A 57,671-nucleotide genomic window follows, 5' to 3' on the forward strand; every position below is an offset into this window, starting at 1 on the left:
ATAGAAGGTTCACTGAAAAATCGCCTGTCATCAGCGTTAGAGGTACCGCCTAGCTGCGCCAGTTTAAAGGCCGTCCACGGAGTATCGCTGCTGTTGGGGTTATTGCCGGGCATATCGACACGCCAGACATTACCGCCGCTGTCTCCGGCATATAATCTATCGATCAAACCGTCTCCGTCACTATCTAAAGTCCCGATACTGGCAGGAATACTGTCGGTTAATGCCGTCACCTGGGTATGTTTGCCAGAAGCGGTACCCGGGCTCAAACTCCACAATAAGGTACCGGTTTTGGCATCTGCCATATAAATGGCCCTGCCAACAGTATCATTACTGCCCGCCCCTGAGCTGTCCTTACCGATATCATAGCCACCGCCGAAAAAAATCACCGGACTGGCACTACCGCTAACAACATTAAGCGCCGAAAAGCCTACCCTGGGCTGGGACCAGGATTGCCCGAGCTCACTGTAACCGGCCGTGCTGCTGTCAATATGCCACATCAGCTTAGGTGAATCCGGGATGGTCACATCAAGGCCATAATATGAAGATCCTCCCCTGCGCAAGCCAATGAAAATCCAGGCCTTATCTCCGCTGGCGCTGCTGATGGTGCCATCACCGTTTTTATCCAAAATATATGAAGAAGCCGAGCCGTCAATACCATACACTTTGGCCGAGGTGGGAAAGTTGTCTTTTAGCGATTTGATATTGGGAAAAAATTCTTTCGGCATAAAGGCCCAACTTTCATCGACACTGTCGCCGTTATCGTCAAACATATGCAAAACACCGGCATTGGTGCCGATAATAATGCGTATATCCTGAGATGTGCTGGAGCCGCCATAATTGATCACCAGCGGCTTGGAATGCAGGGGATCGGCAAAGACATCAAAGCGGATATCCGTGGTAGAGCCGTCACTATCGGCATCATCGACATCAATTCCCTTGGCCCAGTTAAGATGGGCATCAATCTCATCCTCGGTAACATCCAATAGCGCCGCCAGGCCCGCACTGCCGCCCAGGGTCGCTTCGGCATTGGCCCGGGTCAGGGCAACCAGCGCGGTAGAAGCCCCGAGGTCGCTTAAAATATTACGATCGGTTTTACTGCGCAGCATGTCCGCGACCCCGCCTTCCTTGACTTCATTACCGTCGGCACTTGCTGACTGGGTCCAGAACGTTTTGGCATTATCGTCTATGCTGCCTTCGCTGTTAATGGCCGAGGCATTGGTCCTGTCTACCTGTACTCCGTTGACGACTTTAAGTTTTTTTATATTGCCCTGCCAACGTGGTCCCCTGTCCGGTAAAAACATCGCATAATAAACCGAATCCAGGGTTTCGGTACGGTCAAAATTATTTGAAGCAATTGACGGCGAAGTAAAGCTGGTATTTTCCCGCGAAATCTCAATCAGCGCCGACTGCAGGGAAGAAAGTAAACTGCTGGCATCTTCAGCCGGGTAATATTCCCCCCCTCCCAGGGTGGCCGCTTCAAGTAATAATTCCCCGGCATCGTTGATCGCATCCTTACCGAAACCGACGGTAAATAAGGTGGCATATTGATTACCGTCAATATCCGCATTGATATCATTGGTATTCATCCAGCCCGCCAAAGCCGCCAGGTAATTATTGGTGCCGTTGACATTAAAAGGGGCGCCTATTCCGGGCAAGCCGCTGACATAAGTATCTGCCGCCAGATCCCGCGTCGGCTGGCCGTCGGTGATCAAAATCACATAAACCTGGTTACTGCAACCGTTATAGGGGGCGATATAGGTTTTACTGTCTTCTATCGAGGTATCCCGCGGCGGGGTATTGCCTCTATAGCTGCTGCCACGGTTGGAGTCATTATCGCCAAAGTCTACCGACAAGCCGCCGAAATAACGGCGCGCCTCGTACAAGGTCTCGCATAAAGGGGTATTGGTTTCCGCGTCTAGTTCAAGGTTGATAATATCGATCAGCTCCTGGCGCGCCGCTGCTGTGCTTTCCTGGATACCAAACACCACCCGGCCGCCGTCGCGGGTATATTCCCCGCTGTGGTTATGATTGAAAATTTGCAGGCCAAAATCTATCGACGGCGCCGATTCAATCAGATCGGTCACGGTATCCTTGGCGATATCAAGCCGGCTGCGGTTTACCGTGGCGATACTCTCGCTCTGACTCCAGCGCAAATAATTATCCGTATATAAGGTAACCACTTCCCCGGTCCCCAGCTGGGTCTGGGAGTCCGCGGCGTTGGCGGTATAATAAACCGGGTTTTGCTTAGTGCCCTGTCCGTCTACCGGGTAACCGTCGGGTAAGGCTTCCAGCGGTGAATTTTTCTTTAATATACCGGCATTTTCCGGATCCAACAGGTTAACGTCATCCCAGCAGTCGATAACTTCTATGTTGGCGCCGCTGTTATCAGGAATTTCCTGCCAGCTGCCGGAGTTGCCCTGAAAGCTGTATTCGCGGATATGGCCGGTATAATACCCGACACTGTCCAGGCGTAATTTGGCGGTATGGCAAGAGTTGATATCATCTAAAAAACGTCGGGCTTCACTTGGACTGTCGGGGACCGGGATGGTGCCGTCAACCCCGGTGCCTTTAGTGAAATAAATAAACCGCTCAGCTAAGCTGTTAAAGCCGCCGATAGCGGGATAAACGGTATTGGGATCATAGGGGGTTTTGACCTCTTCCGAGGTGCTCATACTGCCGGAGTTGTCGAAAATGATCAGCACCTGGGGTTTAGTGCCGCTGCGCTGGGAAACATCACCGACATAAAGTTCAATATCTTCAGCCGCAAGATAGCCGGAGATAAAAATAAGTAAACTGCACCCTAACCACTTGTTCATACTACTGCTCCCGTGTTCAGAAATTACTGCTCTTGACCGGGAATGACCTGCTAGCAGGAGATCTCTACCTCCATGTAGCCGGTTTGAACTGTATTAACGCTTTATCTTACTGGCTTGATTAAAGCCGGGGAAACCCAACATTACCTGCGCTTTCCTGCCTCACACTATGCCTTATCAAACAAACATTGAAATGATAGCAGTCAGCTTTTGCATTCTTTTGCATCAAAGGAGTACAGAGAAAACCGCATTCACCGGTATATATACAAGTAATAACCGGTAAAAAACGAGCAAATAACGTACACCTCAAGCTTGACACAATTAGAGAGCGACTGCAAATCGCGCTATTTTATCAATACTCAGACAAGTTTATGCAGTGCTATATAATTAAAAAAATTGCAAACTTAGCAAACAAAAGTCGCCTGCCCGGTAAAATCGGACAGGCGACTAAAAAGCAAATAGCCGGGGTGTATTATTCCTCTGACAGCTTATCCATGACTACAAAGCTAAGGTTATTTCACTGCTACTAAAGTCTCTTTTTTTACTTCATTGGTTAACCATAAATAGGCTTTTTCCAGGGTCAGATCCGACTCACTCAGGTAATAATCGGCATCCCGTTTTACCAGGATATCCGGCTGAATACCGTAGCCGACAAAATCACGGCCATCGGCAAAGGTTTCCCGCTTAGAGCAAATTTTCCCCTTGCCGCCGCCGGGCAGATCAAAAAACAGCGGTTGTCCCGTGCTGCCAAAGGTGGGCTCGCCTATGGTTTTGAAATGCTTGACGCCGTCGGCATACACCAGGAAATCTTCCGCCGCACGCGCGGTTTCCCGGCTGATCAGAATAGCCGTTGTGATCACCAGTTTGTCTTTTAATGCAATTTCATCGGCATAGAGCACATTGGCTTCGCTTTCCTGCCAGGCCTCACCATTATAATAGGCTCCGTATTCCTTGGCCCAGTCATATTGCCGGGCGAATTTCCCCCAGGCCTTATAGGTGGAATTATGCACCCGCATGCGGCTGCGGGCACCGGTGAGATCCCTGAAGGTCAGGTATTTCAAAATTTCTTCAGCCAAAAAGGTGTTGCCTCCTTCATTAAACCTGAGATCAATCACCAAACCATTGGCTTTTTTCAGCTGGGGCAAAGAAGCAATAAAGTTTTCCACCACCGCCATATCCGAAAAGTTGTTCAACGCTACATAAGCAAGCTGATCGTCAAGCCATTTCATCGAAAAGCTTTCCTCATGCCTGATACCGCGGGCGGCATGCCAGTCGACGGCTTGCTTGTTATGACGGCGACTGACATTGAGCTCTTTGATTTCCCCGTCCGGTACGCGAATTTTCAGTTTAACATTGCTGCCGGGGGCTCCTGCCAGCAGCCCATAACCATATTGTTTGTTGCCGCGTATCCCCTGATCCCAGAGGATATGCGTGGTAGAGCTGCTGATATAGGGAAAAACATCCTGCTCAAGCACAGCCGCACTCTCCCGGCCGTCGACGGCTAAAATCACAGAGCCTAAAGGCAACTCGGCGGCCAGCGCCTTATCTACAGCCACCACAATCGCCTGGCGATTGGCTTCTGCCAGGCGGATCGCGGGAAAACCGACATACTCATCTACTAACCCCTCAGGCATTTCTATCGTGGTCATACCGTCGTTAAGCAAACCGGCAAAACGGCTCAGCACCCGGTAATACTCATAAGCATTTTCGGTCGCCAAGACCCGGGGAATATATTGCTGATAAGCCTGATCCCAATCGAGCTCTTCAACCTGATCAAAATAGGCAAAGTTATAACTGACCTCTTTCCAGAAAAGCGACAGTCCGTACAGTTTCTCCTGGTCGCTCATCTGCGCCTGTTGCGCCACAGCCGCTAAGCTTGTTAAAGCGCTCAATACCAGACTCAGCAAAGTGATCCGTCCTATGCTTGGCAATCGCATCTTAGTCATTCCTTTCTATTGATAAACATCTGCTAGTCCACCGCCACCAGCGTCGGTTTTTTACGCGGCCCTTTTTCCACCACTTTCGTCTCGACCTGCTCGCCGCTCACCAGAGCGGTAAGATCTATCACCCGATCTGCCATATCTATGGTTTCTTTGCGGTGAGCGATCATGATCCGGGTCACCCCCATATTTTTAAGCACCTGGTTGATCTTTCTTTCGGTTTCTATATCCAGGGCGCTGCTGGCCTCGTCAAGAAACAATACTTTCGGCTTTTTATACAGGGCCCGTGCAATCAGCACCCTTTGTACCTGGCCGCCGGACAGGGTACTGCCCATGTCGCCGGCCAGGGAATGAAAGCCCATGGGCATAGCCTGGATATCGTCAAAGATATGGGCGTCTTTGGCCGCTTCCTCGAGCAATTCCAGATCTTGCTCTATGGCAAAGAAGCTGATGTTTTCGCCGACAGAGCCTGATAACAGGTTATCTCCCTGCATCACCGCCGAGGTCACGCTGCGGTAATTATTCAAACCGATTTGTTTGATATCTTTGCCGTCAAGCAACACCGCCCCCGAAGTCGGCGGCATCAGCCCCATAATAATCTTCATCAAAGTAGTTTTGCCGAAGCCCGACGGCGCGGTCAGCACCACGCATTCCCCGGCTTCTATGGTCAGCGACAAGTCCTTAAACAAAAAGGGCTCATTGTCGTTATAGCGATAGCTGATCTCTTTTAGCTCGATTTTACCGTCCACCTTTTGCAGCGCGGGAAAATCGGTTTCCAGCGCTTCTTCCTGATCTTCCAGGGCAATATCGGCAATGCGGGATAGATGCAACCCCAGCATGCGCCATTCGAATATTTTCTCCAACAAGGTTTGCGAGCTCAGGGCAAATTGCTGACGATAGGCCAAAAAGGCAAAAAACATGCCCATGGTCAGGGCATCGCCAAGCACCAGGCTGGCGCCGAGCCAGATCAAGAAAACATATTCCAGGCCATAGAGCAGCTCCTGGAAAGTACTGGTGGCTATGGTCAAACGGCCAAGCTTGATATCGGCATTCATCCAGTCGGCATTGGCATTTTCCAGCTTAGACTGGCGTATGGCCTCACCGCTGAAGATTTTGACCGGTTGTACCGAGCGTATCGACTCATAAAACAAACCATCGCTGGAGGCGCGCAGTTGCAAACTTTCCTTGGTGGAATTGCGGATCCGGGGATAAAGCACCACACGGGAGATGGCATAAAGAGAGACGGCGCCAACCGTCACCAGTGCCAGCGCAGGACTGAAGATAAACATCATGCTCAGGGTCAGCAGCGCCATCACCCCGTCGATGGCGCCTTCGACAAAACCTTCACTTAAAAGTTTTTTAACATAATCCAGGCTCTGGAACCGGGAAATAATATCCCCGATAAAACGTTTGCCGAACCAGCCCATGGGCAGGCGCAATAAATGCCGGAATAAATTAGAAACCAGCTGGATCCCTAAGGTGGTACGCAAAAACAAAATCACCCAGGAGCGAAACGCCTTGGTCGCTACCTGCAGCAACATCAGCAAACTAAAACCTATGCCTAACACCAGCAAAAAACTGCGATCACTGGTCACAACCACATTATCCACCACCAGCTGGATAAAATAAGGCGAGAGCAGCGCCAGTAATTGCAAGGTCAGGGATAAAATCAAGATCTGGCTTAAGCTGCGTTTAATGCCGGTGATACTGCGCCACAGCACAGAAAAACCGAGCTTGATTTCTTCATCCTTGCTTTTAAAGTCTTCCGTCGGCCTTAATTCCAGTGCAATGCCGGTGTAGGACTTGGAGGCCTCGGCCCAGCTATAAAAAGCTTCCCCTTTACCGGGATCGTGAATAATCAACCCGGTAGCGGTCACCTTTTTTAATACGACAAAATGGTTGAGGTCCCAGTGCAGGATCACAGGGACGGATAAATTGACTAACTTGTCCATCTCAACCTTAACCGGGCGCCCGGTCAGGCTAAGCTGGGCACCGATGCCGATCAGCTGCTTAAGGTTGGCGCCCTTGAGACTAACCGGATATTTCTTGCGGATAGTGAAAAGATCAATACGATGGCCATAATAATTGGCAATCATACAAATGCAGGCCAGACCGCATTCCGCCCCTTCACTTTGCAAGATCACCGGCAACTTACGGCGGCTACTGAAATTGAGCTTAGATAATAACTCCATCACTTAATCTCTCTTGCTAGTGTGTCTTGGTTAAAAGGGGCTCGAATACCCAGGCCAGCAAAGACCGGTTTTCTCCGAGCACATCGGCGTCGAGCAACATGCCCGGCTGAAGGTTGACCATCTTACCCTGGGCATCTATTTGCTGCTGCGCCAGCGCCACGGTTGCCCGGTAGGCCGGCTGGTCGATAAGGGTATCCACTTCCGCCTGGAAAGGCTCTATCAGGGTCTTGGAAATACTGTTTATTTTTCCCTGGTGCAGACCGAATTTTTGGTAGGGAAAAGCCTGATAACGCAGTAAAATATCCTGCCCCGGCTCCACCAGGCCTATGGCGCTGGTGGGAATATAAATTTCCGCCACCAGCTGGCTGTCTTCGGGTAACAGGTTCATCAGCGGCCGGTTGGTTTCGGCAAAATGCCCCTGCTGATAAAAAATATTCGACACTACCCCGGGACCCGGCGCCTTAATGTAATAAAACTTATCGGCGCGAATATCCGCCAGCTCCCGCTCCAGCAAGATCATCTGCTCCTGGTAGCCGACAATCATGGTATTGCCCTTGATCTCAACATTACGCTTTCGCTTGTCGGCCTCTTTTGCCTGCGTCAGGAAATTGCGCCTTTTACGTGACAGGTTTTTTAAACTGATGCGTTTTTCCAATACCTGCGCATATTTACTGTTGTATTCAGACTTGGAGATTTGCCGGTCTTTTAACAGCTTTTCCACTTGCGACAATTCAATGCTGAGCAGTTTCAGGTAATCTTTTTGCAGCGCTATCTCATCATTCACCTGGGCGGCTTCGTCGGTCAGGGTGGCCTGTCTGGCAATCACTTCTGCCAGTTCCAGTTGATTGAGATCCTGCTGAAAGGCGATCTTTTCCTTAAGCAGGTGGATACTTTGCTTGATGCTGGCGGATTTCTCATTGGCAACACTGGTATCGAGTCCCTGGCGGTCGGTGCGGATTTTATACAGCGGCTGTTCCTTAAGCACCACCTGCCCTTCCTTAACCAGTAATTCCTCAATCACCCCCGCCTGATAGGCCATCACTTTTTTAACCCCGGACGGTGTTTTCAAAATGCCTTTTACCGAAGTCGACTTGGTATAATCGCCAAAGGTTAAAAACAAGACGATGCATACCATCAGCAACAGGATAAAACCAGTGATCACGGCAAAAGATACCGGACGAATAAGCAGCACATCACCGTGACGGGCAATTTGTGCTTCCAATACCTCCTGCCGGTAAATTGAACGTTTCTTCTTCACAACCATAATGCAAGTACCCGCAACAATCCCTGAAAAAATCTGCCTGTTAACATCCGAAGATCCCTGCTAGCTTACTTCCACCACAGCAATATCAGAAGTATACGCGGGACGTGTCGGGTAAGCTTGCGCCGGACAACTAAGCTCTTTTTCATCCAGGCTGATAAAACCCCGGGTCCAGATTTCCATTTTTTCACCATCGAGGGCAAAATCGCCATTGCGGTCAATTTTGCCCAGCTTGTTACGCTCATCATTGAGCATAACGGTGCATTTTCCTATGGTGCCGTCGGCGCGGATCAATAATTGTCTCGGCATTGCTGCATAACAGATATAGGCATTGCCGCCATCAACATTTTTCACCCTGTCATCCAAAGTGTCAGACATTAAGTCTTTTATCTGGTCAACGCGCTCTTTGGCGTTTTTGGCGATATAACGGCTGGCATCGGACGTTTCAACGCCATCTCCCAGGTAATTTATTTTTTCTATCGTACAGGTATAGCGCTTATCCGCACCGAATTCCGACTTAATCTTACGGCATAAAGCCAGCATAGATTCACTATTTTGCTCGGTAATATGCAAGCGTAACATCACGGTAAAATCAGCATCCAACTGCTGATATGACTTAAGGTTTGACCAGATTTGCTCAAAGCTGCCCTTACCATTGATTTGTACCCGGGTAGTATCATGACATGCCTGATCACCGTCCAGAGTAATTTGATAGTCTTTGACCCCTAACGGAACAAAAGTTGAAAACATTTTATAATCAAGAAGGTAAGCATTAGTCGTCATATGGGAGATATAAGTGAATTCATATTCATCCCGTAGCTGTTGAATATGGCTGCAAATATCGATAATCGCTTTTTGATTCAAGGTCGGTTCGCCACCGAACCAGGAGATCATCAGGTTCTTCAAGGTCGGGGCTGCTTTCGTTAACAGATTCTTGATCCCTTCAACGGTATCTTCACTCATCTTGCCTATTTCAAAGTCTTCATAACAATAGGTACAGCGAAAATTGCATTTTTCCGTAGGGAGCAGGGTTAAATATAAATGCCCTTCACTGGCAGCTAGGATGTATTTTTTTTTGAAATCAAATCCTTGATTATTCATTAGGTAGCTTCCTTATTATCATTCTTTTAGGAATTCATTTGTCAGCAGACAGCATGTATTTACTGTGCTTTTCCGGTATTCGCGGCATTTAAACGGATGGCTTTTTCAATTTCTCCTGCTAATTGAGCATGGCCAAGAATAATGCCGCATTATTGTTTGAGGATTTACAATACAAGTTACAATAAAAAAAGCTTGTTATCGTAACAGTAAAAACACACCACCAGCCTATTCAAGCTCCATGCTACCGTTGCAGGTACAGTTATTTCCATTGTCACCGCCGGCAACTTCTTCTTCTAAAATATCCCTTTCCTCCTGAGCTATTTCGTTTAGAAATTTTTCTTTATTTTCTTCAATTTTTTTTTTATTTTCTTCCGTCATGATCTCGTCCTTTTTTTAAACTTGTAGAAATTTACAACCCATTAATAAATAAAGTTGCCATTTCAGTCTATGTAAAATAATGACTTAGACACACAAACTTCCAGTCAACAATCATCAATCATCAGCCACTTTGTAGGATTTTCACCCTGAATAAGTTCGAAAAACAACCTAAAATAATTGGCGAGATCTCTTGAAGCTCATTATCCGGCAAGTATTTAGCACACATAACGGGTCAATTTATACCCCCTTTTCTACCTGTGTAACCAGAGTTCACCTGCTTGATAAAATGTGATTCAAAAAGGTTTGGGTATAAAAATAATCGACCAGGCAAATGCATGAAAAGGACTACTGCGTCAGCTTACCGCTAGCAGAGATATAGAAGAAACAGCATAACCGGGCACCACCCAGATTTATTTTTGATTAAAACCGCTGATATCGCCTTTTTATTCCTGGCAACAGTAAAAATCAGTCATGAAGAGATGGTTTCCAGCCACTTTGACAGGGTTTATTTATCAGACCAGTCCCTTTGTCTATAGTTTTGCAATCACTAGCTTATTAGAGAAGGCACAAACATGGCAGAAAATATTCACTTTGATGATAACGAAGAACAACCACTTTCTGAGGAAGAATTGCAGGCATTAGAAGACGATATCCTTAACGAAGCCGCCGGCGGCACCAATGCGCCCCCCATCAGTCCTAATATAGGTTGTTAATTCCAATGCAGGCATGGGAATTATAAGTCATTCCCATGCCTGTGATCTCACCACCGTTTTCAGGCGAAAGAGAATAGCACTAAAGCATATCCCGGTTGCAATAAGTCAGCTTTTCAAATTCGCTGACATTCATGGCAATATTGGCCACGTCCGGAAACATGGCAACAAGCTCAGTCACCATCTGCTTTGATAAGGCAGCTTTTTGCTGGCAACTTCGCCCCTGCATAATACTGGCGAAAACATGAACAAAAGCCTCACGTGTTCCGCCAATGCTGTAACTGCTGTATGGATTGATGCGTACTTTAATTTCACTTTCTTTAAATAAACCGGACGCCACAGCAGATAAATGCAACCGACGCAGAATCTCTTCTTCCGGCTGAAGCGTTAACAGCTCTGCACAGCAATCGACAACAAAATGCGGCATTTCACTCTCCTTAACTTTACCCGTGTTTATTTTTACGTGATTTTTTGGCCGGTGATAGAATAAACCAAGGGGATGGTTTGTCCTTTAAAGGGCAAGCAGTAACCCTGATCTTCAACATATTCAAGATCAGGGAAGCAATTATAGGGGCTGTAGGGATACTCTTGAAAACCTTCGATAGCAATACCGGCGTTAATCAAGGCGGTAATCACCTCACTCAGGGAGTGCGGCCAGGTATGCATGGTCGAAGTTTCGCCTGAGCAGTTTTCGGTATAAGTGCCCTCCTCTTCGATATCCGGCGTCTTAGAAGGAAAATAACCATAACCGGATAACACATCATTGAAGGGGTGAAATTCTACCAGGTAAAAACGTCCCCCGGCTTTCAAGGAATTGGCAATAGTTTTCGCCCAAAGCTCCAAATCAGGCAACCAGCACAAAACGCCATAAGAAGTAAAAACAATATCAAACTGCTCTGTACTGGTTTCACCAAAACTATAAAGATCGCTGGTGATAAAACTGGCCGGTAAATCCACGGTTTGCGCCAGTTCTTTTGCTTGTGCTATGGCTTGTGATGACAAGTCAACCCCGGTTACCTTTGCGCCCAGGCGGGCCCAGGACAAAGTATCCAGGCCAAAATGGCATTGCAGATGGAGTAAGCTCTTGCCGTCGACATCCCCCATCAGCTGCCGTTCAATGGGGTTAAGTGAAGAGTTACCGGCAATAAAGCCTTCGACATCATAAAATTTAGAGGCAACATGTACTTGGGTACGCTTGTCCCATGCTTCTTTATTAATTTCCAGATAATCCATATTATTATTTTCTTTTCCTTTAACTGGTTTGAATATTATCGTTTTATTGTGGCTGACACCGCCAGTTTATGCACAGCGCGGTTGATGATAAAGGTTAACATCAATACCATTGCCGGGGGAAGTTCCTGTTTAAACGGAATAAAAAAATATATGGGCCAGGTTTAGCACTTCCGTGGTTAAGATTAAATACCGGCAACTTCCTGCGCCGTTAATAAACGGCTTTCCCCCACTTTAAGCTGCTCCGTTAAGATTAATGAGCCGATAGCCACTCGATGCAAAGCAACAACAGGATTGCGAAAACGTCCAAACATACGTTTTATTTGGTGATATCGACCTTCAACCAGTGACACCATAGCCACATGATCCGATATTATCTCTAACTTAGCCGGTTTCGTTGTGATCTTTTCATAGCCAAAATACATCCCTTGATTAAAGGCCTCAATGTAATCCTCATTGAGCTTATTTTGCAGGGTAACCCGGTATAGTTTTTCCACCTTTTTTTCCGGTGACGTTAAACGCTCAGACCAACGGCTGTCGTTGGTTAACAAGACCAAACCCGAAGTATTTAAATCGAGACGGCCGACAAGATGTAAACTCGCTTTATCGACACTTTCAGGCAAGTTAACGATATCAAGCACGGTTTTATGCTGTTCATCTTTTGTTGCACTGACCACGCCAACAGGCTTATGTAACATGACATAACTTGCTTCATTGGCTTGCAACACTTTGTTATCAAGAGAGATATGAGAGAATTTATCAATAATCTGATCAATATTGTTGGCAATAGCACCATCAACCATAATACGTTTTTGGGCTAACATTAACCGGACATCCCGACGACTTACCTGACATTGTTTACTGATAAAGCGGTCGAGCCTTGATGTGCTTAATGTCATATACAACCTTAATAAATAATACCTTTTAGTGCCATTTGCAGTGAGCCCTATTGTTAAGCTAAATTCACTCAGGCTTTCTTGACAAACTTCGCCGTCACCATCATTTCACCAGCACCATCCACTTTGCAGTCCAGCTGGTGATCCTTTCCTTCGACTATCCGCCTAATAACGGCTTTAGTGCCAACCTTAAGCACCTGAGAACTGCCTTTGATTTTAAGATCTTTAATCATGGTGACTTTATCACCTTCTGCCAGCAAGGTGCCGTTGGCATCTTTTACCGTAAAAGTCTCTTCTTCGCTCAAGGCTTGTGACGGGTTCCATTCATAGGCACATTCAGGGCAGATCAAATGGTTTTGATCTTGATAAACGTATTCAGAATTACATTTTGGGCATGGAGGAAAGGACATACATGATTACTTCTTCAAATTATTCTTGCGCATATGGTAATGGCTCTCTTTTAGCTTGGCGAGCACATTCTATCGAATTCAGGGGATTTCTTGCCGGTTCTGAATAGGGGGTCCTCCATCAAAGCAGCCGGATTGGACACCACCGAGGGCTTTTAGCAACATCCATAGACAATAGCGCTATAACCTCAACACTTTCAATCTTACCTCGTCCATCAATAGTTATCTTTAACATCACCGAAGCCTCCAGATCACATGGAATACATTAAAGACACGAAAACTAAGAATATTTGCAATTAATAACACAAACTCTATTGAAAGCTGAGCCAGGTTAGCAGTGGTTAACTACAGCCGCCCGGCTTATGGCTTATCAATAAAAAACGGCCAACTTTCAGCTGGCCGTTTCTATATGAGCCTATTCAGGCGTGACCTACTTAGGTGTAATGATCATTTCTTCCTGATTTATCACAACACTGACTTTTTGCCCGACAGGAAAACCCGCCTGTCGCAGCCACTTGCCCCTGAGCACAATACAAGGTTCAAGGTGAACCGGAACATAGTTAATGCCGATGCCGCGGGTTTTTCCTGCTGACTCGCAGGTGGTCTCCAACACGGTAAGTTGTCGATAAATAGGATATTTTACTTTTGCCGAGCCTAGCTCTGACGTATGATGATATTCAGCCATGACGTACTCCTTTGAAGTTCGTTGTGGTTAGCAACCTCTGGGTGTCTCACCACTCAGGGGTTGCGACTTTGATTATTGCTGTTACGGCTTCACTTGCATGATAACAGCGGTGCTTGAATAGAAAGTATTGAGGTAAGTGCTCTCCTTTGTTGAATGGATAGCACTCTAAATAAAGACCATCAAACTGACTAAATCAACAGAGAAATGGTCTTTATTTGTGATTAATTTGAGAGGGGTTTCTAAGGGCTTATTGGTCTCTAATTCGGGGTTATTTAACCATCAGGGTATCCACTAATTGCGGGTAACTCTGTATGCTAACGCCAGCAATCAGCCGCTGGCGGCCTCGCCAGTCGGTTGCATTGCATTGTTAGCACCTCATCGGTTTTCGGCATTCTTGAAACTGCGATAGAAATGATGGGCGTATTTCTCACAGCTATGGTCATGGAACAAGTGAACAGTTCTTTCGAAAATGAGATTGGGCAGTAAGCCTAGTGCAAATGCAATCAAGCCTCGACGTCTGTCCCAACTTTTCGTAGTCGCTCGAACGCTCGGATTTATTGCTCCGGACCTTTTGACGTACCACTCTCGCCCGAAGTGCGTGTAGACCACACCAGGAGGCAATACGTTGGCTACGAGGTCATTACCTTTTGTCGCTCGATGATATCGGCCATTAAGGAGATTTTCTCCATTGTTAGCGAAGTCGGCATCACCTGCACGAGGCTGGCCAAAAGTGTAGACATGGCCCAGCCGCAAGCTCTCAAATCCACTTGTACCGAACAATTCAACGGAGCGCAATGCAGCGAGTAGTGTGACTGCTCCGCCTAGGCTATGCCCTGTAAACCAAACAGGGCGTGGATCATTGAACTCGTTAGCTCGGCTCAGAAAAGTGGAAATTTCCCCCCATACTGCGTCGAGCTGCGACAAGAAGCCGGAGTGCACAGACCCAATTGTTTCGAATGGAACAAGATGCGCTTTTGCATCTGTACGTATGTCGGTAAAACCCGCAGTCCCACGAAACACGATCGCACAAAATTTTCCGCAATCGGCAGCGAATCCATCAGCCCCTGTCTTGTCGTCCTTAAGGTGGACAATATGCGAACTGCGTCCGGCAAGGTACTGCTCAATTTCGAATGGTTTCCGATATGCAATCGCCGATAGCATGGCCATCGTCCAGCCATTTACAGCCTTGTACGTACTCAGTTCATGATTGAAGTGATCCAGTGGATGTGAGTCTGTCTGCATATCGATCCCTTCTCTGCACTAACAGCTTAACAGTCGGCAAAAACCGTATTTAAACACAGTTTTCCCCGTCTTCGAATTATTTGATAAAATGTAAAACATACATTTACCTATATCATATCAAGCCATTGCCATCATTTTGTTATGCGTGTTGCCAATCATAACTAATTATCTTTTTATCAAAATCTAGCTCATGCTGGATTTCAATGATCCTATGAGGAATTTTTGCTTGCTTAAAGAACTCCGAAAACTTTAAAAGCAGTTTATCCGTTTCGGGTTCTGATAATAAACTCCCTATAGAATAGCTTTGAGTAACCCCCTCGGTCCAATCAAGTGAAAAGCCCGCAATTGTAGAGACTCTATTTTGATGAATATACTTCTTTCCAGAGTCACTTTCTCTGATTTCAACACTTAGCGGAAATAATGAAATTGAATTTTCAATCTCCTCGTAACCGGCTGAATAATCTATGTCGATAATAAAGTCTCGATTGCTCATTTGTCTTTACGCATAACACCTGCATAAGCGGCAGAAAACGCATGGCTATATTTTATGCGAGGAACGAGCACAAGCCATGCTTTTTGTGTCCGTTCTTGATGCTATTGCTATATGCTATTTAACTCATACTATTGATGATTTTTTCGGCACATTGCTCTGTAGAGTTTATATGAGTATTGATAATCATATCGTATAAGACTTCATGATGAACACTTTCATACTGTGATTTAGCTAACCCAAGTCTACGATCACCTCTAGCTCGTTCTCGTTTTTCCAGCTCAACCAAAGGACATTCTACTTTTATTATTTTCAGGTTAAAAAGTTCAAGTTCACTCGTTAACTCCAAGTATGTCTTTTGACCACAAAAAACTATATCTACAATGACATTATGGCCAGTTTCGGCTAATGCTTTAACAGATTTTGCTAAAGCAAGTTTCATATTTGGAAAATTATTAGATCCTGCGGGAATCCCATAAGGTGTCATGTCCCAAAATGCATCTAAAGAGCAAAGTAAATAAACTTTAGAGAGCTTTGATTGGAGCTGTCTAGCCAATGTTGTTTTTCCTGAACTAGAAGCACCATTTAGTACAATTACATTTCCTTTCATCATTATAAAAACCTGATGCAGACTCAATATGCAAATAACGCTATGCTCACCAGAATTTTGGGAGCTCAGCGAGTAAAATTTCTGTGTGTAGCGTTTTGTTAGATTTTTTACACATATCCAACACTGAAGCAACCGGTGATTACCGGAGTACATGTTTGTCAGGTTAGCCAAAGTTAATCGCGCAGTTTACTTCGACCCATTTGATTTTTTTACTAGATTGTTAGCTGACTCTGATAAAGAGTCGAAAAATCCCGTCGTTTCCTTAGTTACTATTTTTGATACTGATGTGGAAAATAGATCTGTAGCCTTTTGTACTTTTTCAAAGCCATCTTTCTTAAACGAAGCATCAACTACTTGTTTTTGCCATAACCTGTGGGCTGAATCTAATTCCAATTTTGCGACAGTGTAATTCCTCCATGACTCCTCATACTGAAACGTTTGGGAGAAGCCTTGTGCAATTACTATTGCTGCACCTATGAAGCCTACCCAAAACTTCTGTTTTTTGAAAACATCATCCATTATGGCTATGAGCGGTAGAGATGCTCCCAACACTATTATTAATACTGCTAGCAATCGGGAGCTACGTTGCCTAGAGGACATTCGGTTTTCATACCACTCCTTGAAAAAGCAGTAGCTTCCATCAACCTCTGCATCAGAGAAAAGTACGGTTTGCTCAAGCGAATCAAGGTATTTTCCTACACCTGCCACATCAGATGCTTTATTAAGCTTTGGTATAAGATTGTCTTTGCAACTACCTGCAAAAGTGGAAAACGAGCACATTAAAAAGAGCAGTATTATTAAGTTTTTCACTAGATCCTCCCTGAAATCTAACGCCTTACTCACCAGAATTTTGGGAGTGCAGCGAGTAAAATTTCTGTGTAGCGATTTGTTATAAATCGTTTACTCGTAACTTTGCGTATACTATTTCAACTTTCGGTAAGCCATCTTCAATTACAATATGAAAGGATTCATCTGATGTAGTTGAGATAAGTAATTTTCCATTTAATACAATTGTTTCAACTACTTTATCAGTAACAATAGCTGAAGTTTTATTGTTTGAGAGCACAATATTTAAATCAAGAACTTCATATGTAAAATCCCCAGGCATGGCCCAGCTCTCTTGTGTTAATTCTAAATATTGATCTTTAGTTAAAGTTTCTTTTCCGCCAAATTCAGCTGGTAAATCCATAATGATTTTAACATCATCAGAAAATGATGATGCAAGTTGCTCTAGGTTTTTTGTATGCACAGCTTCTATGATATTTTCCATAAGGTTGTTAACACTTTCTTCATCCAGATAATTCTTTGCAGAGACTTGCAAAGAAACAACCATACAAATCAAAATAACAACCGACTTTACTTTATTCACAACATCTCCAATAGTAATTTAGATTTATAACGTTTGAAGCAGCGGTGAGTTTACAAATCCGCTGGCTTTACTTGTTAAAAATTTTGTAGGCACGGATTCTCATTGCCATATGCCCAAACTGGTGCGACTGCTTGCAGCGCACCAGTTTCATTAAATTTGAGACCAACCCAACCTGCCCAAGTGCAACCTTCTTTTTCATATGATTCTAAGTCGGTATGTTTACTTACGATTGCTACGACTTCCTGCTTGTTTAGGTTGCCTGCAATTTCGGGAAGTACTGCCATTAATTGTTTTCTTGTTTCGTCCAGTTCGCGCATCTGCTGATCTCGATAAGAGTTCGTTACTCCTTGCTCAATAGCGCCATACAACCACAAAGCATTGCTACCGACCAGAAGAGTTATTAGTAAGGTGATGATCCATTTCATATGCTTTTACTTTTAACAGCTTAATAGTCGTCAAAAAACCGTATTTAAACACAGTTTTTCCCCGTCTTTAAATTATTTAATAAAATGTAAAATATACATTTTCCTATATCATATCAAGCCATTAACATCATTTCTAAATAAATGAAATTAGAAAAATACCTTTTTCTGCCGTCTAATAAGGCTATCAATTTAAGAACACCTAAACTGTATAAAACACAGCGCAACATCCTAAACCAGAAGCCACCATTTATCCTTTACAGTTCTAAAAAGCACGTAAGTCTCTTCAATAATAAAAAACCCGAACATTGTCCGGGGCTTCATTTTCTTAATTCACACACTGTTGTGCATTGTTTAGGCTTATTTAAGTTTTACAGTTAACCAAAAACTCGGCCTGCAACAGCTATATTGTGAAAGCGTATGCCGCTATAACTATTTTCATCCATGGGGGGTTTAATGACTTGTGCCTCGTTCATAATTGATTTTGTTATATACGTTATATTTACCTGATGGTTTTTTCATCGGTATACGCTTCACTTCTTCTAACGTATTGGCATCATAAACTATTACTGCACCGTCATTATCCCAAATACTCAGCAATACATATTTTCCATCTTTGGTAAACTCAACATGGGCAGCGGTTTTCCCCGGTGCCGGCGCGATGGTTTTTACTATTTCTAAGGTATCTTTTTTGATGATATGCACTTTTTCTTTATTAGGGCCAAAGAACACATCTGCCCAGGCATAAGGTGACTTGTTGTGGCTACGCATAAAAAAGCCTGGACCGTCAGTTTTTATCTCCTTGATCACCTGCCAGTTTTCCATTTCGATCACGGTTATTTTACCTTCTTTGATATTCGGGGAAGCAAAAACTTCTTTCCCCTGATAATCCCAGGTAATGCCTGAGCCTAAATGAGGCATGCCGGTAAGCTCAATCGTGGCGACTTTTTTCTTGGTATCAAAGTTGATCACCTGGCCATTGTGGCTGTTACGCGCTGTACCTATCAGGTTGATATACTCAGGATCGAAGAAGAAATCATCCAAATAATCTTGGGTTTGAATACGACGTACCGGAAACCTGTCTTCACTTTTCCAGTTCTCCACTTTTCCTTCACCGCCATCTTTTCGATAATCGTGCGCCCAGCCTTTATAGACATCTACACCACCTTTATCGCTATAGGGAATTTCCCATACTTCTTTAACGTCTTTCAACGCCACAATAAAGCTGTGACGCGGCGGAGCATTATAAACGGCACTGACACGGGAGCTGACACCTTCGCTGCTTTTCGTTTCGATCATTTCAATGGGGGATAAATCTTTGGTATCTAAAATCACCACATTATGAGGGAGGTAGTTACCAACAATGGCATATTTACCATCGCTTGATACCGCTAAGTTCCGGGTATTGATCCCTGCCCTGACTTCGCTGACAATTTTCATGTTGTAAATGTCGTATTTGCTGATCCAGCCGTCACGTGAAGCAAAATAAACAAAACGGCCATCGGGTGAATATTTAGGACCTCCGTGTAGGGCAAAGCGCGTTTTAAAGCGGGTAATGGGCTCAAAAGTATCACCGTTAAGCAAGGTCGCACTGTGATCGCCTAATTCCACCACAATAAATAAGTTCATTAAATCAGCATCAAATTGCGGCTTGTTTGGCAACTTGCTTTGCTCGAAGTGTTGGATATTGGTGGCTTTGATATCTGCCAAGGTCCACTTGGGTAACTCTTTTGCCGGGGTATAGATGTAATCAATTAAACTGGCTATTTCTGTCTGGTTAAGAGTTTTATCAAAAGCCGGCATTTGCGTAGCAGGTCGACCATTTTTAATCACCTTAACCGCTTTGTTTTTTCTCAAGCGAGACAAGTTTTCAGGAAACAATGCCGGTCCCATAGCGCCTAAACGGCCGACACCATGGCATGATTGACAGTGTTCAATATAAAGTTTTTCGGCTGCCTTATTGTCTTTTATTGTATTTACCTGACTAGCAGATACGGCTAAGGAGGCTAACGCAAGTGTCAAGCCACTTATTTTGCAAATCAATCGTTTTATTTTCATTGGGTAACCTTAAAGACTAAGCTGTTTGCGCTGTTTTTTGTCAACAATATTTACTTGCTTATTGGCACTAACATCTACAAAAGCCTGATTTGTTGAATCACAGCCAGCTTTTTCAATATTGATGTGCTGGTTAACATATCACTACTGTTAATAAGGTTACCTTGACCTGAGTCATGGTTGCGATGCACTAACACATCATTGAATAATTCTTTGATCTGCCTTCGCTAACTTTAAATCTCTTACTGACTTTTCCCTGCCTCAGAACAAATAAATATCCGGTAGTCGCTCATCTTTTCCACAACCCCGTATCTAACGCTACTTTAAAAATAAACCTGGACAGCCATCTGTTGCTTATGCCAATCCTTTGTTTTTGAAAAGGCCGGTTTATGCCTCCCCAGCTTCACTGACCGCTATGCACAAGTAATTCCCACTCTTTATTTGCCGGGAACAATTACTTTACAACTGAACGAGATTACGTATTTAATAACGCATGGACATTTTTTCTGAAGGTTTTGTACTATTATTCAACTATAAAAACCTTGTTTTAGAAAAAGTATTGAATTTGCGATGGAATTTGGTGAAACAACAGCCATTACCAATGCGCTGAGAGCAAAGAATAAATGTGTTATTTGCGGCAAGGCCCATGCTAAGGCAAAGAAGAAAAAAATAAAAAAAACTGCGCCTTCTAATTCGAATTGGCATCGAAAAAGTATGAGCAAGGTTTTTGAAAAAATCAGTGCGAAAACTAAAATTTATCCGGATAACGCTTTTCCCCCGCCCTACGCCCATCAAGGTCATCATTGCCTGGCGCTGTCAGCTTTTACAGAAAACTCCAATTCATCAAGCCCTACTGACAAAAATGTCACCTTAAACTTCTATTTAGATGAAGTGGGGTTTTATCCTAACCGACAACAAAATTGCATAGGATTACCAGCTTTACCTGCTCACGCAGCCTATGATGATTTCTGGAAGGCATTGGATTATAAAAAGCCATTACAGATGCATGGACAGGCACACGATGAAAGCTATTTTACTCAATGCAGAACATTACTGGCCCGACTCCGGGCTGTGATGTCAAGAAAAAGTGTCTGTGAGAAAAAAACGGAAGAGCAATGGAAAAAAAAGCTTGAGCAAATGATATCTCAAGCCGAGAACTATGCTTTTACCTGTCTTGCCGCTGCTAATATGCCATGGCGGCTGCACCCTGTAGATCTGCGCTTTGCAACAAAGTTATATTTTATGCCGTTGCACCAGGAAGCTGTGCTGGAGAAAGACCATGTCCATATCACGGGTTACGGACGCGGGGAAGACTATTGGCAAGTCAGATACCCGAAAGTCAATTTAGATACCGGTGATTTCTAGCTTGAAATGGAGCAGCCTTTATTATGTTTTTTGTCTTAGAATACACAAACAGCCCCCCTGTTGTTGGCGGGTTAGGTTATCGGGAGTCTTCTATTGGTTGTGATTGGCTTGAGGGAATGAAGTTGGATTCCGTACCTGAACAAATGTTGGTCACTATAGAAAATTCTCCATCTAGCTTGCCTGATTACTTTGAAGTCTCGGATGCACCTATTGTCAGCCAAGCTTTTATCAGCGCATTATCATCGGCCGGCGCCGATAACTTTGAAGCCTATCCGGTCTTAGTGAAAATAAACGGGAAAACAGTATCGGGCTTTTTTGCCTTAAATATCATTGGCCGAATAAACGCCCTTGATCAGGAAAAATCTGACTATGTATTAGATAGCAGTGAAGAACCTGAGGATCTTGTGATTGTGCGCATGAAAAGCATGGCCCTCAAATCAGAGCTGATTAAGGCTTTTCATTTATTCCGCTTAGACGAATATCAAGATGTGATTATTGCCTCGGAATCAGTCAAAAATAAAATTAGCACCTTAACCGGCGTAAAGATTTCACCGGCCCTGGGGTGGAGTGACAGCCATCGTTTCTAGTACTAAGGCACAGCCAGCTTGCCAGGTTCAAACTGTCCGGAGATATTTACTCAAAGAATTAACGGCTGAAACTTTTCCTGTGCGCCAGCGCTGTATTTAACTCCATTTCCTTGCTCTAAGTACCGTATTCCATATAAAAAAGCCCTGAAGATCAGGGCTTTTTACATCAAGTCTTTTAACTAAAACAAACTTAGCTATTGCTTAACAGCATTAATCTCGGCATCACCGTTGTCCAGGCCCAGTTTATAACCGAACGAAACATGGTGAAAACGTGCACTGGTGTAATCATCATGAATGGCAAAACCAAAGTTATAAAGCTTGCCCGGCTCAATGTTCACGTCACCCGGCTTGTCTGAAACCAGTTTACGTTTCACCACAACAGACCAGGTGCCATTATTAAGGCTGGCTTCAACTTCACTGCCCTGCCCGCCGTGCATTTTACGCTCGGCCAGGATCTGTCCGTCTTCAACCTGCTTGCTGCCAGATTTATAGCGTACTATGTCCATAAACTGGTTGGCATTTTGGGCAGCATCGATATCAGCCTGAGACTTGAGTTTATCCCAACCTCCCAGCGCTTTGCCTCTGCGCCCTTTAAGCTCCAGCTTAGTGCGGGTTTCTTTAAGGTATTTACTCACACCAACATCAAAGTTCAGTCTGCTGGCTAACTCCGAGCCAAGTAATACCTTGCTTTCCGGTGCAAACGGCATGGTATTGGCGTCTGCATGACAGGTGCCCCAGCAACCGGCGCGGTCGGCATATTCGACATCATCGGTTGACAACATAAAGGCCAGTTTCATGGCATTTTCCGGGTCCATTTTACCGCCGTCAACAAAAGGTGCCGGGGTATGCTCAGCGTCAGGCCAGCTAAAGCGTAGGTACAGGTTTTCCTCGTCATGGGTGGCATCAATAGTCACCTTGATACTGCCGCGTTTACCCGGGATCACGCTAGGTTCGAGTTCTTTTTCACTCTCACCGGAGACGATATTCTGGCCGATATCGGCAATTTCTTCTTCGTGACACTCTATACAGCGGTCGCCTTTGCTAAAGGCGCGTTTACCGCCGTGGTTTCTGCCCAGTATCCACTCGATAGACGCCGTGCCCGGATAGAAGAGTTCAATATCTCTTGCTGCAGACTTGCCCCAGTCAACCTTGATATTACCCGGCGCTTGGCTGCTTGCCACAGCTTGTCCGCCGTTGCCAACGGCTGGTTGGCCTGATGCATCCGCCAATGCTGCCGCCACCGCAACGTCAATTTTCTTCTGTATTTCCGCTTTGGCTTTTTCCGCCTCGGCTTTCTCGGCTTGCGCCAGGGCTGCTTCTTTTTCTTTCACCCGGACCAGGCCTTCCTTATACATTTGCGGAATTTCGCGGATAAAGTCAGGGTTAGGCGCTTCAAGGGCTTCAAGCTCTTCATCGGTTAATTGATCCCTGACATTATGGTGCGCTATACCTTTATGACAGTCGATACAGGTCTGGCCGGTTTCAAAGGCATTTAAATGTTGCTTTCTTGCCCTTGGTTTTTGGAATTCGGGGTTCATGGATTCGAGATTATGGCAGTTACGACATTCCCTGGAGTCGGTATCTTTCATGGTCTGCCAGACGCTTTTCGCCATGGTGATCCTGTGGGCATCGAATTTTTCTTTGGTGTCATAGGTGCCCAGCATCCAGTGAAAGAGCTCTTTGGAGGCCTGGATTTTACGGACCATTTTGTGGATCCAGGGATCCGGCACGTGGCAATCGGGACAGCCGGCACGGACACCGGTGCGGTTGGAGTAATGGATACTCGGGGTATACTCCTGATAAACAGTCGATTCCATTTCGTGGCAGCCGATACAGAATTCTAAATTATTGGTCGCCTCCATGGCCGTGTTAAATCCACCCCAGAAGATGATACCTACCACAAAAAAGACCACAGCACCGGCAACGGTTGTACCTAGCATCAGGCGACGGGACCAGAAGCCAGGTTTGCTAAATGTTTTTAAAACCATAATTTAACTCGTTCTTATGAAAAGACGGCGGACATGGCTCGCCCATGTCCGCAATTTCATTTACCTTTACCGGTGAAGGTTAGGTTTTATGATGGATACGGTTGTAAACATTAAATTTACCTGTTGGTGTGGTCAGGCCTTTAATGCGATGCTTCTCTTTCAGTGTTTTCGCATCGTATACCACGATCTCACCGCTTGGGTTCTTGGCATCTTTACGGTTCCATACCGATACCCAAACCTCGGAGCCATCATCGTTGAACTCCATGTGCAGCGCCGCTTTGCCCGGCTCTTCCGTTACCCGGATGGTTTTGACAATCTCATGGGTTTTCTTGTCGAAAACCTGTACCGATTGCTGAATTTCCGGCTCAGGATGTTTCAGCTGATCCGCCCAAACATACTGGGAAGTTTCATGAGTACGGATAAAGGCGCCGGGACCATCGGTTTCCACTTCGTAACATAGCTTCCAGGCTTTGTCCGGATGACCGATAGGATCGTTACCCCAGACAGAAACCAGACCCGTACCTAAGTGAGTAGTACCGCCTACTGGACCACATTCTTCGTCAATCCAGTTAGCACCTGGCCCCGGATGAGGCAAGGAATCAACATCGATCATCGACTCTAACTTACGGGTCTTGGTATCAACCACCACCATTTTATTCGAGGCATTGGCGGCAATCTGGAAGTAACGGCCGCTCGGGTCGAAGAAACCGTCATGTAAAAATTCTGACGAATCGATATGATCGATACGCAGGTTGTCAATGTCGGTGTAGTCCACTTGCCACATCTGACCCAGCTCTTTCACCGCGACCATAAAGGTAGACTCGTTAGGCGTGGTATAAATTGCCGCAACACGGGCTTCATTAACGTAATCGCCTTTGGTGTTGTAACCGCGGGTAGAAACCACTTTTAGCGGGTTCAGAGTGACCGCATCCATAATCACGAAATGCGAAGGCCAGTAACCGCCGGCAATAACATATTTACCGTCACCGGATACCGCGATATCACGGGCGTCATAAGCCATTTTAGTTTCAGCCACTAACATTTTGTCAGGGGTTTGCCATAAATCGATTTTGTTGACCTTACCGTCACGGCCAATGGTATACCAGAAACGGCCGACATCTTTGACATGGTCTTTTTTATGATGCTCGGTACCTTTGATCACGTGTACCGCATAACCGGTATTGATATGGGCGATGATTTCTTTGGTATCACCGTCAACAATCGCCGCTTTACCGGCATCACGCTCAATAACGACAAAGAAGTTCTGCCAGTTGCGGTCATGTTTAGGTTTAGTCGGGTAATCTTTCGGCGCCACGTATTCCTTGGTATGCTCGCGCATCTGGCTCAGGGTCATTTCCGGCGGTACCGGCGGCTCCATTTGGATAAAGGTGGCCAGGTTAGAGATTTCCTGTTTGGTGAAGAGTTCATCAAAGTTGTTCATGCCCCCTTCTGTGCCCAGGGTAATGATTTTTTCCAGGCGTTTTTGCCCTTTTTTCAGCATATTTTCCGGTTCAAGGTTTTTACCTGTTGCCCCTTTACGGGTCACCCCGTGACAACCGGCACAACGCTGAAAATAATGTAGCTCCGCTTTTTTAAAATCTTCTTCAGATAAGGTAGGTTCAGCTGCAGTAACAGACATACTAACACCGCCAGTGGCCATACCCACTGCAAGTCCGAGTACTGACAGACCGTATTTTATTTTTTTCATCGGTAACACTCCAGATAGTATTTTTAATTAAATTTACATGCTCACAAAATTGCCAAACATCCGGTTACCGCAGCGATCATTTCGGTTTAAAACCTTATTCACTCAATAATCTCCCTCGATAATTTTAATACCAGCAGCTAACACCATTCTTACTCTCAAGCTGCCCGTACATGGATGCCTGCTTTAATCATTCACCTTACGTGAATGTGTTTATTAACGAGTTTTCTTGCCTGATTTTCTCCTTAGACCTTAGCCTTGATGGCGGCCACTATCAGGCATAAACGACATAAAAAACCTGACGCAGATCAAGCTTTAAAAAAATGCGTTTTTATTTAAAAAAGAATTTGATCTGGCGCAAAAAACAAAGTTATTAACCTCTCTTTAACCAAATTTAGGTTTACCATGGCAAAGAAAGAATCATTTATTGAGCAGGAAAAACTACATGACCAGCCACTCTAAATCCTTGTTATACGCGGCTATTATTGGACTTCTGATAGTTGCAATATTTCTTGGTTTTCTTTTTGGGTTTAATAATCCCGTCTCCTGGATCCTGATCGGGGTCTTACTGATGACCCCGGTAATTTACAACCGCACCCATAAAACCAATACCATCCCATGGAAAGACGAATACAGTGTCGGCATAGAGAGCCTGGACAACGACCATAAAAAACTCATCTCGCTGCTGAACCAGTTCACCACCGCCTACGATTACGCCATGAGTGAAGTGTACGAGCGCCAGGCCCTCGATGATTTAATCGATTACACCAAATACCATTTCGCCCGCGAAGAAAAACTAATGGAAAGTTTTGATTACCCGGATTTTGACGCCCATAAAAAACAGCACCAGGCAATGATCGGCGAGGTTGAAGTGTTTGTAGAAAAATACAACCGCCAGGGACACCAGGCGCTCGATGAAATCAGCAGCTTTTTGAAAGACTGGCTGATCAACCATATTAACGGCACCGATAAACATTACGGCAAGCACTTGAAAAATAACGGCGTTAACTAATTTTTAGGAGCTTAGTACGCCGACAGGCTTTATTCACAACGCACTGCTGCTTGTTCACCCAACCAAGACAACCAGGGAGTCAGGCGTTGTGAATTTTTTCATCTTTTCACCCCTTTTCATAGCGGACTCTAAGAGAGCCATTAAGCCGTTGAGGCATCCCCCAAGTACTTGATAAGAAAATCGACGCAATGCTTTATTTTCGGTATTTGATATTTTCCCTGCTGGTACAAAATATATAAATCCACCGCCGGTATCTTGCCGTAACTGACGGGATTTTCTGTCGGTACCTCCACCAGCTGTCCGGATGCCAAAGCCCCCTGGACTTCCCATAATGGACTGACCAACAGCCCTTCCCCCGCCAGCACGGCATCTAAGATGGTTTCACTTTTATTGCAGGTCAATACCGGTTTTACCGGAATTTTTTGCCAGTGGTTATCAACCAACTCCCACCAGGAAACCAGCCCCCTGGGACTGCTGACGAATAAGCAAGCGGTGATCATTTCCAGTGCCGGTATGGACTTTCAACAGGAACATACGATCGCAATGGACTTTCAACCCCCCTACCTCAATATCGGCATCAAAAATGTCAGCTTTGTGCCGGTACAAGGGGTTGCCATGGGGGAAGAAAGTGCTGCTAATGCAAAAAACAGCGCCAGGGATAAAATTGATTCCCTGGTGGCCGGTAAGTTTAACCTGTCAGCTTAATAAATCCTTAATTTTCAGTACCCGACTCGCCTCTAAGCAAATCGGGTCTGTGCAAAGTATTTCAAATAAGCTATCTTGATGTTCCTTTCCCGGCTCAATCCCCTGCCCGGTGAAAAATAACTCCGCGCTCCCTTGTCTTTTTCGGTTGAAATCAGGCAGAAAAACAAAAAATCAGCCAAAGCCTGATTTAAATCAAGCAATTCATCTGCGGCAATTCAAAACCATGATCCCCGACAATAAACGTTTTTTTTATCCCTGCTACCTTAAGCTCAGAATTTAACACTACGAAAAGTAGGGATAAACGTGAATAGCAAATTAACTCCTTTGTTTCCCATCAGTTCACTGGTAAGCCTGATGTTTGCCTCCCTGTTAAACCTGTTCTGCGCATCGGCACAAGCGCAGCAACCGACACTGGAACGCCAGCAGGAGCTGCTGCATTTGCTCAGGCAAGACTGCGGCTCCTGTCACGGCATGACCCTCAAAGGGGGCCTGGGACCTGCGCTGTTGCCGGAGGATCTCGAACAAAAGCCCCTGGCGCTGATCAACAACACCATACTGTTTGGCCGTCCCGGCACGGCGATGCCCCCCTGGCAAGGCATGTTAACCGAACAGGAAACCTTGTGGTTAAGCCAACAACTCAAACATGGAACACACGCCCAATCGACTGAAAAGGCAGAAAAATAAATGAGCATAAACATCAAGTCAGTGAAAAAAACCTTAGCTTGCGCCCTGGTATTAACCTCAGCCTTAGCCATACAGGCCTGTAGTCAAAATGCCATGATGTCTTCCCAATACTTGCGCGCCACCGGCGATCTCGGCGTCTTGATCGAGCGCGCCACCGGCCAGGTGAAAATTGTTAACCACAGTGATAATAGCGCGATCAGCGAAATCGACGGCTTGGGAGATTTATCCCATGCCTCGATTGTTTTTTCCCGTGACGAACGTTTCGCCTATGTCTTTGGCCGGGACGGCGGCCTCACTAAAATCGATCTCCTCACCTCCCGCATCGATAAGCGTATCCTGCAATCGGGCAACAGCATAGGCGGCGCCATCAGCCAGGACGGCAAGCTGGTCGCCGTTTCCAACTATAGCCCTGGCGGGGTAAAAATCTTTAACAGTGAAACCCTTGAGCTGGTGGCGGAAATTCCCGCCACGGTATTAACCACTAAACCGAAAAATAAGGACGGCAGCCCGGTACGCTCTAAGGTAGTAGGTTTAGTCGATGCCCCCGGTCATAAATTTGTCTTCAGCTTATTTGACAGCCATGAGATCTGGATAGCGGATATGTCCGGCCCCGAGCTGAAACTGACTAAACACCAGGATATCGGTTTATTTCCCTACGATGCCCTGATAAGCCCTGACGGCCGTTACTATATTGCCGGTTTATTCGGCGAAGACGGCATGGCAATGCTGGACTTATGGCACCCGGAAAAAGGCGTACGCCGGATCTTAAAAGATTACGGTAAAGGCGATAAAAAGCTGCCGGTCTACAAAATGCCCCACCTGGAAGGCTGGGCCATGACCCAGGACCATGCCTTTGTTCCGGCCGTAGGGCAACACAAGGTACTGGTGGTTAATACCAAAACCTGGCAACAGGTGGCGGAAATCAATGTCCACGGCCAGCCGATTTTTGTAATGGCGCAGCCGGATAACCGCCAGATCTGGGTAAACTTTGCCTACCCGCGAAACGACACCATAGAAGTTTACAATACCGAGACCTTTGAACAAGTAAAAAGCCTCAAACCAGGACCTGCGGTTTTACATATGGAATTCACCCCCAGAGGTGAAAATGTCTGGATGTCGGTGCGCGATAATAACGAAGTCCAGGTCTACGATACCCAGACCCAGGAGCTGTTATCGACCATGAAGGCAAAAAGCCCGAGCGGTATTTTCTTTACCAGTCGCGCCCACCAGATAGGCCTGTGATCATGACATTATCACTATTACAACAACAACTGATCAATGAGTGGCAAAAAGGGTTTCCCCTGACCTCTTCTCCTTATGCCCAGCTGGCGAAGGAGCTGGGCAGCAGCGAAACCGAAGTGCTTGCAGCCCTGAAAGAGCTGGAGCAGGCGGATATCCTTTCCCGACTCGGCGCGGTATTTGATCATAAAAAGGCCGGCGCCAGTACCCTGGCAGCATTAATGGTACCGGAAGAAGATCTGGAATATGTCGCGGCTATCGTCAATAAATTTGAACAGGTCAACCATAACTATGCCCGCGAGCATGATTATAACCTCTGGTTTGTGGTCACCGCCGCCGATGACTTTACCCTGCAACGGGTGTTAACACGCATTGAGCAATTAACCGGACTGGAGGTTTTAGTCTTACCCATGGAAAAAGCCTTTCATATCGACCTGTCGTTTCAAATTGACTTTGACAGCAAACAGCCACTTGCCCGGGTGAGTTAACATGATGCAGACACCATTATCCAAATCGCCAGAGCCGCTAAGCCCGGCCGCATTGTCTATATCGCCAGTTCCTGCAGAGATAGCACCGGACGGCACAAGTTTAACCCCGGAGCAGCAAAGGGAGTTACGGGCTTATCTGGAGCAAGGTTTACCCCTGAGCCCCCGTCCCTACCAGGAAATTGCCGCCAGGCTTAACACCTGTGAAACCGAAGTGATCAAGCAAATTCGCCACTGGCAGCAGCAAAACCTGATCCGCCGCCTCGGCTTGGTGGTTAAACACAGACAGCTGGGTTATTGCGCCAATGCCATGGTGGTATGGGACATCAAAGACCAAGACATCAACCATATTGCCGGGCAACTGTCAGCACGGCCGGAAGTGTCGTTATGTTACCAGCGCCCGCGCCGCCTGCCCCATTGGAGATATAACTTGTTTTGTATGATCCACGGCAAAGACAGGGAGGCTGTACTTAAGCAAATTAACTTACTGACCCGGGAGCTAAAACTCGATCATATCAACAAAGATGTGCTCTTTAGTTACAAAGCCTTTAAACAGCAAGGGGCAAGATATAGTCAAAGGAAACAGGTAGATGAGCGAGCTTAAAGAAAAAACACCAAGCCGGAAGCAGGCAAATAACCGGCAGCGGGGAGAATCGATCACCTTTGATGATTTAGACTTTTCTCCCTTAGATAAGGCACTGATCAATCTATTGCAACGGGGCTTGCCGGTGTGCGAAAGGCCTTTTGCCAGTGTTGCCGATGCCCTTAACACCACAGAGCAAGCAGTACTTTCCCGCCTTAATAGCTTATTGGCACAGGGAGTATTGTCCCGTTTCGGTCCTATGTACGATGCTGCCTGCCTTGGCGGTGCCTTTACCCTGGCGGCTATGGCCGTCCCCGAAACCGAGTTTGAGCAGGTTGCCGAAATCGTTAACGGCTTTGAACAAATAGCACACAATTATCAGCGCAACCATCAACTGAATATGTGGTTTGTTATCGCCACCGAAAATGAAGCAGAAATAGCGACCGTGATCGAGAAAATAGAAACCGAAACCGGGATCCCGGTATTAAATGTCCCGAAATTGGAGGAATTCTATGTCGGACTCTATTTACCCATTTAGCCCCCGGGCATCAGAGACCCAAAAGCACAACTCCCGCGAACTGTCAGCGCTGGAGCGCCAATATGTCTTGCTGACACAAGACGGTTTACCCCTGGTGGCCAAGCCCTATCATACCCTGGCACAGCAACTTGAGATCCCGGTTGGGCAGGTATTGGCCATGACAGAAGATTTGTTGGCCCGCGGCGTAATCCGCAGGATTGCCGCCGTGCCCAACCATTATAAATTAGGTTATCGCTTTAACGGCATGACGGTATGGGATGTCAGGGACGAGGCGGCACACGAATTTGGCGAGGCGGTGGGAAAACTCGACTTTGTCAGTCACTGCTACCTCAGGCCCAGACACCTGCCCCACTGGAATTATAACTTGTTTGCCATGGTACATGGCCGCAGCGAAAACGATATAGAACAGTACCGGGCGCAAATAAAGCAGCTGCTGGCTGAAGTATTACAAAACCACCCGACAGATGAAAACCAGACAGATAACGGCTTAAAGAGCAACGACATGCTCACCAGTACCCGTATCCTGAAAAAAACCGGCCTGCGCCTGAAAAAGCAGGCACAAAGCAAGTCGGGTGACCAGCCGTGAAAAACAACGGAGATTAATTATGTTCAGAATTTCCCAGTTACTAAAAACCTTAACCCATGATATGCCGGTCGCCCCGAAACGCAATATGCCGGGCCCCGTGGTGATCTGGAATTTGATCCGCCGCTGCAACCTAAGTTGCCGCCATTGTTATTCAACCTCTTTAGACATAGATTTTAAAGACGAACTTTCCACCGAGCAAATCAAGGCCACCATAGACGATTTAAAAGTGGCCCATGTGCCGGTATTAATTCTCTCAGGCGGCGAGCCGCTGCTGCGCCCGGATATCTTTGAAATCAGCGACTATGCCAAGCGTAAAGGCTTCTACCTGGCCCTGTCCACCAACGGCACCTTGATCAACGAAGACAATATCGATGCCATCAAAGCCGCCGATTACCAATATGTCGGTATCAGCATCGACGGCCTGGAAAGCTTCCATGATCATTTCCGTCGCCAAATCGGCAGCTATAAAAGTTCGATGAAGGCGATAGATCTGTGCAAAGAGGCCGGCATTAAGGTCGGCATGCGCTTATGCCTGACCAGGGACAACTTTGACGATCTGCCGGCCCTGCTTGATATCATGGAAGAAAAAGGTGTGGATAAATTTTACCTGTCCCACCTCAACTATTCCGGTCGCGGCAAACGCAGCGCCGAAAACGATGCCATGTTTAAAATGACTAAAGACGCAATGGAAGTCCTGTTCGAGCGCGCCTGGTCACATATCCAACAGGGCATAGAAAGCGATTTCGTGACCGGCAATAACGATGCCGACGGCCCCTTCCTGCTGCAGTGGGCGCAGAAGAAATTCGGCGACAGCCACCCGCAGCGGGTAGAAAACCTCAGGCAAAAGCTGATCCAGTGGGGCGGCAATGCTTCCGGGGTCAATGTCGCCAACATCGACAATACCGGCACCGTACATCCGGATACCTATTGGTGGGATCATGCCCTGGGCAATGTCAAAACCGGTAAATTCTCCGATATCTGGAAAAATACCCGGGATCCTTTGATGCTCGGTTTTCGCCAAAGCCCAAGGCCGGTGAAAGGCCGCTGTGCCCGCTGCCAATACCTGAATATCTGCGGCGGTAATACCCGTACCCGCGCCTTCGCGCAAACCCGGGATCCCTGGGCAGAAGATCCCGGCTGTTATCTCGAAGATGTGGAAATCGGCCTGACAGCCAAGGCAGAAATGCAAATCCCTGTAGTAGAAGTTTAAAAAAGCGAGTGTGAGCAAGATGAATATAGTGAAAAATAAAATCAGCCAAACCCCTTTTAACAGCGGGGAAGTTGCCCTGGTAGGCTCAGGCCCCGGCGATCCTGAATTATTAACTTTAAGAGCCCTTAGATTTATCGAACAGGCAGAAGTCACCGTATACGACCGCCTGGTCAGCGATGAAATCATGGCTCTGCTGCCCGAAGATAATGAAAAATATTACGTCGGCAAAGAGCAGGCAAAACACTGCGTGCCCCAGGATAAAATCAATGAGCTCTTGCTTGACCTGGCCAGACAGGGCAAGCGGGTATTACGCCTTAAAGGCGGCGATCCCTTTATTTTTGGCCGCGGCGGCGAAGAAGCCCAGTATTTACTGGAAAACGGTGTCAGCTGCCACACCTGTCCCGGGATCACCGCGGCATCCGGCTGTACCACCTATGCCGGTATCCCCCTCACCCACCGCGGCGTCGCCCAGGGCTGTACCTTCATCACCGGCCATATGCAAAATAACGGTCAGCTCAACCTGCCGTGGCAAAGCCTGGCCTGCGACAGCCAGACCATAGTCTTTTATATGGGCATCAATACCCTGCCCGTTATCACCGAGCAGCTGATCAAACACGGCAGAAGAGCGGACACCCCGGTCGCCCTGATCCGAAAAGGCACCCGGGAAGATCAGGAAGTCTACCGCGGCGTGTTAAGCACCCTGCCGCAACTGGCGCAAAAACATAAAATCACCCCGCCAACCCTGATCATCATCGGCGATGTCGTTAATGAGTTAACCAGCGAAGCGGTCAGCATTCCCGGTTTTTTATCCGCAGATGAGTATGCAGCACGCCTTGGCAATGCCGAACTGGTGAAATACGCCTGATCTAAGCGGGCTCACTGTCACAGCACTAAGGCCGTTCGCGGTCTTAGTGTTGTCGCTGATATTACTAACAGCCCCAAACGATGACACAACTCACAGACAAAAAACACCAACGTTTAAAGCCCGGTACCAGCAGCATTATCAGCTTTATCACCGATAAAACAGACTATCAGCGATCGGGAAAATAGTAATCAGGTTAAAAAATTAAAACAGGAGAGCTGGACCAGCTTACCTGCAAATAAGGCGGCAACACCGATTTGCACGTAAGGTTAAAAAGTTAAATCAGCAGACAAGCTGAGTAAGGGGAGATACCCCGGGTCGGGGAAAACCGGACCCGGTGCATATCAGAGATTAATTGGCTTTAGCGGCCTGCTCTTCAGTGACCATTTCATATTCATAATGAAAAGCCCTGTGTGGACGGCCTGAATCGCCGATGATCTCAACCGTAGTTGATCTTGGACCGACCAGAACGGCGTCAAACTCTTTACCCTTTACGCAGCCGTCTTCTGCACCACCAAAAATATCGCAAGTTAATTTAATTCGCATAGCTTCTTTTCAATTAGATAACAACAGATAGCTGACAATTATATCACAGATATGCCTGCAACGAAAAGGGGCTAAAAACGAGATTTATTGATCTGATCACCGGGAGACACCAATAACCATAAATAATTTAAAGTATATTTTTCTTGATCTTAGCGCTTAATGGCTGGTTTTTACTGAACAAGCAAAAAGAACTCGGCAATGACAAGGTAATAACACAGCTCAAAAAACACATGCTCTGCATATATTGCCATTGCCGCTAAATAGCCCTTCGCCATCGCCAAAGATCGTTATACACTAACAGCCTAGCCTGTCGGGCAATCTAATAATTAGCTAATATGAAGTGACACATCCAAAATGAAAATAATAAACTCGCAACGCCTCAAGTATGCACTGATGACCGGCGACGATGCCCAACACTTGTTTGAGCTTGATCAGGATACAGAAGTTATGCGCTACATAAACGGCGGTAAAGTCACCACCATGCAAGAGATCAGGGAGGTCTACATTCCCAGGATGCAAAGTTATACCAACGAAGCGCTGGGTTGGGGCCTGTGGAAGGTAGAGCTGACGCAAACAAATGAATTTATTGGCTGGGTTTTAGTACGGCCAATGGAGTTTTTTACCGACCACCCGCAAAACGACAACCTGGAGCTGGGCTGGCGTTTTATGCAAAAAGCCTGGGGCAAAGGTTATGCAACCGAAGCCGCACTGAGCATTACCAAAGCCATCGCCGAGCAAACATCAGTCAAGTATTTCAGCGCTGTTGCCATGGAAGACAATGCCGGCTCCATTAATATCATGAAAAAACTGGGCATGGAATTTCTAAAAAAAGAACTGCACAAGGATCCCCTAGGCGATATGGAAGCCGTCTATTACCAGTGTGATGCCAGGTAACCCCTTACGATAAGTGATAACATCCAGATATCAAACGTTTAATTTTACGCCTTACCTTCTGGCTTAAGAAGCAACCACCTCATCCCCTGCCCGGGCTTAATTCTGTCCGCTCAGGGGAAAGGCAGTACCGGTATTCCCGGGCAGCATTCGCAGTTATTTCAACTATAATTTCATCAAAGCTGCAAGGCGTCAGCTTTGGATTTTAACCCCTCTCCCCTTGCAAACATTTGCCTTTTGGAGATGTATGATGAAAGTACAAAATAAGCGCATCGTGATCTGTTGTGATGGTACCTGGAATACCCCGGATAAACCCACCAATGTTGTCAAGATCGTTCGCTCTCTCACCCCCTATGGCAAGGATGGCAAAAACCAGGTGGTTTTTTATGATCAGGGCGTGGGCACCTACAATGCCTCAGATCGCATGATGGGCATATTCGGTAAAGGTATCGGGCAAAACATTATCGATGCCTATCGTTTTATCGCCCACAACTATCAGGAAGGAGATGATATCTACTGCTTTGGCTTCAGTCGCGGCGCCTATACCGTCAGGGCCCTTGGCGGTATGCTGCATACGGTTGGTTTATTACCTAAAGACGAGCTGCATACCCTGCCCCAGGCCTATAAGTATTACCGCACCCCACCCCACAAACGTGAATACCAGCGCTATTCCCACTATCCCAAGCCGGAAATAGCCGTTATGGCGGTATGGGATACGGTCGGGGCCTTAGGCGTACCTATTCCTCTACTGGGACAATTAACCAAACCCTGGGTAGGATTTTTTGACACCCGGTTGACGCCGGAAATCAAGCACGCCTACCAGGCGCTGGCCATCGATGAAAAAAGGCCCCCCTTCAAACCGGCTTTGTGGACCGGAAGCAGCCACCCGGGACAAACGATTGAACAGGTATGGTTTGCCGGCTGCCATAGTGATATTGGCGGCGGCTATGATGAGTCCAGTTTATCGGATATCAGCTTGTTGTGGATGATCCAGAAAGTCGCCTCGTTAGGACTGGATTTTGATCAAAGCTATCTCAAAGACAAATCAAAAGTTGATGCCAATGTCTGTGGGCGCATGCATGACTCCTATAGCCTGCCTTACCGGTTAATGGAACGCCTCGGCGGCAAAGCTGAAATCCGCTCCCTCGAAGGAGAGCTTGATTACCCCGCCATTAATGTCTCTATTCATGAAAGCGTGCTTGAGCGGCTCAAAAAAGTCGATGACTACCAGCCGGAAAATCTGCATGAAAGCTGGTCTTTTGCCCGCAGCGACGAAAGGCGGCACTTCTCCCGCATCATCACCAGCCAGCTCACCGGGGAAATCCAGATAGATCAGCAGCAAACCCCTTGCAAGATATTGGATTATTCTCCTTTAGGCGGCGCCCGGGTGCAATGCGACAATGAATTGGATAAGCTGGAGAAGATCACCATAAGCTCGGCAAAATTTGCCAAAACCCTGGCGACCTGCGCCTGGAAAAAAGACAATATCTACGGTCTGAATTTCGCAGCATAACTGGCGATATGTTTTGCGAAATTCTAAGCAAAAATTGACCTGTGCTTTAATAACAGCATTTGCAAGATAAGTCGCTTAACGCTTTATCCCGCTGGGGGCCAATAACAAATCCCCCCTGTCAAAATGCCCACGGACGGGACAAAGTTGACAACGCAAGCGCCGCAACCACAGGCGACGCTTGCGCAAACCGGCTTACTTGGTCATTAACTGCTTAACAAGTTCCTGTCCCAGCTCGGCATTTTCAGCAGAGCCGTCAAGGGCGTTGCGGGTATCCTCAATAAGTTGTCGCATATTTTCTTTAATGGTTTCCGAGTCGCTTAGCTGATGTTGTACCTGGGCAATGGTAGACTCCACCAGGCTAGAGCTTGACGTCGACAAGGCCACTAAGGATTGCAGGTTTTCCATGGTGGTACCGGCGATATCGACACTCGAATCAATAATGCCCGAGACCTGCTTTTGCTTATCAATAATAGAAGAGGAAATATCCATGATGTTTTTCATTTCATTTTGGATCTGATCCGCCGACTGGTTGGCGGTATTGGCCAGGGAGCGCACTTCATCTGCCACCACGGCAAAGCCCCGGCCATGCTCACCTGCACGGGCGGCTTCAATCGCCGCATTTAACGCCAGTAAATTGGTTTGATCAGCAATACCTTTAATGGACTCCACCAATTGGCCGATATTTTTATTGTTTTCATCCAGACTCACCAGTAATTCGGTAAACTCCCGAATATATTGTGCCGAGGTCATCACATTCTGACTAAGATCTTCAAGCTGTTTAATACCCTGTTCAGAAGTTTCTGCGGTATCTTTTGCCGATTTGAAAGAATCGTGGGAGGTTTGTTCAATGCCTTCGGACTGTTCGATAAAGGACTGGATCAGCTGATAGTTATCTTCAATCTCTGCCAGGCGGTTCGAGGAAGCCTGGTTGACCTTTTGCGCATTGTCGGTGATCTGCCGGGCAATATCCAAGGCGCCGCTTTGTTCAAGTTGCTCAACTAACTGCGCTTTGGCCATCAAATCGGCTAATTCATCTTTCGCGATCAAGGCCTGATCGGCGGGAATATTATTACTGTTAAATAGATTAAACATTAGAAAGCCTTATAAGTTAATAAGTTGAGTTATTTATTTTCCAGATTCATCATAGTATCTACACTGGCATAGGTGGAGACGCAATAAGGAACACAGTAGGTCAGCAGGATTTGGATATAGTTGCCCAATGCCAACTGCCCTGAAAGGAAAACATCCAGTTGATTTATCATCACTAAGATAGTGCCGACAATTAATGCGACCTTTAAAGAACGTGTGATCACTTTGGCTCTCGTTGCCAGATGAAACCAATGTATGAAGCTACTGCCAGAAGTTTTCATAAACATCACATTAAGTTAAAGTGAATATTCAGACCAAGGGAACCACGAGTATAGAGAAAAATATCTGTCGGCTCACCAAATAAATCACTGTTTCGTAAAAATATTATTTTCTTCCTCTGGATTGATAAAACCGATTGCCACGGTTTTTATCACTTTTTCATCACCTGCATATGCCGGATAACAGTGAACAAGTGCTGCAACATCACGATCAATAAAAGCCAGCGTCCCAATAATTTTAGCTGGTTTTCACTATCCGGGCAGAGCAAATCAGATTTGATTAGCTGATGGCGCAACAAAAGGGATAGAAACTGCGGTAGCTGGAAATAGCAGAGATCTGCTTTATCTAGCCAGTCTTTTGATGTTCATAGTGAAGCTTCTGCCAACAAGCACCTGGGGTAAAGGAAAAACACCGCGGACAAGCAAGTTGAAACCGGCACGGCTATGGCGTCTCAAACAGGGTTAACAAGGGAAATGCTGGCGCATAACCTTAAGTTATGCGCCTAAAGAAGGTCAGCGCCAGAGGCTTCCTTACTCCGCCATCGCCAATAAAGCGACTCGTTAGAGCAATAAAACCTGAACTATTTCTCGCCGTTAATGCTTAATGCCATGGCTTCTGCCACTTTTATGCCGTCAATGGCGGCTGACATGATGCCCCCGGCATAACCGGCTCCTTCTCCTGCGGGGAAAAGTCCGCGGGTGTTGAGGCTCTGCAAGCTGTCGTCACGTTTAATACAAATAGGGGACGAAGTCCGGGTTTCCACGCCGGTCAGGGTCGCTTCATCCATGGCAAAACCTTTGATCTTACGGTTAAAGGCAGGTAAAGCTTCACGGATGGCCTCAATACAATAATCAGGTAAAACGTCCGACAGGTCCGTTAACTTGATACCGGGTTTATAGGAAGGCTCAACCTCCCCTAAAGCCTCGGACGATTTGCCTTTAAGGAAATCCCCCACCAACTGCGCCGGCGCGTCATAATTTTCACCGCCAAGCTTAAAGGCAGCGCTTTCCAGTTTACGCTGAAAGTCTATACCCGCCAGCGGGTGACCCGGATAATCGGAAGGGTCAATACCGACAACGATGGCGCTGTTGGCGTTCATTTCATTACGGGAATACTGGCTCATGCCGTTGGTGACCACGCGGTTTTCTTCCGATGTCGCCGCAACAACCGTGCCCCCCGGACACATACAGAAACTATACACTGAGCGGCCATTGTTACAGTGATGGACCAGCTTATAATCAGCGGCCCCTAAAGTAGGGTGACCGGCAAATTCACCATAATAATTCTTATCTATCAGGGATTGCTTGTGCTCCACCCGAAAACCCACAGAAAACGGTTTAGCTTCAACATAAACCCCTTTGTTGTGGATCATCTGAAAGGTATCACGGGCGCTATGCCCTATGGCCAGGGCAATATGTTTTGACTTTATTTGTGAGCCGTCCGCCAACGTCAGGCCGGTTACCTGGCCATCTTCCAGGTGCAGATCATCCACCCGGGCGCCGAAACGGATTTCACCGCCGAGGGCGATAATTTTGGCACGCATTTTTTCCACCATGGACACCAGTTTAAAGGTACCGATATGGGGCTTGCTGACGTAGAGAATTTCTGCGGGCGCGCCGGCATCAACAAATTCATTTAACACTTTGCGGCTGTAGTGTTTCTTATCTTTGATTTGCGTTGATAACTTACCGTCAGAGAAAGTACCGGCTCCGCCTTCGCCGTACTGTACGTTGGACTCGGTATTCAGCTGCTTCTTGCGCCAGAAACCAAAAGTATCTTTGGTGCGCTCACGCACTTCTTTACCCCGATCGAGAATAATAGGTTTATAACCCATTTCCGCTAAAATCAGGCCAACAAAAATACCACAGGGGCCAAAACCCACCACCACAGGACGTTCTTGCAGATCTTCGCTTGCCTGTGCGACAAACTTATACGCCATATCCGGTGTTTTTCTGATGTTCGGATCCCGGTCAAACTTTGCCAGCAATTCATCGTCAATCGTGGTTTCCACATCCAGGGTATACATCAGGAAAATCGATTTTTTATTCCTGGCATCTATCCCACGGCGAAAAACTGTGGTCTTGACCAGTTGCTCCGGGCTGATTTTCAGGCAGGATAAAACCTGGGCATCCAGTGCTTCCTGGCTATGCTCTAAGGGTAATTTGATGTTCGATATTCGTATCATCCGGGAATTCCAGTCATGTAAATCTTATCTTTGCTAAGCTGGACAGGCCTGTTTATCTCGGGCAATTTTTTACAGCTTAAGTCGTGCAGATCCACCCGGCGTATATTTTCGGCTAAGCTGATACTCAATGTCACACTTGTGTGCGACTTAGAGATAACTCAGGGCACACAGGACGGGCAAATAGCCGGCGAACAGGTTAACAGCGGGGATCCGGGGCGCATTCTACTGCAAAAGCGCCGTTTGCGGAAATACTTTTCACCCGGGTCTCGTATGCGGTCATGAATAATTTTATCATAGGCATTGAAATTACCCCGATAACGGGTATGATCTCGCCGCCTGAGCAGATAGTGGATAATTTGTCAGTTTAAACGGCGGAGTTGGCGGAGAAAATCATGGCGTTTGTAGTAACAGATAATTGTATAAAATGTAAATATACCGACTGTGTTGCGGTCTGCCCTGTGGATGCCTTTCACCAGGGGCCTAATTTTTTAGCCATCAATCCCAATGTCTGTATCGATTGCGAGTTATGTGTACCGGAATGCCCCGCCGAAGCCATTTTCCAGGAAGAAGCCCTGCCACCGGGCCAGGAACAATTCTTAAAATTAAATGAAGAGCTGAGTGAGATCTGGCCGGTGATCACCGAAGTGATTCCTGCGCCTGAAGATGCCGACAAGTTCAACGGTATCGCCAATAAGTTGCCGCAACTGATGGTATAAGTCCCTTGAGTTACTAAGCTAACCCTTCTACATTCTTGCGCCGGCGTCAACCCGAGCGTGTGTGCCAGGAGCATACCTTTTTCCGTTAATTACGCCAGAGTTTGTTCAAAAGCCAGGGGAAGAGCCTTTTCTCAGCCTTGATAAAAGACAGGGATAAAATGACGAAAATATAAGCTTGTTAGCAGCGTTATATAGCCCATATCGCTCTGGCCAGGCAAATCCGAAGGAAACTCAGGCATTAATCCGCTTATCCTTAAACGATAATGTCCGCCGATACCGCTCGACACCCGGGGAGAGCTCGCAAAGTGCCGATATTAGCAACAGGCTGCTGATAAGCAGCTGATGGTGCTTAGTACTAATTTATCTGTACCGAACCGCCCTTGATACGATTGGCAAATTGCGCCCGGCTTAACAGATTGGTACCGCTCACCAAAATTTTGCCATTTTTTTTCAAGGTGATGCTTGCCTCACCGCATTTTAATACCAATTCATTTTTTGCCGTTAAGACCAGCCGCTTATCGTCAAGCTTTAATTCGAGCGGTTTATGCTGCTCCTTTGACTCCTCACTTGGCTCTGTGCTTAGTTCCTCACCTGATGCTTCACTTAGTTCAGGACGAGAAAATTCAAGCAAAGGCCCAATAATCACCGGTTTGAGTGGATCGCCGCCGGTAAACAGCAATGCCAGTTTCTTTCCCAAATGCTGATGTTCAAGCAGTACGGTGGTTTGGGCAATAACCGGCTCCTCGGTGGGATTTTCACCATAAACGACCAAAGGTTTATCATCAGAAAAGCCCACCAATACACCGATAACAACACCGTGTAAGGCTTGTCTCTGCCCTTTTTTATTGATCAGCTGTTGCATTTTTACCTCCTTAAGTACGGCTACAGGCCGGTTAGTTTTGGGTAATTTTAGCCCCTTTGATGACAACATTGCCGCCGGCCTTAATATTGACTTTACCGCTGGCATCCAGGGTAATATTCTTGCCCTTCACCGTGATATCGCCATTTTTTTTCATTACCACTTTTGCATCGCCGGTAACCAGGGTAATTTCATCGCCGGCAGAGATGACAATTTTTTTCTCAACCTGCTGCAGGTAATCTTTGCCGATACTGATCTTATGGCTTTTTTCATAATTTTCAATCACTTCACCAGATACCGTCACAGACTTATCCTTATCCACGCTTTCCATCAAATTTTTACCTACGGTTAAGGTTCGGTTGGCGCCTATGGTAATGGTTTCATTTTTGTCGATATTTTCATTATTGTCTTTCGCTACGCTTAAACTGCGATTTTCCCCGATACTGACACTTTCATTTTTTGCCACCGATTCGCTGCGGTTATTGCCTATGGCAATAGTTTCATCGTTGCCGACACTTTCACTGCGATCATGACCTATGGTAACCGTTTCATCATGGTCAATATTCTTTTCCATGTCATGCTGGCCATGCAGTAAAATAAGCTCGCTGTCTTTACTGTCATCAAACATCAAAGTGTTGTCGCCGCTGCCTTTGGGGGTACTGCGGGATTTTAAACCGCTCACCATCGCCTTTGCCGGCAGGGAATTCGGACTTTTATTTTGACCGTTATAGACCCTGCCGGTAATAATCGGCCGGTCGGGATCTCCGCCGAGAAATTCAACGATCACTTCCTCGCCGATGCGGGGAATGTCGATACCGCCAAAGCCACTGCCGGCATGTACCTGGGATACCCGGATCCAGCAAGAGCTGTTCTCGTCACTGGCTCCCTGACGATCCCAGTGAAATTGCACTTTTACCCGCCCCAATTCGTCGGTCCAGATCTCTTCACCGCTTTTCCCCACCACCACAGCCGTTTGCGGGCCATACATGATAGGTTTTTTCAGCTTGATATCCGGGCGAAAAGTCGTATCAGCCGGGATCGCCGTAAACTGGCAGCGATAAACATCTTGCCCTTCATCAGCGCTGTCGGCCTTAAAATCATCATTTTCTATGGCTAAGGTCGCAGAGGCCACAAGGTAATCGCGGTTTTGCTGCTCCCTGAAATACTCGGTTAAGTTAAAAACACTGCCGGCAGTAAGCAGCCTGTGGTTACTGGCCCCGGATACGGTTTCAAAACGCTTGTTTTCACTTTCCATCAGCAACCGGGTATAGTTATCCCCCAGAGATCTCTGCTGGTATTTCCCCGGATACCGAAAACGTTCAAATGCCGATAATGACGGCAAAACCGGATCACTGGCCAGGGTTTCGAGGTTTTTTGCCGGCGAGTGATAGTCATAGTCGGTTCTTCTGATCCCGCCGCTGCACACTTTTTTATGTTGCTGCCATTGCTCTATGAAGGCACTTTGTCGCTGCTGACGGCGATATTCGCTTGCCCGGTAATGGATATCGCCTATTTTCTCCAGCGAGCTGTTCTCGTCCACCAGCACCAGGATATGGTTATTTTCACTGTGTTTAAAAAAATAAAAGATCCCTTCCTGCGCCAGCAAGCGCGAGATAAAATCAAAATCGCTTTCATTAAACTGCACCACATAATCTTTGGCGGGATATGAACCACTCAAGTGATCTTCAACATCAGAAAAGCCCAGTTCATCAAACACCGTTTTAATAATTTGCGGATAACTTTGCTTTTGGAAAATGCGGCAATTTTCACTTAAATTCAGCAGCCATAGCCAGGGACGAATTTCGGCAAAATACCTGAACTGATCGGCATACGGCTCCATTTGATAAAATTCAGTGACATAACCATTGATATAACGCGGACTGCCCTCGGCGGTGGCAATCGAAACGGTAACACTTTTTGCCAGCAAGTCATCACTGTTGATGCAGTTATCTTCACTGAAAAGTTCTAATTTGTAATGGAAAGGGGCGGCTAAGGCCTCAACGCCCTGCAACTTATATAATAAAAGTTTATCGGCCGCCAACGGGGTGCTGATGGCAAACTGTCGCTTGCTTTGAGTCGCCAAAATACTGTCCTTTATTTACAGTAGGCTTAAAACCCGGGAGATCTCTGTGTTAATTATTGGAGTTTTTCTCCAGCAATGCCATTTTCGATTTTAAAACCGCCAGCTCCGGTCTTGACGGGGCCAGCTTGGCCAGGCGGTCATAAAAGACCCGGGCTTTTATTAACTCCCCCTGGTTCAGGTAGCCGTCCGCCATGCTCACCAGCTGCTTATAGATGCGGTCCAGGCCTTTTTTTGCCTGTGCATTTTCCGGATCTATCGCCAATACCTGCTGATAAAAGTAATGGGCACTGTTATTCCAGGGTAAAGTAAGATTACCGCTTTTGACCTTCGACTTGGCTTTTTGAATGAGATCGGGAATAGAAGCCCGCAAACGGGCCTGTCTTTCATCCCATTGTGCCTGGGCAAATTCAAGATCTTGGTATAGCTTGATAAACCCGGGATCTTTTTCAAGATAGGGTGCCAGGCTTGCCATTTTTTTCCGCGTCGGGGTCAGGCGGTTACGCTTTATGTCTGTTGACAGCAGGTTAAACAACTCAGCTTTAACCGCCTGATACCCGCCGCTTGCCTTTTCATGTTCCGGCGATACTTGTAACAGCTGAGCGTAGGCCAAAGTAGCCTCAAGCCATAATGCCTTTTGACTTGCCCCTTCGGCTTTTGCCAACAGCAGCTTGCTGGTATGTAACTTCTCTTTTTCAGCGATTTCATCTTGTATTTGGTTAAACAGGTTAACCGCCAGCGGATTATCGGGATGTAAAGTGATCGCCCGCTCCAGTGCCGTTAGCACCACAGGATAATTTTCAGCGGCACTGCGCTCCTGGGCAAAGGTGAGAAACAACTCGCTTAAACGCCGGTAGCCCTCAAGCGCCTGCTGCTCAAACGGCTGCTGCAATAGCACCTTGCGGTAAGCATTCAGGGCCGAAGTTAACCGGTTAAGGTTGAGGGGATAGTGCTGCAAGTCCCTCTCTCCTTGAGCCAGCAGGGCCGTTAATTGCGCCTGCGCCATAGGCTGGCTCCCGCTCTGAGCCGTTTTTTCCTGCAGGGCGTTATTGAGGACAACCACCCGCTCCTGTTCATTGGCGATACGTGAGAGCCGGTAAATCGCCTGGCGGGCGCTGCTGATATCCGAGCGTTTTATCGCCTCTATCGCCTGCTGCTCTACCGCTGCGACAATAGCATCAAGTCCCTCAATAGCTTTTGCATTATCCTGCTCAAGCTCCAGCACCATAACATAAAGAAAATAGGCACTGAGTCCGGCTTCGGCGTAATAATTCTCTTGCTCGAAAGCACTTTTAGCTTTTAGCAGATAACCCTCTACCTGCCTGGCCTTAAATGCTGTTTTTTGTTGCGCCAAAACAGCCTTGTCGGCATAGCCGTCAATACCGGCCTCAAGGGAGCGAACTTTGGGATGATCCGGCATCAAATTTCGGGCAATCGCCAGAACCTGCTTCGCTTGCTCAAGCGCGCGCTCCTGAACAAAGATCTTGCCGCTGTCGACGGCTTTATGAAAAATCACCGCTTTAAGGGTTTCTACCTCCTGGTTTTCCGGTTGCAGGCTTGCCAGCTGCTGCTGTTTTGCCAGCAGGTTTTCAATGTGCACCGCGGTGAGCTTTTCAACCTTTAATCCTGCACTAATTTGTGCCATCAAGGAGCGGATTTTTTCCCGTGTCTGCTGTTGCCCATGCACCTGCTTTTCAAGGGCGTCCAGCTGACGGGCAAAAAGCGTCAGCTGGGGGTGATCACTGTCTATGCTCGCCAGATCCTGCAAAAGCGCTCTCGCTTTTGCTACTTGACGGCTTGCTAATAGCCGGGATAACTGCCCCTCCATGCCCTTAATGCTTTCATCCAGCCCCTGCCTGGCCGGTAAACTTGTGCCGTCGAGTTGTAAAATCTTGGCAAATGCCCCCGCCGCCTGCGTATATTCAAGATGACTTAAGGCCAGCTCTGCCCGGCTAAACAGCTGCTGTTGAGCAACTTGTAATGTAACATCCTTTTCTTGTTCGCCGATAAACGGCAGCAACAGCATCCATGAAATAAGCAATACCGGTAGCGCCACCATGAAAGTATTTTTAACCCGGGGAAATACCGGAGCCTGCTGACACTTAGCAGATAAGTTTTTTCCCCACCGGGCTAATTGGCGCCAAAACTTGCTGACCGGCTCTATTAACCGGGCACAATAATCCCGGGTTTGCTTCACCGGTAAATGAGCAATTCTGTCCTTGAGCACGGCATAATACTTGGCGATAAAACGCCCGAATTTACCGGCATAAGCCGTCACTTTTTCCTGCATTAACGACATAAAAGCAGAAATATTAACTCTTTTGCTCTGCTCAGCCAGTTGCCCTTTATTTAACGCACGATTTAATTCGCTACGTGAATAAACCACAGTGTCTTCGTGCTCTTCTTCGGCCAGCCCCTTAAGCGCCTCATACATCTCAAGTCCGCAGGCATACCTGTCTTCGGGCTTTTTCGCCATCACCGTATTTAAAAACGTCTGATAGCGGGCAAACTTTTTCGGCAGTAGCGGGATAGCATCATTTAAATGCTTAATCGCGGTACCGACAGGCGTAGTGGCTTCATAGGGCACTTTTTTGGTAAGCATTTCATAAAAAACCACCCCCAGGCTATATAAATCGGAGCGCCCGTCAAGCTCATCCCCCATCGCCTGCTCCGGACTCATATATTTGGGGGTTCCCATCACGCTGCCGGCAATGGTCATATTGGTCTTGGAGTCTTCCCGGCGGGCAATGCCAAAGTCTGCCAGGGCAAAACTGCCGTTCTCACGGATCAAAATATTGCTGGGTTTAATATCCCGGTGAATGACCCCTTTGCCGTGGGAAAAATCCAGGGCAAGCGCCATTTCACCGATACATTGATGCACCAGCTTAAGGTCTAAGTCATTATGGATAATGCCGGCGAGATCACCGCCGCAAATGTATTCCATGGATAAGAAGTTGTGGTCATTGATATGGCCGACGTCATACACCTGAATAATATTCGGGTGCATCAGTTTTGCAGATATTTTGGCTTCACGGACAAAACGCTCGCTGAAACTTTGATCAGCATTTAAGCTTTCATCCATTATTTTTAAAGCGACTTCACGATCCAGGTTAATATGTCTCGCCTTATAGACGGACGCCATGCCCCCCTTACCTAACAATTCCATGATTTCGTAGCCGGGTATTGCAATTTCCGACATAATTTTACCTTTGCCAGTTAGCCATAGCTCCTTATCCTGAAAGTATTCATCAATCGTCTGCTCGCAAAATTCCCTGTTTGAAACCGGCGATTAAAGCCCGTCAGCGTGCACCGGACCCCTTGGCCCCGCCAAGGTCAATAGCACAGGAGGAATGTAGAGAAAATACTATAAAGCCCCGTTAGCCCGTAAAATATAGCAGTTAGATTTTCGGCTGCCCAGTTTCTGCCCAAATCAATTTCAATCAAGCTGTTGCTTAGCCTGTACTGCCATTGCATTGTGCTATATTTGAACTATGCTTACTCCGATCTATGGGCTTTGATAATGCCCTCAAGGCAAGCGTCAAGGCTCATCGGGTGTATCGTCATACTATCTCTGTCGGATAGCTTTGATCATAAATCACGTTGGCGCTCAGCATGGATTACTATCAGGTAATTACAGCAATAATCAGCAATGATTCTCCCTGTGGCAACAGCCTCGAAGATGACCCTGGGGTAGAAGCGCTTTATTTTCAGGCCGAAGGCCAGCCGGAACGTTTTGACGGTAACCATACCCTGCCCGCGACCCCGCCCGACTGGGCAAAAATCGAAAAAGCCGCCGCCGGCTTTTTAACACAAAGCAAAGACCTCAACCTGGTTGTTCTGCTTTGTCAGTGCGCCCTTAACCGTCAGGGCATAGCTAAATTCAGTGAATGTTTAACCGCCCTGGATACTCTGCTCAATGACCACTGGGCTGAGGTGTTCCCCCCCCTGGATGACGGCGATGCCACCGAGAGGTTATCGGCGTTGGCAAACCTCAACCATATCAGCAAAACGGTTGCGCCGTTAAAAAACATGCAGCTGGCTAAATCAGGACTTTTTGGTCCCTTGTGCCTCAAGGATCTGGAAGCCCTTGAAATAACCAATACCGATGGCCTCGAAGGATTGAATGAAAGCCAGGTCCGGGCAATTTTTAAAGATACCGACCAAGCATTATTATCCCAACTGTTTGAGCAAATAACCACTTGCCCCGAGCAATTAAAAACCCTAGCGGCAAGTTTCGCCCGCCAGGATCCCAGGGGCCAGTCCCCGAGTTTTGACGACTTGCTCACCGTGCTGGGAAAGATTCACCAACAGCTGGTCAAATATGCCAACCTTAGCGAAACAAACCTTAACGCAGAAGAAACAGCAATACCTGTGGGAGAGCCCGCCATGCAGACCACTATGCAAACCACAATGCAGCCTTCACCCACTAGCAATAACGGCACTATCTCTTGCCGGGCCGATGTTGAACAGGCCATAGACAATATCTGCGATTATTTTCAACAGCATGAACCCTCCAGTCCGGTTCCTTTATTGTTAAAAAGAGCAAAAACCCTGATTAATAAAGACTTTATGCAAATAATGAATGATCTCGCCCCCAATGGTGCCGATCAGGTCAAAGCCCTTGCCGGCATAACTGAGCAAGATTAAGGAGAAAACAGGTGTCAAACAGCGGTCAGAAATTTATTGGTAGGAACCGGGCTCCCCGGGTACAAATTGAATATGATGTCGAACTTTACGGTGCCGAAAAGAAAGTGCAGATCCCGTTTGTGATGGGGGTATTGGCAGACTTAAGCGGCAAGCCGGAAGAAGATTTGCCGGCAATCTCAGAGCGCAAAGCCCTGGAAATCGATGTCGATAACTTTGATGACAGGTTAAAGTCGGTCAAACCCAGGGTGGCGTTTCGCGTTCCCAATACCATGACAGGCGAAGGAGAGCTCAGTGTCGATGTCTCTTTTGAAAGCATGGATGACTTTTCACCGGCAGCCATTGCTGCAAAGGTTGACGGCTTAAAAGATTTATTTAAAGCCCGGCAACAATTAGCCAACCTAATTACCTATATGGACGGTAAAGAAGGTGCGGAAGAGCTGATCCAAAAAGCCATTGCCGATCCGGCCCTGCTTGAGGCCTTGATTTCGGCCCCGAAAGCAGATGCACAAGAGGAAAACCAAGATGACTGATGTAAAAGAATCGCTGGAAGGAGAAGGCGAAGTCCTGACTTCGGATACTTTTTCCCAGTTATTGCAAAAAGAATTTAAACCTAAATCCGATCGGGCCAAAGAAGAAGTCGAAAATGCCGTGCAAACCCTGGCGCAATATGCCCTCAAAGACACACAACTGATCAGCGAAGATACGGTGCGTTCGATAGAAGCCATTATCAGTGCCTTAGACGAGAAAATGAAAAACCAGCTAGATGCCGTGATGCACCATCAGGACTTGCAAAAACTCGAAGGCACCTGGCGCGGATTGCATTACCTGATCAACAACACGGAAACCGATGAGTTTCTTAAAATCCGCGTGATGAATGTCAACAAGCTGGAGCTGGGTAAAAACCTGAAGAAATTTGCCGGTACCGCCTGGGATCAAAGCCCAGTCTTTAAAAAGCTCTATGAAGAAGAATACGGCCAGTTCGGCGGCGAACCTTACGGCTGCCTGGTGGGGGATTATTATTTCGATAACAGCCCGAGTGACGTCAAAATGCTGGCCAATATTGCCAAAGTCAGCGCCGCCTGCCACGCCCCTTTTATCGGGGCGGCATCGCCGAAAATGCTGCAAATGGATACCTGGTCAGAGCTGACCAACCCCAGGGATCTGACAAAAATCATGTCGACTCCGGATTATGCCCCCTATAATTCCCTGCGCGAGTCTGACGATGCCAAATATATTGCCCTGACCATGCCCAGGGTCTTAGCCAGACTGCCCTACGGCGCCGATACCGAGCCGGTGGAAGAATTCGATTATGAAGAAGACAGCTCAGGGGCCGACTCCAGCAAATATACCTGGATGAATGCCGCTTTTTCCATGGCGGTGAACATTAACCGCTCTTTTAAACTTTACGGCTGGTGCTCGAGGATCCGCGGCATAGAATCCGGCGGTGCGGTGGAAGGGTTGCCGGTACACACCTTTCCCAGTGATGACGGCGGCGTCGACATGAAGTGCCCGACCGAAATCGCCATCAGTGACCGGCGCGAAGCCGAGTTATCCAAAATTGGCATGATGCCGCTTATCCACAAGAAAAACACCGATCTGGCCGCCTTTATCGGCGCCCAGACCATACAAAAACCGATAGAGTACGACGACCCCGATGCCACGGCCAATGCGGCGCTGGCGGCGAGGTTGCCTTATTTATTCGCCTCTTGCCGCTTTGCCCATTACCTCAAATGTATCGTCAGGGACAAAATAGGCTCCTTTAAAGAGCGCGAAGACATGCAGCGCTGGCTGCAAAGCTGGATATTAAACTATGTCGACGGCGATCCGGCCAACTCCACCGAAGAAACCAAAGCAAGAAAACCGCTGGCGGCCGCCGAGGTAACGGTTGAAGAAATAGAAGGCAGCCCCGGCTATTACAGCGCTAAATTTTATCTCAGGCCCCATTACCAGCTGGAAGGGCTGACGGCTTCATTAAGACTGGTATCAAAACTACCTTCCATTAAACAAGGTTGATTGACAACGATTGACAGAGGAGAAAGATCATGGCTGTTGACATATTTCTACAACTCGATGGCATCGAGGGGGAGTCTATCGACGACTCCCATGCCCAGGAAATCGATATATTATCCTGGAGCTGGGGCATGTCCCAAAGCGGCACCATGCATTTAGGCGAAGGGGGCGGCGCAGGTAAAGTAAATGTCGAAGATATCTCCTTTACCAAGTATATCGATAACGCCTCCCACGCCCTGATGCTGCGCTGCGCCTCGGGTGAGCATATCCCCAGCGCTAAACTCACCGTCAGGAAGGCGGGAAAAACCCCGCTGGAATATATTATCATGACCTTTACCGATTGCCTGGTCAGCTCGATATCCACCGGCGGCTCCGGCGGAGAAGACAGGCTGACGGAAAACATCGCATTAAACTTTGCCGAAGTAAAATTCGAGTATTCCAAACAGAAAAAAGACGGCTCAGGTGAAGCTGCGAAAGAGTTTGCCTGGAATATTCCCAAAAATGTCAGTGTCTAGACAAATGCGCTTAACTAGCAGCTTTTGGAGAGCAACCGGTGCAGGCTGAACAACTATTAAAAAATCAGCAGCTTAACATGTGTCTGGAACAAACTTGCCAGCAAGTTCAGCGTGCTCCGGATGATATCAGGCAAAGAGTTTTTTTGTTTCAGCTGCTGTGTGTGATGAACCAGTTTAACCGGGCAAGTGAGCAACTGAGCATACTGGCAGAGTTAAGCGACAGCAACCTGGCATTAAAAAACACTTACCAGGCGCTGATTAACGCAGAAAAGTCCCGCTTGCAAATCTTCAACGGCTCCCAGGCGCCGATCATTTTTGGACAGCCCGGCGAATGGATCAGCTATTATCTCCAGGCCCTGGTCAGTTTTAAAGAAAACAATATCCCACGGGCAAAAAAAGAAATAGAAACAGGCGCCTCGCTGGCGCCGGCCATAGGGGGCAGTATCAATGGCAAAACTTTTTTATGGCTGGCCGATGGCGATGTACGCCTTGGCCCGCTGCTGGAGATCATCATCAAGGGCAATTATTACTGGTTACCTTTTACCCGGATAAAAAAACTCATCATAGATGATTTTGAAGATTTGCGGGATCTGGTGTGGTGCCCCTGCCACTTGACCCTGGAAAACCAGGGGGAAATGATCGCTTTTATTCCCAGCCGCTATCCGCTGTTATCCGGGTTTGATATCAAGCAAGATCCCCCCGTAACTGATGCCGACCGCCATGCCAAGTATTGCCTGGCGAGCAACACCTCATGGCAGGCCCCCGAGGAAAACTTTTATATCGGCCAGGGGCTGAGAAGTTTTATTACCGATCACGGCGAATATGCCCTGTCGGAAGTCAATACCATTATCCTGGACCACGGCCCGGCATGAACAACCTCAACCGGTTAATATTCCTCACCCGGGCTCAGCTTGCCGCCATCAAAGGAGCAGCACTTTATGCCTGAACTTAGCCCGCAGGAGCGGTTGCAACCGTCATTGCTTGACCGGCTGACCGATGATGCCCCCGACAACAGCTCAGAGCCCAGGGAAAAACGCATTATCTCGGTCAAGGAATTAAAAAATTCGGTACAAAGGGATCTTTCCTGGTTACTAAATACCCGTAACTTATCTCCCCTGCTGGCGGAGAAAGACTACCCCGAAGTCACTTGCTCGGTACTAAATTACGGGCTCAGTGAATTAACCGGTATCAGCAGTGCTTCCCTGCGCCGGGACAAACTCGAGCGGGATCTGCTCAAGGCAATCAAGCAATTTGAGCCCAGGCTGATTGCCAACACCATAAGATTATCCGCCCGGGTCAATACTACAGAGGCCAATGCCAATGCCGTCACCTTTGAATTAACCGCCGAGATGTGGGCCCAGCCGCTGCCGCTGCAACTTTATGTGGAAGCCGAAATGGATTTGGAAAATGGTGCATTTTCCTTTAAAGGGCAAAGGATAGCTTAAATGGATCCCCGTTTACTTGATTTATACAATCAAGAGCTGAAATTTATCCGTGAACTGGGCGCCGAGTTTGCACAGGAATACCCGAAAGTGGCAGCCCGCCTCGGCCTGGAAGGTTTTGACTGTGCAGATCCCTATGTCGAAAGGTTACTGGAAGGCTTTGCCTTTTTAACGGCAAAAATACAATTGCAACTGGACAATCAGTTTCCCCACTTTACCGAAAACCTGCTCAATCATTTATTTCCAAGCTTTTTGATGCCAACCCCTTCCATGGCCATCTGCCAGTTTGAGCCGGATCAAGAAGAAGGCAGCCTGCTTGGCGGTATGGCGGTGCCCCAAGGCACTTCCCTCACCTCCGGCTTAAGCAAGGGGGAGCAAACCAGTTGTGAATATAAAACCGCGCAGCCCTTTACCCTGTACCCGTTAACCATCAGGGAGGCGGAATACCTCAATGCCCAATCGGTTGCCGCCCTAAGCACAGGGCAAAAACATTATTCGGCTATCCAATTGACCATAAATTGCGATCCCCTTTACCGCCTGGCCGATATTGACACGGATCAGCTGGAGTTTTATTTACGGGGGCCGGAAGCCCTGCCCATGCATTTGTTTGAATTATTATATACCGGCTTTAACCAGCTGAAATTCAGGGAAAACGACAAAGCCAACTGGCAAACGGAGCAACACCCGGTGACACTGGCATGCAAACAGCTTGACCGGGATAAGGCACTGATGCCCTACAACCCCCGTTATTTTGACGGTTTCCGCCTGTTGCGGGAATATTTTTTATTTCCCAAGCGTTTCTTGTTCCTGACCTTAACCGGCCTCAAACCCATATTAAAAAGGACCAAAGGCCATCAAGTACAACTGTTGCTGCTGTTATCCCGGGAAGACCGCCGCCTGGAAAATCTGATCACCTCAGATAACTTTTCATTATTTTGCGTGCCTGTTATTAACCTGTTCAGCAAAAAAACCGACCGTGTCAAGGTGTCACCGGGGCAAAGCGAATACCATGTGGTCGCGGATAAACTCAGGCCCTGTGACTACGAAATCTGCGATATTCAATCCCTGACCGGTTTTAGCGCCGGCGTGCAAGAGCAGGCAAATTTTTCAGCTTTTTACGCCGGTAAAAGCCGGGGCAGCACAGGCAATTATTTTGCCATCAAAAGAAAACCGCGAAAATTAACCGCTAAGCAAAAAAATTACCGCGGGCGCAGCAGTTACATAGGAACGGAGACTTTTATCAATCTTGTCGAACAGCAGCAGACAAACGCTTCACAGTCCCTGAGCCAATTGTCGGTGACCGCCCTTTGCTCTAACCGGGATTTACCTATCCTGATGCCCCTTGGCAAAGGCAGTACCGATTTTACCCTGGATATCAGCCTGCCCTGTCAGAAAATCCGTTGCCTGGAAGGACCAACCCGCCCCGCACCGCCGATAGCCGGCGGAGAAATGAACTGGGAAATTATCAGCCAGTTAACCTTTAACTACTTAGGTATTGATGTCAGGGAGACACAAGGCACCACCCGGGCCCTGAAGCAACTGATGAGTTTATTTGCCGATAAAAATGATGTCGCCGCCGTCAAACAAATTGAAGGGGTCCACGCCGTTCATTTGACCTCGGCTACCCGCCGTATTCCCCTGCCCGGCCCCATCTGTTTTGCCCGGGGACTGGCAATAGAGCTGGTGCTCGATGAGGCTTGCTTTGAGGGATCCGGGGTCTTTTTACTGGCGCTGGTATTAGATCAGTTCTTTGCCCGCCTTGTCAGCATCAACACTTTTACCCAGCTAACGGTTAGCACCACAGATAACAAGGAGATATACACTTGGCCGGTACGCATGGGAATGAAAACGAGTTTATAAAACATATACTCCAGCAAAAGTCATATCTTGAATATGATTTGTTTGCCTTGCTGCGGGCCATTGAACGCCTCAGTCCCCTCTATCCCGGACTGGGCTGTTCCAAAACGCCAAGGGATGATCCGGTGCGCCTGGGACAAAGTCCGTTACTGGCATTTTTTCCTTCTGCTATCAGCGAAATAAAAAAACATCCGGATAAACACTTATATAAAATTAAAAACAGTTACTGGGGGCTTTTTGGCTGCAACGGCCCGCTGCCCACGCATCTGAGCGAATATGCACTGCAACGAAAAATAGCGAAAAAAGATCTCACCTTATGTGAATTTGCCGACATTTTTCATCACAGGTTATTATCCCTGTATTACCGTGCCTGGAAAACCGGGCAAGCGAGTCTGCATTTCGATAAAAGCACCAATAACGAATTTCATAAATATATCAGCGCCTTATCCCGAAGTAACAGCACAGATCAGCAAAAGCAAACCACTGCGCTGCTCTATTGTGGTTTACTGACCAATAAAAATACCAGTTTGGCCCTTGCCGAGCAGATGCTTACCGGGCAGCTGGAGGTAACCACCAAGATCTTACCCATGCAGGGACAATGGTTACAGATAGATGCCAAAGATCTCAGCCTGCTAGGCAAAAGCAACAACCGTTTAGGCAAAAGCGCCATTAACGGCAGGCATGTTTTTGACCGCTTAAATAAGCTCAGTCTGTGCCTGTCCAGGCTGAGCTTAAGCCAATACTTAAGCTTTTTACCCCGGGGAGCAGGGCACAGGGAGCTCTGCAGCTTAATCAACCTGCTGGTGCCCAGAGAAATGACCATTGAAGTGCAATTGACATTAAGGCCGGGGCAAGCAACATCAAGCCATTTAAAAAATAACACCCGCCTCGGTTTTAACAGCTGGCTGGGCAATCACTCCCGGCAGACAGCAAGAATGGCAGAGCAACAAAAGTCTTATTTACTGCAACGCGAGTCACCTTAACGGAGCAAAGTTATGGCAGAGATCAGCAGGATATGTTTATTTGGCAAACTTAACTCACTGGCATTTAAAGCCGTTGAAAGCGCTACTGTTTTTTGTAAATTACGGGGGAATCCCTATGTGGAGATCAGTCACTGGCTACATCAGATCTTACAGCTGGATGACTCGGACTTACACCGCATCATCCAGCATTACCAACTCGATCTGGCGAAATTGCTCAAAGCACTGACCCAGTCGTTAGATCAATTACCCCGCGGTGCCAGCAGCATTTCCGATTTTTCCCACTTTCTTGAGCTGGCCATAGAAAGGGGCTGGGTCTACAGCAGCCTGGTTTATCAGCAAAGCCATATCCGCACCGGCACCTTACTGGTGGCCATGCTCAAAACCCCGGAATTGAAAAATATCCTAAACGCCATTTCCCCGCAGTTTGCCGGGATTAATGCCGAGTCTTTAAGCGATGAACTTGAAGATATTATTCAAGCGTCGTGCGAGCAGCATTTATCCGCCAATGATGCTTCTGATCCGGGGCGCCAGGCCCGGCAGCCGGGTGAAGCCAGCAGCGCCCTGCCCCTTGATAGTTCAAGTAGCCAGGGGGAAGGTGAAACCCTGAGCCGCTTTACCACAGATTTAACCGAGCAGGCAAAACAAGGCGGTTTAGATGCCATCGTGGGCCGGGATGAAGAAATCCGCCAGCTCATCGATATCCTGATGAGGCGTCGACAAAACAACCCGATCTTAACCGGTGAAGCCGGTGTCGGTAAAACCGCCGTGGTGGAAGGTTTTGCCCACAGGTTAAACAAAGGGGATGTGCCCCCCAAGCTGCTCGGGGTGCGTTTAAAACTGCTCGATATCGGTTTACTGCAGGCCGGCGCCAGCATGAAAGGCGAATTTGAACACAGGCTCAAACAGGTGATCGCTGAAGTGCAATCCTCCCCTGTGCCGGTTATTTTATTTATCGATGAAGCCCATACTTTGATCGGCGCAGGTGGCAGCGCCGGCACTTCGGATGCCGCCAATCTGCTCAAACCTGCCCTGGCGCGGGGAACCTTAAAAACCATAGCGGCAACGACCTGGGCGGAATACAAAAAGCACATAGAAAAAGATCCCGCCCTCACCCGGCGCTTCCAGGTGGTAAAAGTTGCCGAGCCGGATGAGGAAAAAGCCGTGATCATGCTGCGCAATCTCACCGGGCCCCTGCAACAGCACCATCAGGTAGATATCCTGGATGAAGCGGTCGAAGCCGCAGTAAAGCTCTCCGCCCGCTACATCAGTGCCCGCCAGCTGCCGGATAAGGCGGTCAGTTTACTCGACACCGCCTGCGCCCGGGTAGCCATCAGCCAGCACGCCACCCCGCCGCAGCTCGAAGACAGCCAACGGCAAATCGAGCAGCTTAACCTGGAGCAAGATATTTTAACCGAGGAAACCCGCCTCGGACACAATCATACAAAAAAACTGACCGCAGTCGACAAGGCACTGGCACAACAAACCAGCCTCGCCGCCGAGCTAAGCAAACGCTGGCAGCAAGAAATCGACCTGGTTGAGGAAATCGCCGCTTATAAGCAGGAGCTCAGTGAGCTTACTCCCGGCTCAGCCGCCAATTCAGGCAAAGAGCAAATAACAAAAGCAACAGAGCATGAACGGAAACAGGACAAAAAGCACGCGGGGTTATCGAAAAAACTAACCTTAGCGCAAACGGCTTTACAGACATTGCAGCGGGAAGACCCCCTGGTTTTGCCAGCGGTAGATTATCAGGCGGTAGCCTCGGTTGTCGCCGACTGGACCGGGATCCCTGTGGGTAAAATGGTGAAAGACGAAGTAGAAAATATCCTTAAGCTCAGCGACATCCTGGGCCGGCGGGTGATCGGCCAGGACCATGCGATGGAGATGATCAGCAAACGCATTCAAACCGCCAGGGCCGGATTGGATAACCCCAACAAACCCATAGGCGTTTTTATGCTGTGCGGCCCTTCCGGGGTCGGAAAAACCGAGACCGCACTGGCCCTGGCAGAAGCCATGTATGGCGGAGAGCATAACCTGATCACCATCAACATGAGTGAGTTTCAGGAAGCCCATACCGTATCAACCCTAAAGGGCGCCCCACCGGGATATGTCGGTTACGGCGAAGGCGGCATACTCACCGAAGCCGTGCGCAGAAAACCCTATTCCGTCGTGCTGCTGGATGAAATTGAAAAAGCCCATGCGGATGTCCATGAGATTTTTTTTCAGGTCTTTGATAAAGGCATTATGGAAGACAGCGAAGGCAGGTTGATCGACTTTAAAAATACCCTGATCCTGCTTACCTCCAATGTCGGCAGCGAATTAATCATACGTTTGTGCCGGGATCCGGCGTTAATGCCAAAGCCGCAAGGCATGAACCAGGCGTTACGTGCCCCTTTGCTAAAAGTTTTCCCGCCTGCGCTGTTAGGGCGCCTGGTGACCATTGCCTTTTATCCGCTATCACCAGAGATGCTGTCGGCCATTGCCCGGCTGCAACTTGAGCGTATTAAAAAGCGGGTCGCACTCGAGCATCAACTCCCCTTTGACTATGATGATAAGGTGATAGCACTTATCGTTTCCCGCTGCGCCGAGCTTGAAAGCGGCGGCCGTATGATAGATGACATCCTGACCAACTCCTTGCTGCCGGCCATTAGCCGCCATTACCTGAACAGCCTGCTTGAAGGAAAAGCGCTGAAACAGATCTCGGTGCGGGTA

53 protein-coding genes (2 of these 53 only partly in view) are annotated in these 57,671 nt (G+C 47.3%); 25 read left to right on the forward strand and 28 right to left on the reverse strand.

What is annotated here, in order from left to right; genetic code table 11:
- From QL234_RS10210 to QL234_RS10235, 6 genes are all read right to left on the reverse strand, one after another.
- Positions 1–2,816 carry the 5' portion of a PilC/PilY family type IV pilus protein gene (locus tag QL234_RS10210; protein WP_281557715.1) on the reverse strand. 757 nt of this gene lie to the left of the window's left edge, so the window shows 2,816 of its 3,573 coding nt (coding positions 1–2,816); its start codon is at positions 2,814–2,816; the stop codon falls past the left edge of the window.
- Between the two features lie 509 nt (positions 2,817–3,325).
- Positions 3,326–4,750: a S41 family peptidase gene (locus QL234_RS10215; protein WP_281557716.1), complete on the reverse strand. Its 1,425-nt coding sequence runs from the start codon at positions 4,748–4,750 to the stop codon at positions 3,326–3,328.
- Positions 4,751–4,782: 32 nt separating this feature from the next.
- Entirely contained in the window at positions 4,783–6,945 is a 2,163-nt protein-coding gene (locus tag QL234_RS10220) for a peptidase domain-containing ABC transporter (RefSeq protein WP_281557783.1), read from the reverse strand.
- A gap of 16 nt (positions 6,946–6,961) precedes the next feature.
- Positions 6,962–8,209, reverse strand: coding sequence for an HlyD family efflux transporter periplasmic adaptor subunit (locus tag QL234_RS10225; RefSeq protein WP_281557717.1), 1,248 nt, complete (start codon positions 8,207–8,209; stop codon positions 6,962–6,964).
- Between the two features lie 60 nt (positions 8,210–8,269).
- Positions 8,270–9,307, reverse strand: coding sequence for a radical SAM protein (locus QL234_RS10230; protein WP_281557718.1), 1,038 nt, complete (start codon positions 9,305–9,307; stop codon positions 8,270–8,272).
- A gap of 225 nt (positions 9,308–9,532) precedes the next feature.
- Entirely contained in the window at positions 9,533–9,685 is a 153-nt protein-coding gene (locus QL234_RS10235; RefSeq protein ID WP_281557719.1) for a hypothetical protein, read from the reverse strand.
- 572 nt (positions 9,686–10,257) lie between these two features.
- Here QL234_RS10235 and QL234_RS10240 point away from each other — a divergent pair.
- Positions 10,258–10,398 (forward strand): hypothetical protein, encoded by a 141-nt coding sequence (locus tag QL234_RS10240; protein WP_281557720.1) that lies wholly within the window; start codon positions 10,258–10,260, stop codon positions 10,396–10,398.
- A gap of 79 nt (positions 10,399–10,477) precedes the next feature.
- On the opposite strand, the gene QL234_RS10245 is transcribed toward QL234_RS10240, so the two are convergent.
- From QL234_RS10245 to QL234_RS10300, 12 genes are all read right to left on the reverse strand, one after another.
- On the reverse strand, positions 10,478–10,822 hold the full coding sequence (locus QL234_RS10245) for a 5-carboxymethyl-2-hydroxymuconate Delta-isomerase (RefSeq protein WP_281557721.1): 345 nt from the start codon (positions 10,820–10,822) through the stop codon (positions 10,478–10,480).
- A 32-nt stretch (positions 10,823–10,854) separates the two neighbouring features.
- On the reverse strand, positions 10,855–11,628 hold the full coding sequence (locus tag QL234_RS10250) for a class I SAM-dependent methyltransferase (RefSeq protein ID WP_281557722.1): 774 nt from the start codon (positions 11,626–11,628) through the stop codon (positions 10,855–10,857).
- Between the two features lie 182 nt (positions 11,629–11,810).
- Complete coding sequence (locus tag QL234_RS10255) at positions 11,811–12,524, reverse strand: 16S rRNA pseudouridine(516) synthase (RefSeq protein WP_281557723.1); 714 nt, start codon at positions 12,522–12,524, stop codon at positions 11,811–11,813.
- A gap of 68 nt (positions 12,525–12,592) precedes the next feature.
- Positions 12,593–12,931 (reverse strand): zinc ribbon domain-containing protein YjdM, encoded by a 339-nt coding sequence (locus tag QL234_RS10260; RefSeq protein ID WP_281557724.1) that lies wholly within the window; start codon positions 12,929–12,931, stop codon positions 12,593–12,595.
- A 427-nt stretch (positions 12,932–13,358) separates the two neighbouring features.
- Positions 13,359–13,613, reverse strand: coding sequence for a SymE family type I addiction module toxin (locus tag QL234_RS10265; RefSeq protein ID WP_281557725.1), 255 nt, complete (start codon positions 13,611–13,613; stop codon positions 13,359–13,361).
- A gap of 375 nt (positions 13,614–13,988) precedes the next feature.
- Positions 13,989–14,855, reverse strand: a complete 867-nt coding sequence (locus tag QL234_RS10270) for a lipase family protein (RefSeq protein WP_281557726.1) — start codon at positions 14,853–14,855, stop codon at positions 13,989–13,991.
- A gap of 139 nt (positions 14,856–14,994) precedes the next feature.
- Positions 14,995–15,348, reverse strand: coding sequence for a hypothetical protein (locus tag QL234_RS10275; RefSeq protein ID WP_281557727.1), 354 nt, complete (start codon positions 15,346–15,348; stop codon positions 14,995–14,997).
- A 118-nt stretch (positions 15,349–15,466) separates the two neighbouring features.
- Positions 15,467–15,958: an AAA family ATPase gene (locus QL234_RS10280; protein ID WP_281557728.1), complete on the reverse strand. Its 492-nt coding sequence runs from the start codon at positions 15,956–15,958 to the stop codon at positions 15,467–15,469.
- A 183-nt stretch (positions 15,959–16,141) separates the two neighbouring features.
- The gene (locus tag QL234_RS10285; protein ID WP_281557729.1) at positions 16,142–16,765 is read right to left on the reverse strand and encodes a DUF4231 domain-containing protein; all 624 of its coding nucleotides are present in this window, start codon (positions 16,763–16,765) and stop codon (positions 16,142–16,144) included.
- A gap of 79 nt (positions 16,766–16,844) precedes the next feature.
- Complete coding sequence (locus QL234_RS10290; RefSeq protein ID WP_281557730.1) at positions 16,845–17,324, reverse strand: hypothetical protein; 480 nt, start codon at positions 17,322–17,324, stop codon at positions 16,845–16,847.
- 74 nt (positions 17,325–17,398) lie between these two features.
- Positions 17,399–17,749, reverse strand: a complete 351-nt coding sequence (locus QL234_RS10295; RefSeq protein WP_281557731.1) for a hypothetical protein — start codon at positions 17,747–17,749, stop codon at positions 17,399–17,401.
- 450 nt (positions 17,750–18,199) lie between these two features.
- A complete protein-coding gene (locus tag QL234_RS10300; RefSeq protein ID WP_281557732.1) occupies positions 18,200–19,804 on the reverse strand; it encodes a nitrite reductase in 1,605 nt (534 codons plus the stop codon).
- A gap of 567 nt (positions 19,805–20,371) precedes the next feature.
- Between QL234_RS10300 and QL234_RS10305 the strand changes: the two genes are divergently transcribed.
- On the forward strand, positions 20,372–21,166 hold the full coding sequence (locus tag QL234_RS10305; RefSeq protein ID WP_281557733.1) for an AHH domain-containing protein: 795 nt from the start codon (positions 20,372–20,374) through the stop codon (positions 21,164–21,166).
- A gap of 23 nt (positions 21,167–21,189) precedes the next feature.
- Complete coding sequence (locus tag QL234_RS10310; RefSeq protein WP_281557734.1) at positions 21,190–21,753, forward strand: DUF1629 domain-containing protein; 564 nt, start codon at positions 21,190–21,192, stop codon at positions 21,751–21,753.
- 194 nt (positions 21,754–21,947) lie between these two features.
- Here QL234_RS10310 and QL234_RS10315 read toward each other — a convergent pair whose 3' ends face one another.
- The gene (locus QL234_RS10315; RefSeq protein WP_281557735.1) at positions 21,948–23,741 is read right to left on the reverse strand and encodes a NapC/NirT family cytochrome c; all 1,794 of its coding nucleotides are present in this window, start codon (positions 23,739–23,741) and stop codon (positions 21,948–21,950) included.
- 79 nt (positions 23,742–23,820) lie between these two features.
- On the reverse strand, positions 23,821–25,449 hold the full coding sequence (locus tag QL234_RS10320) for a cytochrome D1 domain-containing protein (protein WP_281557736.1): 1,629 nt from the start codon (positions 25,447–25,449) through the stop codon (positions 23,821–23,823).
- Positions 25,450–26,017: 568 nt separating this feature from the next.
- On the opposite strand from QL234_RS10320, the gene QL234_RS10325 reads away from it, so the two are divergent.
- Positions 26,018–26,458, forward strand: coding sequence for a bacteriohemerythrin (locus QL234_RS10325; RefSeq protein ID WP_281557737.1), 441 nt, complete (start codon positions 26,018–26,020; stop codon positions 26,456–26,458).
- 140 nt (positions 26,459–26,598) lie between these two features.
- On the opposite strand, the gene QL234_RS10330 is transcribed toward QL234_RS10325, so the two are convergent.
- A complete protein-coding gene (locus tag QL234_RS10330) occupies positions 26,599–26,901 on the reverse strand; it encodes a LysR substrate-binding domain-containing protein (protein ID WP_348650708.1) in 303 nt (100 codons plus the stop codon).
- Between QL234_RS10330 and QL234_RS10335 the strand changes: the two genes are divergently transcribed.
- The 9 genes from QL234_RS10335 to cobA all read left to right on the forward strand — a co-directional run bounded on the left by QL234_RS10335 (position 26,834) and on the right by cobA (position 33,353).
- On the forward strand, positions 26,834–27,163 hold the full coding sequence (locus QL234_RS10335) for an NAD(P)H-dependent oxidoreductase (protein WP_281557788.1): 330 nt from the start codon (positions 26,834–26,836) through the stop codon (positions 27,161–27,163). The two genes, QL234_RS10330 and QL234_RS10335, sit on opposite strands and share 68 nt — an antisense overlap.
- A gap of 303 nt (positions 27,164–27,466) precedes the next feature.
- Positions 27,467–27,847, forward strand: a complete 381-nt coding sequence (locus QL234_RS10340; protein WP_281557738.1) for a cytochrome c — start codon at positions 27,467–27,469, stop codon at positions 27,845–27,847.
- Entirely contained in the window at positions 27,848–29,089 is a 1,242-nt protein-coding gene (locus tag QL234_RS10345; protein WP_281557739.1) for a cytochrome D1 domain-containing protein, read from the forward strand.
- Positions 29,090–29,091: 2 nt separating this feature from the next.
- A complete protein-coding gene (locus QL234_RS10350) occupies positions 29,092–29,574 on the forward strand; it encodes an Lrp/AsnC family transcriptional regulator (RefSeq protein WP_281557740.1) in 483 nt (160 codons plus the stop codon).
- Position 29,575: 1 nt separating this feature from the next.
- The gene (locus QL234_RS10355; protein ID WP_281557741.1) at positions 29,576–30,175 is read left to right on the forward strand and encodes a hypothetical protein; all 600 of its coding nucleotides are present in this window, start codon (positions 29,576–29,578) and stop codon (positions 30,173–30,175) included.
- Positions 30,162–30,692 (forward strand): AsnC family transcriptional regulator, encoded by a 531-nt coding sequence (locus tag QL234_RS10360; protein WP_281557742.1) that lies wholly within the window; start codon positions 30,162–30,164, stop codon positions 30,690–30,692. The genes QL234_RS10355 and QL234_RS10360 overlap by 14 nt, the downstream gene beginning before the upstream one ends.
- Positions 30,667–31,278: an Lrp/AsnC family transcriptional regulator gene (locus QL234_RS10365; protein WP_281557743.1), complete on the forward strand. Its 612-nt coding sequence runs from the start codon at positions 30,667–30,669 to the stop codon at positions 31,276–31,278. Before QL234_RS10360 ends, QL234_RS10365 begins: the two co-directional genes overlap by 26 nt.
- Positions 31,279–31,297: 19 nt before the next feature.
- A complete protein-coding gene (gene nirJ, locus QL234_RS10370) occupies positions 31,298–32,488 on the forward strand; it encodes a heme d1 biosynthesis radical SAM protein NirJ (RefSeq protein WP_281557744.1) in 1,191 nt (396 codons plus the stop codon).
- 28 nt (positions 32,489–32,516) lie between these two features.
- Complete coding sequence (gene cobA, locus QL234_RS10375) at positions 32,517–33,353, forward strand: uroporphyrinogen-III C-methyltransferase (RefSeq protein WP_281557745.1); 837 nt, start codon at positions 32,517–32,519, stop codon at positions 33,351–33,353.
- Between the two features lie 348 nt (positions 33,354–33,701).
- Here cobA and QL234_RS10380 read toward each other — a convergent pair whose 3' ends face one another.
- The gene (locus tag QL234_RS10380) at positions 33,702–33,896 is read right to left on the reverse strand and encodes a hypothetical protein (RefSeq protein ID WP_044835759.1); all 195 of its coding nucleotides are present in this window, start codon (positions 33,894–33,896) and stop codon (positions 33,702–33,704) included.
- A 354-nt stretch (positions 33,897–34,250) separates the two neighbouring features.
- On the opposite strand from QL234_RS10380, the gene QL234_RS10385 reads away from it, so the two are divergent.
- Together QL234_RS10385 and QL234_RS10390 are read left to right on the forward strand one after the other, a co-directional pair.
- A complete protein-coding gene (locus QL234_RS10385; protein WP_281557746.1) occupies positions 34,251–34,790 on the forward strand; it encodes a GNAT family N-acetyltransferase in 540 nt (179 codons plus the stop codon).
- 244 nt (positions 34,791–35,034) lie between these two features.
- The gene (locus QL234_RS10390) at positions 35,035–36,300 is read left to right on the forward strand and encodes a DUF2235 domain-containing protein (RefSeq protein ID WP_281557747.1); all 1,266 of its coding nucleotides are present in this window, start codon (positions 35,035–35,037) and stop codon (positions 36,298–36,300) included.
- Positions 36,301–36,492: 192 nt separating this feature from the next.
- Here QL234_RS10390 and QL234_RS10395 read toward each other — a convergent pair whose 3' ends face one another.
- From QL234_RS10395 to QL234_RS10405, 3 genes are all read right to left on the reverse strand, one after another.
- Positions 36,493–37,392 (reverse strand): methyl-accepting chemotaxis protein, encoded by a 900-nt coding sequence (locus QL234_RS10395; RefSeq protein ID WP_281557748.1) that lies wholly within the window; start codon positions 37,390–37,392, stop codon positions 36,493–36,495.
- 29 nt (positions 37,393–37,421) lie between these two features.
- Positions 37,422–37,613: a nitrate/nitrite transporter NrtS gene (gene nrtS, locus QL234_RS10400; RefSeq protein ID WP_201777840.1), complete on the reverse strand. Its 192-nt coding sequence runs from the start codon at positions 37,611–37,613 to the stop codon at positions 37,422–37,424.
- Between the two features lie 635 nt (positions 37,614–38,248).
- Positions 38,249–39,853: an NAD(P)/FAD-dependent oxidoreductase gene (locus QL234_RS10405; RefSeq protein ID WP_281557749.1), complete on the reverse strand. Its 1,605-nt coding sequence runs from the start codon at positions 39,851–39,853 to the stop codon at positions 38,249–38,251.
- 392 nt (positions 39,854–40,245) lie between these two features.
- On the opposite strand from QL234_RS10405, the gene fdxA reads away from it, so the two are divergent.
- On the forward strand, positions 40,246–40,569 hold the full coding sequence (gene fdxA, locus QL234_RS10410; RefSeq protein WP_281557750.1) for a ferredoxin FdxA: 324 nt from the start codon (positions 40,246–40,248) through the stop codon (positions 40,567–40,569).
- 355 nt (positions 40,570–40,924) lie between these two features.
- Here fdxA and QL234_RS10415 read toward each other — a convergent pair whose 3' ends face one another.
- The 3 genes from QL234_RS10415 to QL234_RS10425 are packed head-to-tail and all read right to left on the reverse strand — an operon-like array spanning position 40,925 to position 46,707.
- On the reverse strand, positions 40,925–41,431 hold the full coding sequence (locus QL234_RS10415) for a DUF6484 domain-containing protein (RefSeq protein WP_281557751.1): 507 nt from the start codon (positions 41,429–41,431) through the stop codon (positions 40,925–40,927).
- A 31-nt stretch (positions 41,432–41,462) separates the two neighbouring features.
- Positions 41,463–43,511, reverse strand: coding sequence for a type VI secretion system tip protein TssI/VgrG (gene tssI, locus QL234_RS10420; RefSeq protein WP_281557752.1), 2,049 nt, complete (start codon positions 43,509–43,511; stop codon positions 41,463–41,465).
- Between the two features lie 49 nt (positions 43,512–43,560).
- A complete protein-coding gene (locus tag QL234_RS10425; protein ID WP_281557753.1) occupies positions 43,561–46,707 on the reverse strand; it encodes a serine/threonine-protein kinase in 3,147 nt (1,048 codons plus the stop codon).
- A 413-nt stretch (positions 46,708–47,120) separates the two neighbouring features.
- On the opposite strand from QL234_RS10425, the gene tssA reads away from it, so the two are divergent.
- From tssA to tssH, 9 genes are all read left to right on the forward strand, one after another.
- Entirely contained in the window at positions 47,121–48,155 is a 1,035-nt protein-coding gene (gene tssA / locus QL234_RS10430; protein WP_281557754.1) for a type VI secretion system protein TssA, read from the forward strand.
- Between the two features lie 11 nt (positions 48,156–48,166).
- A complete protein-coding gene (gene tssB, locus QL234_RS10435) occupies positions 48,167–48,685 on the forward strand; it encodes a type VI secretion system contractile sheath small subunit (RefSeq protein WP_281557755.1) in 519 nt (172 codons plus the stop codon).
- Entirely contained in the window at positions 48,678–50,168 is a 1,491-nt protein-coding gene (gene tssC, locus QL234_RS10440; protein ID WP_281557756.1) for a type VI secretion system contractile sheath large subunit, read from the forward strand. The genes tssB and tssC overlap by 8 nt, the downstream gene beginning before the upstream one ends.
- Positions 50,169–50,197: 29 nt before the next feature.
- Positions 50,198–50,680, forward strand: a complete 483-nt coding sequence (locus QL234_RS10445; protein WP_281557757.1) for a type VI secretion system tube protein Hcp — start codon at positions 50,198–50,200, stop codon at positions 50,678–50,680.
- Positions 50,681–50,757: 77 nt separating this feature from the next.
- Complete coding sequence (locus QL234_RS10450; protein WP_281557758.1) at positions 50,758–51,552, forward strand: type VI secretion system accessory protein TagJ; 795 nt, start codon at positions 50,758–50,760, stop codon at positions 51,550–51,552.
- A 66-nt stretch (positions 51,553–51,618) separates the two neighbouring features.
- The gene (tssE, locus tag QL234_RS10455; RefSeq protein ID WP_281557759.1) at positions 51,619–52,125 is read left to right on the forward strand and encodes a type VI secretion system baseplate subunit TssE; all 507 of its coding nucleotides are present in this window, start codon (positions 51,619–51,621) and stop codon (positions 52,123–52,125) included.
- Positions 52,126–53,982, forward strand: a complete 1,857-nt coding sequence (gene tssF / locus QL234_RS10460) for a type VI secretion system baseplate subunit TssF (protein WP_281557760.1) — start codon at positions 52,126–52,128, stop codon at positions 53,980–53,982.
- Positions 53,946–54,962, forward strand: a complete 1,017-nt coding sequence (tssG, locus tag QL234_RS10465; RefSeq protein WP_281557761.1) for a type VI secretion system baseplate subunit TssG — start codon at positions 53,946–53,948, stop codon at positions 54,960–54,962. The genes tssF and tssG overlap by 37 nt, the downstream gene beginning before the upstream one ends.
- A 12-nt stretch (positions 54,963–54,974) precedes the next feature.
- On the forward strand, positions 54,975–57,671 hold the 5' portion of the coding sequence (tssH, locus tag QL234_RS10470; RefSeq protein ID WP_281557762.1) for a type VI secretion system ATPase TssH. It continues 33 nt past the right edge of the window; only the first 2,697 of its 2,730 coding nucleotides appear in the window; its start codon is at positions 54,975–54,977; its stop codon lies beyond the right edge, outside the window.

The sequence above is a fragment of the Thalassomonas sp. RHCl1 genome (genome assembly GCF_947387555.1).
Lineage (GTDB): Bacteria > Pseudomonadota > Gammaproteobacteria > Enterobacterales > Alteromonadaceae > Thalassomonas.

Bases quoted from the DNA above. Each gene is read 5' to 3' on its own strand.
- QL234_RS10215 (WP_281557716.1), bottom strand. From the start codon at position 4,750: ATGCGATTGCCAAGCATAGGACGGATCACTTTGCTGAGTCTGGTATTG.
- QL234_RS10220 (WP_281557783.1), bottom strand. From the start codon at position 6,945: ATGGAGTTATTATCTAAGCTCAATTTCAGTAGCCGCCGTAAGTTGCCG.
- QL234_RS10225 (WP_281557717.1), bottom strand. From the start codon at position 8,209: ATGGTTGTGAAGAAGAAACGTTCAATTTACCGGCAGGAGGTATTGGAA.
- QL234_RS10230 (WP_281557718.1), bottom strand. From the start codon at position 9,307: ATGAATAATCAAGGATTTGATTTCAAAAAAAAATACATCCTAGCTGCC.
- QL234_RS10235 (WP_281557719.1), bottom strand. From the start codon at position 9,685: ATGACGGAAGAAAATAAAAAAAAAATTGAAGAAAATAAAGAAAAATTT.
- QL234_RS10240 (WP_281557720.1), top strand. From the start codon at position 10,258: ATGGCAGAAAATATTCACTTTGATGATAACGAAGAACAACCACTTTCT.
- QL234_RS10245 (WP_281557721.1), bottom strand. From the start codon at position 10,822: ATGCCGCATTTTGTTGTCGATTGCTGTGCAGAGCTGTTAACGCTTCAG.
- QL234_RS10250 (WP_281557722.1), bottom strand. From the start codon at position 11,628: ATGGATTATCTGGAAATTAATAAAGAAGCATGGGACAAGCGTACCCAA.
- QL234_RS10255 (WP_281557723.1), bottom strand. From the start codon at position 12,524: ATGACATTAAGCACATCAAGGCTCGACCGCTTTATCAGTAAACAATGT.
- QL234_RS10260 (WP_281557724.1), bottom strand. From the start codon at position 12,931: ATGTCCTTTCCTCCATGCCCAAAATGTAATTCTGAATACGTTTATCAA.
- QL234_RS10265 (WP_281557725.1), bottom strand. From the start codon at position 13,613: ATGGCTGAATATCATCATACGTCAGAGCTAGGCTCGGCAAAAGTAAAA.
- QL234_RS10270 (WP_281557726.1), bottom strand. From the start codon at position 14,855: ATGCAGACAGACTCACATCCACTGGATCACTTCAATCATGAACTGAGT.
- QL234_RS10275 (WP_281557727.1), bottom strand. From the start codon at position 15,348: ATGAGCAATCGAGACTTTATTATCGACATAGATTATTCAGCCGGTTAC.
- QL234_RS10280 (WP_281557728.1), bottom strand. From the start codon at position 15,958: ATGATGAAAGGAAATGTAATTGTACTAAATGGTGCTTCTAGTTCAGGA.
- QL234_RS10295 (WP_281557731.1), bottom strand. From the start codon at position 17,749: ATGAAATGGATCATCACCTTACTAATAACTCTTCTGGTCGGTAGCAAT.
- QL234_RS10300 (WP_281557732.1), bottom strand. From the start codon at position 19,804: ATGAAAATAAAACGATTGATTTGCAAAATAAGTGGCTTGACACTTGCG.
- QL234_RS10305 (WP_281557733.1), top strand. From the start codon at position 20,372: ATGGAATTTGGTGAAACAACAGCCATTACCAATGCGCTGAGAGCAAAG.
- QL234_RS10310 (WP_281557734.1), top strand. From the start codon at position 21,190: ATGTTTTTTGTCTTAGAATACACAAACAGCCCCCCTGTTGTTGGCGGG.
- QL234_RS10315 (WP_281557735.1), bottom strand. From the start codon at position 23,741: ATGGTTTTAAAAACATTTAGCAAACCTGGCTTCTGGTCCCGTCGCCTG.
- QL234_RS10320 (WP_281557736.1), bottom strand. From the start codon at position 25,449: ATGAAAAAAATAAAATACGGTCTGTCAGTACTCGGACTTGCAGTGGGT.
- QL234_RS10325 (WP_281557737.1), top strand. From the start codon at position 26,018: ATGACCCCGGTAATTTACAACCGCACCCATAAAACCAATACCATCCCA.
- QL234_RS10335 (WP_281557788.1), top strand. From the start codon at position 26,834: ATGGTTTCACTTTTATTGCAGGTCAATACCGGTTTTACCGGAATTTTT.
- QL234_RS10345 (WP_281557739.1), top strand. From the start codon at position 27,848: ATGAGCATAAACATCAAGTCAGTGAAAAAAACCTTAGCTTGCGCCCTG.
- QL234_RS10350 (WP_281557740.1), top strand. From the start codon at position 29,092: ATGACATTATCACTATTACAACAACAACTGATCAATGAGTGGCAAAAA.
- QL234_RS10355 (WP_281557741.1), top strand. From the start codon at position 29,576: ATGATGCAGACACCATTATCCAAATCGCCAGAGCCGCTAAGCCCGGCC.
- QL234_RS10360 (WP_281557742.1), top strand. From the start codon at position 30,162: ATGAGCGAGCTTAAAGAAAAAACACCAAGCCGGAAGCAGGCAAATAAC.
- QL234_RS10365 (WP_281557743.1), top strand. From the start codon at position 30,667: ATGTCGGACTCTATTTACCCATTTAGCCCCCGGGCATCAGAGACCCAA.
- nirJ (WP_281557744.1), top strand. From the start codon at position 31,298: ATGTTCAGAATTTCCCAGTTACTAAAAACCTTAACCCATGATATGCCG.
- QL234_RS10380 (WP_044835759.1), bottom strand. From the start codon at position 33,896: ATGCGAATTAAATTAACTTGCGATATTTTTGGTGGTGCAGAAGACGGC.
- QL234_RS10385 (WP_281557746.1), top strand. From the start codon at position 34,251: ATGAAAATAATAAACTCGCAACGCCTCAAGTATGCACTGATGACCGGC.
- QL234_RS10390 (WP_281557747.1), top strand. From the start codon at position 35,035: ATGATGAAAGTACAAAATAAGCGCATCGTGATCTGTTGTGATGGTACC.
- QL234_RS10395 (WP_281557748.1), bottom strand. From the start codon at position 37,392: ATGTTTAATCTATTTAACAGTAATAATATTCCCGCCGATCAGGCCTTG.
- QL234_RS10405 (WP_281557749.1), bottom strand. From the start codon at position 39,853: ATGATACGAATATCGAACATCAAATTACCCTTAGAGCATAGCCAGGAA.
- fdxA (WP_281557750.1), top strand. From the start codon at position 40,246: ATGGCGTTTGTAGTAACAGATAATTGTATAAAATGTAAATATACCGAC.
- QL234_RS10415 (WP_281557751.1), bottom strand. From the start codon at position 41,431: ATGCAACAGCTGATCAATAAAAAAGGGCAGAGACAAGCCTTACACGGT.
- QL234_RS10425 (WP_281557753.1), bottom strand. From the start codon at position 46,707: ATGTCGGAAATTGCAATACCCGGCTACGAAATCATGGAATTGTTAGGT.
- tssA (WP_281557754.1), top strand. From the start codon at position 47,121: ATGGATTACTATCAGGTAATTACAGCAATAATCAGCAATGATTCTCCC.
- tssC (WP_281557756.1), top strand. From the start codon at position 48,678: ATGACTGATGTAAAAGAATCGCTGGAAGGAGAAGGCGAAGTCCTGACT.
- QL234_RS10445 (WP_281557757.1), top strand. From the start codon at position 50,198: ATGGCTGTTGACATATTTCTACAACTCGATGGCATCGAGGGGGAGTCT.
- QL234_RS10450 (WP_281557758.1), top strand. From the start codon at position 50,758: ATGTGTCTGGAACAAACTTGCCAGCAAGTTCAGCGTGCTCCGGATGAT.
- tssE (WP_281557759.1), top strand. From the start codon at position 51,619: ATGCCTGAACTTAGCCCGCAGGAGCGGTTGCAACCGTCATTGCTTGAC.
- tssF (WP_281557760.1), top strand. From the start codon at position 52,126: ATGGATCCCCGTTTACTTGATTTATACAATCAAGAGCTGAAATTTATC.